The organism is Rhodanobacter thiooxydans LCS2, assembly GCF_000264375.1.
Taxonomy (GTDB): domain Bacteria; phylum Pseudomonadota; class Gammaproteobacteria; order Xanthomonadales; family Rhodanobacteraceae; genus Rhodanobacter; species Rhodanobacter thiooxydans.
This window is the reverse complement of record NZ_AJXW01000002.1, coordinates 1-57,671: the sequence shown is the minus strand read 5'-3', so window position 1 is coordinate 57,671 and position 57,671 is coordinate 1. Positions and strand designations below refer to the sequence as shown.

General features: G+C 63.8%; 50 protein-coding genes (1 of these 50 running past the window's edge). 21 read left to right on the top strand and 29 right to left on the bottom strand.

Annotated elements, in window-relative coordinates:
* The 8 genes from UUA_RS00255 to UUA_RS00220 all read right to left on the bottom strand — a co-directional run.
* Positions 1–612: the 5' end (the start) of a glycoside hydrolase family 127 protein gene (locus UUA_RS00255; RefSeq protein WP_081491480.1), read on the bottom strand. It extends 1,236 nt beyond the left edge of the window; 612 of the gene's 1,848 nt are visible here — the first part of the coding sequence; it begins with the start codon at positions 610–612; its stop codon lies off the left edge, out of view.
* Entirely contained in the window at positions 609–2,780 is a 2,172-nt protein-coding gene (locus UUA_RS00250; RefSeq protein ID WP_008433242.1) for a formylglycine-generating enzyme family protein, read from the bottom strand. The genes UUA_RS00255 and UUA_RS00250 overlap by 4 nt, the downstream gene beginning before the upstream one ends.
* Positions 2,781–2,811: 31 nt before the next feature.
* A complete protein-coding gene (locus UUA_RS00245) occupies positions 2,812–4,128 on the bottom strand; it encodes a serine hydrolase domain-containing protein (protein WP_008433241.1) in 1,317 nt (438 codons plus the stop codon).
* A gap of 72 nt (positions 4,129–4,200) precedes the next feature.
* Entirely contained in the window at positions 4,201–6,459 is a 2,259-nt protein-coding gene (locus UUA_RS00240; RefSeq protein ID WP_008433240.1) for a TonB-dependent receptor, read from the bottom strand.
* A gap of 277 nt (positions 6,460–6,736) precedes the next feature.
* A complete protein-coding gene (locus tag UUA_RS00235) occupies positions 6,737–7,618 on the bottom strand; it encodes a LysR family transcriptional regulator (RefSeq protein ID WP_008433238.1) in 882 nt (293 codons plus the stop codon).
* Positions 7,619–7,712: 94 nt separating this feature from the next.
* Positions 7,713–10,070 carry a sodium:solute symporter family protein gene (locus UUA_RS00230; protein ID WP_235605921.1) on the bottom strand — a complete coding sequence of 786 codons (2,358 nt, stop codon included), beginning with the start codon at positions 10,068–10,070 and terminating at the stop codon, positions 7,713–7,715.
* An 83-nt stretch (positions 10,071–10,153) separates the two neighbouring features.
* Positions 10,154–11,011, bottom strand: coding sequence for an HpcH/HpaI aldolase/citrate lyase family protein (locus UUA_RS00225; protein ID WP_008433235.1), 858 nt, complete (start codon positions 11,009–11,011; stop codon positions 10,154–10,156).
* Between the two features lie 201 nt (positions 11,012–11,212).
* On the bottom strand, positions 11,213–11,431 hold the full coding sequence (locus UUA_RS00220; RefSeq protein WP_008433234.1) for a hypothetical protein: 219 nt from the start codon (positions 11,429–11,431) through the stop codon (positions 11,213–11,215).
* 478 nt (positions 11,432–11,909) lie between these two features.
* On the opposite strand from UUA_RS00220, the gene UUA_RS00215 reads away from it, so the two are divergent.
* From UUA_RS00215 to UUA_RS00195, 5 genes are all read left to right on the top strand, one after another.
* On the top strand, positions 11,910–12,827 hold the full coding sequence (locus UUA_RS00215; protein WP_008433233.1) for a hypothetical protein: 918 nt from the start codon (positions 11,910–11,912) through the stop codon (positions 12,825–12,827).
* Between the two features lie 217 nt (positions 12,828–13,044).
* A complete protein-coding gene (locus UUA_RS00210) occupies positions 13,045–13,308 on the top strand; it encodes a helix-turn-helix transcriptional regulator (RefSeq protein WP_155943228.1) in 264 nt (87 codons plus the stop codon).
* A gap of 14 nt (positions 13,309–13,322) precedes the next feature.
* Positions 13,323–13,640, top strand: a complete 318-nt coding sequence (locus UUA_RS00205) for a hypothetical protein (protein ID WP_008433231.1) — start codon at positions 13,323–13,325, stop codon at positions 13,638–13,640.
* The gene (locus tag UUA_RS00200) at positions 13,637–15,082 is read left to right on the top strand and encodes a YfjI family protein (protein WP_008433229.1); all 1,446 of its coding nucleotides are present in this window, start codon (positions 13,637–13,639) and stop codon (positions 15,080–15,082) included. The genes UUA_RS00205 and UUA_RS00200 overlap by 4 nt, the downstream gene beginning before the upstream one ends.
* 770 nt (positions 15,083–15,852) lie before the next feature.
* Positions 15,853–16,575: a MobA/MobL family protein gene (locus UUA_RS00195; protein ID WP_008433227.1), complete on the top strand. Its 723-nt coding sequence runs from the start codon at positions 15,853–15,855 to the stop codon at positions 16,573–16,575.
* Positions 16,576–16,979: 404 nt separating this feature from the next.
* Here UUA_RS00195 and UUA_RS00190 read toward each other — a convergent pair whose 3' ends face one another.
* The 4 genes from UUA_RS00190 to UUA_RS00175 all read right to left on the bottom strand — a co-directional run bounded on the left by UUA_RS00190 (position 16,980) and on the right by UUA_RS00175 (position 21,288).
* Entirely contained in the window at positions 16,980–18,182 is a 1,203-nt protein-coding gene (locus UUA_RS00190) for a hypothetical protein (RefSeq protein ID WP_008433225.1), read from the bottom strand.
* Positions 18,163–19,212, bottom strand: coding sequence for a nucleoid-associated protein (locus UUA_RS00185; RefSeq protein ID WP_008433223.1), 1,050 nt, complete (start codon positions 19,210–19,212; stop codon positions 18,163–18,165). The genes UUA_RS00190 and UUA_RS00185 overlap by 20 nt, the downstream gene beginning before the upstream one ends.
* Positions 19,213–19,396: 184 nt before the next feature.
* Entirely contained in the window at positions 19,397–20,299 is a 903-nt protein-coding gene (locus UUA_RS00180) for a recombination directionality factor (protein WP_008433222.1), read from the bottom strand.
* 14 nt (positions 20,300–20,313) lie between these two features.
* A complete protein-coding gene (locus UUA_RS00175; protein WP_039953285.1) occupies positions 20,314–21,288 on the bottom strand; it encodes a YqaJ viral recombinase family nuclease in 975 nt (324 codons plus the stop codon).
* A 338-nt stretch (positions 21,289–21,626) separates the two neighbouring features.
* On the opposite strand from UUA_RS00175, the gene UUA_RS00170 reads away from it, so the two are divergent.
* On the top strand, positions 21,627–21,878 hold the full coding sequence (locus UUA_RS00170; RefSeq protein ID WP_008433219.1) for an ISL3 family transposase: 252 nt from the start codon (positions 21,627–21,629) through the stop codon (positions 21,876–21,878).
* On the opposite strand, the gene UUA_RS00165 is transcribed toward UUA_RS00170, so the two are convergent.
* The 4 genes from UUA_RS00165 to UUA_RS00150 all read right to left on the bottom strand — a co-directional run bounded on the left by UUA_RS00165 (position 21,872) and on the right by UUA_RS00150 (position 23,878).
* Positions 21,872–22,492, bottom strand: a complete 621-nt coding sequence (locus tag UUA_RS00165) for a hypothetical protein (protein ID WP_008433218.1) — start codon at positions 22,490–22,492, stop codon at positions 21,872–21,874. The two genes, UUA_RS00170 and UUA_RS00165, sit on opposite strands and share 7 nt — an antisense overlap.
* A 137-nt stretch (positions 22,493–22,629) precedes the next feature.
* Entirely contained in the window at positions 22,630–22,986 is a 357-nt protein-coding gene (locus UUA_RS00160; protein WP_008433216.1) for a hypothetical protein, read from the bottom strand.
* Entirely contained in the window at positions 22,986–23,204 is a 219-nt protein-coding gene (locus tag UUA_RS00155) for a hypothetical protein (protein WP_008433214.1), read from the bottom strand. Before UUA_RS00155 ends, UUA_RS00160 begins: the two co-directional genes overlap by 1 nt.
* A gap of 23 nt (positions 23,205–23,227) precedes the next feature.
* Positions 23,228–23,878 carry a J domain-containing protein gene (locus UUA_RS00150; protein WP_238532984.1) on the bottom strand — a complete coding sequence of 217 codons (651 nt, stop codon included), beginning with the start codon at positions 23,876–23,878 and terminating at the stop codon, positions 23,228–23,230.
* A 190-nt stretch (positions 23,879–24,068) separates the two neighbouring features.
* Here UUA_RS00150 and UUA_RS00145 point away from each other — a divergent pair, with 190 nt between their 5' ends.
* Positions 24,069–24,455 carry a helix-turn-helix domain-containing protein gene (locus UUA_RS00145; RefSeq protein WP_167316973.1) on the top strand — a complete coding sequence of 129 codons (387 nt, stop codon included), beginning with the start codon at positions 24,069–24,071 and terminating at the stop codon, positions 24,453–24,455.
* Between the two features lie 221 nt (positions 24,456–24,676).
* Here the strand turns inward: UUA_RS00145 and UUA_RS00140 are convergent, their stop codons facing one another.
* From UUA_RS00140 to UUA_RS20170, 4 genes are all read right to left on the bottom strand, one after another.
* Positions 24,677–25,633: a DUF932 domain-containing protein gene (locus tag UUA_RS00140; protein WP_008433209.1), complete on the bottom strand. Its 957-nt coding sequence runs from the start codon at positions 25,631–25,633 to the stop codon at positions 24,677–24,679.
* An 84-nt stretch (positions 25,634–25,717) separates the two neighbouring features.
* Positions 25,718–25,885, bottom strand: coding sequence for a hypothetical protein (locus UUA_RS19180; RefSeq protein WP_155943226.1), 168 nt, complete (start codon positions 25,883–25,885; stop codon positions 25,718–25,720).
* A 127-nt stretch (positions 25,886–26,012) separates the two neighbouring features.
* A complete protein-coding gene (locus tag UUA_RS00135; protein ID WP_008433208.1) occupies positions 26,013–26,498 on the bottom strand; it encodes a JAB domain-containing protein in 486 nt (161 codons plus the stop codon).
* Between the two features lie 244 nt (positions 26,499–26,742).
* On the bottom strand, positions 26,743–26,871 hold the full coding sequence (locus UUA_RS20170; protein WP_274378154.1) for a hypothetical protein: 129 nt from the start codon (positions 26,869–26,871) through the stop codon (positions 26,743–26,745).
* 583 nt (positions 26,872–27,454) lie between these two features.
* Between UUA_RS20170 and UUA_RS00130 the strand changes: the two genes are divergently transcribed.
* The 6 genes from UUA_RS00130 to UUA_RS00110 are packed head-to-tail and all read left to right on the top strand — an operon-like array spanning position 27,455 to position 36,486.
* Positions 27,455–28,924 carry a DNA cytosine methyltransferase gene (locus UUA_RS00130; RefSeq protein ID WP_238532982.1) on the top strand — a complete coding sequence of 490 codons (1,470 nt, stop codon included), beginning with the start codon at positions 27,455–27,457 and terminating at the stop codon, positions 28,922–28,924.
* 2 nt (positions 28,925–28,926) lie between these two features.
* Positions 28,927–29,346: a very short patch repair endonuclease gene (locus tag UUA_RS18675; RefSeq protein ID WP_155943225.1), complete on the top strand. Its 420-nt coding sequence runs from the start codon at positions 28,927–28,929 to the stop codon at positions 29,344–29,346.
* The gene (locus tag UUA_RS00125; protein ID WP_008433202.1) at positions 29,346–30,824 is read left to right on the top strand and encodes an ATP-binding protein; all 1,479 of its coding nucleotides are present in this window, start codon (positions 29,346–29,348) and stop codon (positions 30,822–30,824) included. The genes UUA_RS18675 and UUA_RS00125 overlap by 1 nt, the downstream gene beginning before the upstream one ends.
* Complete coding sequence (locus UUA_RS00120; RefSeq protein WP_008433200.1) at positions 30,821–33,472, top strand: Z1 domain-containing protein; 2,652 nt, start codon at positions 30,821–30,823, stop codon at positions 33,470–33,472. The genes UUA_RS00125 and UUA_RS00120 overlap by 4 nt, the downstream gene beginning before the upstream one ends.
* Complete coding sequence (locus UUA_RS00115; protein ID WP_238532981.1) at positions 33,456–34,448, top strand: PD-(D/E)XK motif protein; 993 nt, start codon at positions 33,456–33,458, stop codon at positions 34,446–34,448. Before UUA_RS00120 ends, UUA_RS00115 begins: the two co-directional genes overlap by 17 nt.
* Positions 34,432–36,486: an AIPR family protein gene (locus tag UUA_RS00110; RefSeq protein WP_008433197.1), complete on the top strand. Its 2,055-nt coding sequence runs from the start codon at positions 34,432–34,434 to the stop codon at positions 36,484–36,486. Before UUA_RS00115 ends, UUA_RS00110 begins: the two co-directional genes overlap by 17 nt.
* Before the next feature lie 158 nt (positions 36,487–36,644).
* On the opposite strand, the gene UUA_RS00105 is transcribed toward UUA_RS00110, so the two are convergent.
* On the bottom strand, positions 36,645–37,859 hold the full coding sequence (locus UUA_RS00105; RefSeq protein ID WP_039953294.1) for a tyrosine-type recombinase/integrase: 1,215 nt from the start codon (positions 37,857–37,859) through the stop codon (positions 36,645–36,647).
* A 619-nt stretch (positions 37,860–38,478) separates the two neighbouring features.
* Here UUA_RS00105 and UUA_RS00100 point away from each other — a divergent pair.
* Positions 38,479–38,850: a SnoaL-like domain-containing protein gene (locus UUA_RS00100; RefSeq protein ID WP_008433194.1), complete on the top strand. Its 372-nt coding sequence runs from the start codon at positions 38,479–38,481 to the stop codon at positions 38,848–38,850.
* A gap of 66 nt (positions 38,851–38,916) precedes the next feature.
* Here UUA_RS00100 and rpoD read toward each other — a convergent pair whose 3' ends face one another.
* Positions 38,917–40,791, bottom strand: coding sequence for an RNA polymerase sigma factor RpoD (gene rpoD / locus UUA_RS00095; protein WP_008433193.1), 1,875 nt, complete (start codon positions 40,789–40,791; stop codon positions 38,917–38,919).
* Positions 40,792–40,960: 169 nt separating this feature from the next.
* The gene (gene dtd, locus UUA_RS00090) at positions 40,961–41,401 is read right to left on the bottom strand and encodes a D-aminoacyl-tRNA deacylase (RefSeq protein ID WP_008433192.1); all 441 of its coding nucleotides are present in this window, start codon (positions 41,399–41,401) and stop codon (positions 40,961–40,963) included.
* 114 nt (positions 41,402–41,515) lie between these two features.
* Here dtd and UUA_RS00085 point away from each other — a divergent pair, with 114 nt between their 5' ends.
* The gene (locus tag UUA_RS00085) at positions 41,516–42,409 is read left to right on the top strand and encodes an LpxL/LpxP family acyltransferase (RefSeq protein ID WP_039953282.1); all 894 of its coding nucleotides are present in this window, start codon (positions 41,516–41,518) and stop codon (positions 42,407–42,409) included.
* Positions 42,410–42,459: 50 nt separating this feature from the next.
* Here the strand turns inward: UUA_RS00085 and UUA_RS00080 are convergent, their stop codons facing one another.
* Both UUA_RS00080 and UUA_RS00075 read right to left on the bottom strand, forming a co-directional pair.
* Positions 42,460–43,206, bottom strand: a complete 747-nt coding sequence (locus UUA_RS00080) for a pteridine reductase (RefSeq protein ID WP_008433190.1) — start codon at positions 43,204–43,206, stop codon at positions 42,460–42,462.
* A 73-nt stretch (positions 43,207–43,279) separates the two neighbouring features.
* Positions 43,280–44,050, bottom strand: coding sequence for a hypothetical protein (locus tag UUA_RS00075; RefSeq protein ID WP_008433189.1), 771 nt, complete (start codon positions 44,048–44,050; stop codon positions 43,280–43,282).
* A 184-nt stretch (positions 44,051–44,234) separates the two neighbouring features.
* Between UUA_RS00075 and UUA_RS00070 the strand changes: the two genes are divergently transcribed.
* The 3 genes from UUA_RS00070 (at position 44,235) to UUA_RS00060 (ending at position 48,250) form a co-directional block, all read left to right on the top strand.
* Positions 44,235–46,415, top strand: coding sequence for a TonB-dependent receptor (locus UUA_RS00070; RefSeq protein ID WP_008433188.1), 2,181 nt, complete (start codon positions 44,235–44,237; stop codon positions 46,413–46,415).
* 222 nt (positions 46,416–46,637) lie between these two features.
* Complete coding sequence (locus UUA_RS00065) at positions 46,638–47,831, top strand: class I SAM-dependent methyltransferase (protein WP_008433187.1); 1,194 nt, start codon at positions 46,638–46,640, stop codon at positions 47,829–47,831.
* 8 nt (positions 47,832–47,839) lie between these two features.
* A complete protein-coding gene (locus UUA_RS00060; RefSeq protein ID WP_008433186.1) occupies positions 47,840–48,250 on the top strand; it encodes a VanZ family protein in 411 nt (136 codons plus the stop codon).
* On the opposite strand, the gene UUA_RS00055 is transcribed toward UUA_RS00060, so the two are convergent.
* The gene (locus tag UUA_RS00055; RefSeq protein WP_008433185.1) at positions 48,227–50,473 is read right to left on the bottom strand and encodes an LTA synthase family protein; all 2,247 of its coding nucleotides are present in this window, start codon (positions 50,471–50,473) and stop codon (positions 48,227–48,229) included. The genes UUA_RS00060 and UUA_RS00055 overlap by 24 nt on opposite strands.
* 43 nt (positions 50,474–50,516) lie before the next feature.
* On the bottom strand, positions 50,517–51,764 hold the full coding sequence (locus tag UUA_RS00050) for a multifunctional CCA addition/repair protein (protein ID WP_008433184.1): 1,248 nt from the start codon (positions 51,762–51,764) through the stop codon (positions 50,517–50,519).
* A 154-nt stretch (positions 51,765–51,918) separates the two neighbouring features.
* Between UUA_RS00050 and UUA_RS00045 the strand changes: the two genes are divergently transcribed.
* The gene (locus tag UUA_RS00045) at positions 51,919–53,016 is read left to right on the top strand and encodes a tetratricopeptide repeat protein (protein WP_238532980.1); all 1,098 of its coding nucleotides are present in this window, start codon (positions 51,919–51,921) and stop codon (positions 53,014–53,016) included.
* Positions 53,013–53,456 carry a sulfotransferase family protein gene (locus UUA_RS19915; protein ID WP_238532979.1) on the top strand — a complete coding sequence of 148 codons (444 nt, stop codon included), beginning with the start codon at positions 53,013–53,015 and terminating at the stop codon, positions 53,454–53,456. The genes UUA_RS00045 and UUA_RS19915 overlap by 4 nt, the downstream gene beginning before the upstream one ends.
* 16 nt (positions 53,457–53,472) lie before the next feature.
* On the opposite strand, the gene UUA_RS00040 is transcribed toward UUA_RS19915, so the two are convergent.
* On the bottom strand, positions 53,473–54,411 hold the full coding sequence (locus UUA_RS00040) for a complex I NDUFA9 subunit family protein (RefSeq protein WP_008433181.1): 939 nt from the start codon (positions 54,409–54,411) through the stop codon (positions 53,473–53,475).
* A gap of 22 nt (positions 54,412–54,433) precedes the next feature.
* Positions 54,434–56,467 carry a transglycosylase SLT domain-containing protein gene (locus tag UUA_RS00035; protein ID WP_008433179.1) on the bottom strand — a complete coding sequence of 678 codons (2,034 nt, stop codon included), beginning with the start codon at positions 56,465–56,467 and terminating at the stop codon, positions 54,434–54,436.
* A gap of 124 nt (positions 56,468–56,591) precedes the next feature.
* On the opposite strand from UUA_RS00035, the gene UUA_RS00030 reads away from it, so the two are divergent.
* The coding region (locus tag UUA_RS00030; RefSeq protein WP_008433177.1) for a glycoside hydrolase family 17 protein at positions 56,592–57,671 on the top strand (1,080 nt) is incomplete at its 3' end.

Genomic DNA, 57,671 nt, shown 5'->3' with positions numbered 1-57,671 from the left:
ACGCGGCTCGGCGGTGGCGAAGTACAGCTCGACGGCCGGGTCCATCAGCACTGTCGCCGACAGCCCGTGGTGGTTGCCCAGCTCGGTGATGTCGATGCCGCCGTCGGTCAGCGTGTGCCAGCACAGGTCGCCGATCCGGCGCGCTGCCTCCAGATAGCGTGGCGCAGGGAAGTGGCGATGCACTTCCAGCAGGCCGAGGATCAGGTAGGCGTGGGTCCAGATGTCCCAGGTGCGCACGCTGGGTGCGCCGTCCCAGCTGGCCGGCTTCGGCGGCTGCGGGCGCATGAAGCGGTGGTCCGGCGCGTAGGTGCCGAGATAGCCGTCGGGTTCCTGCACCGATACCAGATAGTCGGCGACGCGCAGCACCTGTGCGCGCAACGCCGCGTCGCCGCTGCGCGCTGCCGCCTTCGCGGCGGCGACCAGCCACTTGCCGGCGTGCTCGCCGTACCAGTCGCCCTCGCGGTTTTCGTTGCGTCGTTCGGGCGCGAACAGCGCGATCGCAGGACTGTGCTCATCGACGATGAAGTGCGAGAGCCGGCCGCGCAGGTTGGCGGCAAGCGCCTCGCCGAGCAGGCCACCCAGTTGCACGCGACCCGCCGCTGGCCCGCTCATGCCGCGTCGACCACGCAACGGAAGCCGACGCTGCCGGAGCGGTCCTTGCACGGCGCCATCAGCAGGTACTTGCCGTGCTGGTCGAGCCGGTGCGCTTGCGGGAAATACCAGTGCGAGGTCTGCGGCTGATAGCTGCTGCCACCGCGCAGGATCGCGGCGCGGGTGTGTTCGTCGGCGTACTCGTCGGTCCACTGCCAGACGTTGCCGACCAGGTCGAGCACGCCGAACGGACTGGCCGCGGCCGCGTGCGCATCTACATCGTCCGGCGCACGCAGCGTGCGGCCGCGGTTCGTTGCGGGCACCATCGTTTCGTCCCAGTCGTTGCCCCACGGGTAGCGCCGGCCGTCGTCGCCCTGCGCGGCGTACTGCCATTCCCATTCGTGCGGCAGGCGCTTGCCCGCCCACGCGGCGTAGGCGCGCGCGTCCTCGATCGCGACCCAGGTCACCGGCTTGTGTTCCCAGCCCTGCGGTGGCGCGTCGTCGCGCCAGTGGTGCAGGAAGTTGTGCGGATCGCGCGGGCGCCAGCCGCTGGCGTCGAGGAAGTCGCGGAACTGCGCGTTGGTCACCGGCGTGCGGTCGATGAAGAACGCGCTCATCTCCATCCGGTGGCGATGGCCGCGCCGCGCGCTGTCCTCCCACGGGTATTGCACGTCGTTGCCTTCCCAGGTCTGGCCCTCGATCTCAACACCGCCGACCATGAAGTCGAAGCTGCCTGCAGGAATCGCCAGCATGCCGGGTGGTGCTTCGATAGCAGGCCGCGTGGGTGCGATCGGCACCAGTTGCTGCGGCAGCGAACGCCACTGGTTCGACAGCGACTGCAGCGGCACGGACGAGCGTTCGCGCATGCGCGCCAGGAACGCGTCGAGGCCGTCGAGCGAGGCGCCGGGCGCCAGCGCCAGCAGTGCGCCGAAGCCGCGGCCTTCCAGCGCGAAGTCGAACACCGCGCGGTCGCCGTCCAGCCGCGGCTGCAGCGGCACGCCGTGCCAGGCGTCGTACCAGCGTGTGCCGTCGCGGTGCGGCAGCGCGATCTGCTCGCCGGCCACCGCGTACTCGTTACGGTTGACCAGGGTCCACAGCGTGAAGGCGTCGGTGAGGAAGCGACTGGCGAACACGCCGGCCTGCAAGGTGCGCTCGTACGGCCGCCAGTCGCGGCTGACCAGCGCGGGCGCGAACTGACGCTCGATTGCGGCGATGCGGCGCAGCGTCTCGGCATCGCGCGGGGTGAACTGGTTCCAGATGCCCCAGACGTTCTCCCACGCGTTGTAGCCGATACCGTTGAAGAAGATGTACTGCAGGTCGTGGTTGCGGTCGCGGCCCCAGCGGTTCTCGTAGTTGATCATGTGGCGCGGCTCCAGCCACTTCCACTTGGCAACCGGCGGGATCACCTCGTTCGGCGCCTTCTTGCCCCAGCTCTGCACGTTCCAGATCAGCTGCTCCTCGGAGCTGATGGTGGACTCCGGCTGCAGCACCACCGGGCAGCCGAGCGCGTCGCAGGCGTCGAAGAACGCACGCGGCACGCCGTTGTAGGTGTCGCCGTTGATGCCGTCGGCGCCGACTGCCCTGACCAGCTCGGCGATCGCCTGCCAGTCGTTTTGTTCCGGCTCGCGCGTGCCGTGGTCCCACGGCATGGTGGGCAGGAACACGCGCACGCCGCGGCGGTGGAAATCGTCCACCGCGCCCTTCAGGCCGGCGAGGCCGCCGGGCAGGTCGTGCGCCAGGTCGGTCTTGTTGCGGTCGTCGAGGCCGATGTTGGGATAGACGAACCAGATCAGCACGCTGTCGATGCCGCCGTAGCGCGCCTCCAGGTCGTCCAGGTAGCGGTCGACGGTGTAGCGGCCGGCCACCGGATCGTAGAAGTAGCGGTCCTCCACCATCATCTGCGCGTGCACGAAGTTGCGCTGCGCCCACTGCAGCTCGGGGCGGCGGTAGTTGGCGTCGTCGTAGCCGATGCGCACGAGGTGCTCGCGGCGCCAGTCGGTCAGCTCGCGAACCCAGTCGTCGGCGCTGCCGTCCACGTCCATCTTCCAGTGGCCGATCTCGGCGAACGGCCAGCCCGGCGCCTTGCCGGGCGTGGGCAGGTAGCGGCCGGTGGTGACGTGCGAGAACTTGAACTCGTGGCGCACGCACGACGCGGCTGGCGTATCGGGGGAATCGGGGTCGGTGCTCATCGGGTACTCGGTAACGCCGTGCGTGGCGAAGTCATTGCAGCGTCTGGTAGACGAGATCGTGGAAGTTGCGGCTGATCCGCGGCAGGTCCTTGCTGCCATCCTCGCGCGGCAGGTGCTGCAGCATGAGGATCATCAGCAGATGTTCGTGCGGGTCGATGCTGTAGCTGGTCGAGGCGGCGCCGCTCCAGCCGAACTGGCCCGCCGAACCGAGCTGGCCGCGCCGCGCCGGATCGAGCACCACGTAGCCGCCGAGGCCGAAACCCTCGGCGTCGCTGAACTGGGTCACCGGCGGATCGAGCATGGTGAGGTGGTTGCGCAGCATCAGCTCCACCGTCTTGCGGCCCAGCACGACGTGGCCGTCCAGCGTACCGCCGTCGAGCAGCATCTGCGCAAAGCGCGCGTAGTCGCCGGCGGTGGAGTACAGGCCGCCGGCGCCGCTGGCGTAGGCATTCAGCGGCTCACCCGGGTGCCGGGCGCTGGCGGTGTCGGCGAGGCGCAGTCGGCCGTCCTTGCCCATGGTGGCGAGGTCGACCACGCGCGAACGCTGCGCTTCCGGCACACGGAAGCCGGTGTCGCGCATCTGCAGCGGGTTGAAGATGCGTTGCTGCAGGAAACTCTCGAACGGCTGCCCCGAGACCACCTCGACCACCCGCGCCAGCAGTTCCAGCGAGGCACCGTCGTAGCCGAAGCGCGTGCCGGGGTCGGCGGCCAGCGGCACGCGGCGCATGCGTTCGGCGAAGCCGCGCAGGTCGCGTGCACCGTGTGGGTCGGCGCGCTCCATCAGCCGCACCGCCAGCTCGTCGCCCTTGCGGCCGGCCGGGTAACCGGCGGTGTGGGTGAGCAGCGCATGCAGGGTGACCGGCTTGTCGGCCGGCCGCAGCTTCGGTGCGTCGACGCTGCCGCCGATGAGCACCTGCGGTGCGTCGAAGCCGGGCAGGTAGCGCGACAGCGGGTCGTCCAGGCCGAGCTTGCCTTCCTCCACCAGCAGCATCACCGCGACCGAGGTCACCGTCTTGCTCATCGAGTAGATGCGGAAGATCGCGTCCTTGCGCATCGGCTCGCGCCGCGCGAGGTCGCGATGGCCGTAAGCCTGCCAGTCCACGAGGCGGCCGTTGCGCGCGAGCAGGGTGACGCCGCCGAGGTAGCCGTCGTCGCCGGTGGCCTTGTCCATGAAGTCGTGCAGCCGCTGCAGACGCACGGAGGAAACGCCCTGCGCTTCGGGTTGCACCTGCGGCAGTGGCGTGGCCGCGGCGGCCAGCGACGGCAGCGCCATGCACAGCAACACCGCCGCCAGCAGCCTGGACCGGGCGGTGTTCCTGCGGGCAGGGTTGCTGCGTACGTCGATCATCGGAAGCCCTCGCCGCGGTCGCGACGCCACGGGGAGGCGAAGCGTCGCGACCCGCATAGCGTCACGCCGGGGTCAGAACGTGATCGTATACGTCAGCGAGGTCATGCGGCCACGGCCGGCCCAGTAGTTCTGGTAGCCGGCGAGCTGCGACCAGCTGAGGATGTATTGCTTGTCGAACAGGTTCTCGACGCCGAGCGACAGCTTGCCGTAGCGCGCCATGTCGTAGTTCACGCCGAGGTCGAACAGGGTGTAGCCGTGGGTCTGTTCGTCGTAGCTGTACGTCCTGCCGTCGTAGGCACGCGTGTCGCTGCCGCGGAGGTGACGGCCGAACAGCGAGGTGAAGCCGAGCGTGGCGTCCGCGTTGGGCAGGAACTTCCAGGTCACTGCGGCGGCGAACTTGTCCGGGTTGATGTCGAGCACGCCCATCGGCTTGTTGAGCCCGCCCGCGCCGTAGCGGCCAGCCGGGTCGGCCGACCAGAACGCCGTCTTGCCGCGGATGTGCGAGTACAGGCCGGTCACCTTCCACTGCTCGTCGAAGCGCCATTCGCCGGTGACCTCGGTGCCCTCGATGCGCACCGGGGCGCGGGTCAGGATGAAGTCGCTGGTGTTCGGGTCGATCGTCAGCGAGGCGCCGAACGGCGACTTGGAAATGTAGTGGGTGGCGCCGAACGCGCCGTGGTCGCCGCGCCAGTTGAAACCGGCCTCGGTGTTCTTGAAGACGATCGCGTCGAGGTCGCGGATGCGGCTGACGGACTGTCCGGGCACGTTGATGTTGCGCAGCGGGATGCCGATGTTGGGCAGGGTGAAGCCTTCGCTGTACGAACCGAACAGCGACCACTCGCTGTCGATGCGCCAGATTGCGCCGAAGTTTTTCAGGTTCTTGGTGTACTTCACGCCGCCACCTTCGACGAACACGCGGTTGCGGTACCAGGTGGTGGTGTAGCTGTTGACGGTGAGCTTGTCGTCCTCGCGGCGGATGCCGCCGCTCAGGGTCAGCGGGCCGACATCCCACGACAGCTGGGCATACGGCGCCGTGCTCTTGTAGTTCATCGGCGGCACCCACAAGCGCTTGGTCAGCGCCAGCTGCTGCTGCGCCTTGTCGCGGCCGAAGTCGATGCCGGTGTGCAGCTCCAGCCCGCTCACGTTGAACAGCTCGGAGCGGGTCCAGGAAGTGCGGATGCCTTTCTTGTGCGAGTCGATCTCCGACTGGTCGAACAGCGTGCCCATCGGCGCGATCAGCGGGTCCTGCTTGTCCGAGCTGTTCTCGGGTAGGTAGCGCATCGCCTGGTCGGCCTTGTAGACGTTGATCTCCAGCGCGCCGCCGAAGAAATCGGCGTTGCTGTAGGCCAGGCTGTACTGCTTGAAGTCGTTGAACGCGCCCCTCGAGCCGAAGATGTGGCCCTTCTCCGAGGTGTTGGTGCGCGGCACGGCGCACGGCGGATCGTCGGTCGGGCCGCGGCAGCCCAGCACCTGGACGTAGTTGCCCTTGCCCTCGATCTTGAAGTGGCTGTAGGTCGCCTGCAGGCGCTGCTCGTTGGACGCGCCGAAGTTGAAGCCGCCCTTGAGGAACAGGTTCTTCGAGGTGGAGTCGGCCAGCGAGCCGCTGGTGTTCATGCCGATGCGGCGGCCGTCGCCGTCGTAGGAGATGCCGCGGTCGATGTACGACGCCGAGAGCAGCACGTCGTAGGCGTCCTGTTTGGCGGCGAAGGTGAGGCCGGTCTTCCAGCCTTCGCTGCCGCCGTGGCCCTGGGTCTGATAGCGCGTGGTAAAGGTGGTCTCGGTGCCCTGCTTGGTCGGCACCTTGGAGATGTAGTTGATGATGCCGCCGGCGGCGCCGATGCCCTCGGAAGCGGACGGGCCGTTGATCACTTCGACGCGGCCGATGATGCCCATGTCGGTGAAGGTGCCGTTGCGGGTGCCCTCGCGCAGCGGGGAGCCCTGCGGGATGCCGTCGAACAGGCGTAGCGGGATGCGCCCGCGCAGGGTCTCGCCGGTGTTGCTCATCGCCTGCGAGGATTCGGCGTAGCCCGGTACCGAGCGCGCCAGCACCGCGGTGGCGTCCTCGGTCACCAGCAGGGTGTGCTGGATCTCTTCCTTCGAGATCACGGTGATCGCGCCGGGGATCTCGTCGACCGCCTTCGGCGTGCGCGTGCCGGTGACGATGATGCGGTTCAGGTCGACGACCTTGTCGTCCTTCTTCTTCGCGTCCGGTGTGCCGGCAGTCTGCGTGGCGGTGCTGCCGGCAGGTGTGGCGTCCTGCGCGTGCGCGCCGGCCGGGATCGCGGAGAACAACAGGATGCTGCTGATCGCGGCGGAGAGTGGCTTGATCATGGTGTGTCTCATCATGGTGTTGGGTGGCCGCGGCCCGAGCGGAACGGTGGCCGCGATGCAGCGCAATGCGTCAGGAACGATCTGGGGTGTGTTTCATTCGCGGCGCCCTCCCCGGCGTCCGGCAGCCCTGTGCGTGATTCTGGGCGAGCCTATGCGCTTCGCCGTTCGCAATGAACCAGCGCGGACTATGTTCAGAGGCTAGTTTTTGTTGCTTACGAACGAAGCAAATGTTTGCCGCGATGCAACATCAGCGTCATTGGCCTCGTGCAGGCATGGCTCAGGGCGAGCGCGCCTGCACCGCCTTGCGGCTTTCCTGCAGGAACACGGTGACCAGCCGCACGCGCACGCTGGAACGCGACCACACGATGCCGATGCGCCGCGGCACCGTCGGCGCGGGCAGCGGGATGCGCGCCAGTTGCACGCCTTCGGGCCACGGATGCGCCCAGTCCGGCACCAGCGACACGCCGAGGCCGCGGTCGACCATCACGGCGATCGCGTTGAGCGCGTTCAGTTCGAAGCGCTCGCGCGGCACGATGCCGTGGGCGCGCAGGTACTCGTCGGCTTGGCGGCCGCCCCACTGGTTGCGGTCGTAGCGGATCAGCGGCTGGGTCGCCAGCAGCTCGTGCGGGTCGCACCCGGCCATGCTCTTCGGCGCCAGCACGATCAGCGGCTCCTCGCGCAGCAGCAGCCATTCGCAGGTCTTGGGCAGCGCGAACGGCGCCTGCAGCACCACCGCCGCGTCGAGGTCGCCAGCTTCCACCGCGCGGTAGAGCTCGGCCGAATAGCCCGGCTTGATGAACACGTTGATCTGCGGGAACGCATCGACCATGCGCGCCAGCACGTCGGGCAGGATGCCGGCCAGCGCGGTGGGGCAGGCGCCCAGGCGCAGCTCGCCGGAGACCGCGTTCTCGTTCGCCACGCTGCGCAGGTCGGCCACGTTGCGCAACAGGTCGCGCGAGCGCTGCAGGATGCGCGAGCCCTCCTCGGTGACGCTCACCGTGCGGCCGACGCGGGCGATCAGGGTGGCGCCGATCTCGCGCTCCAGCGTGCGGATCTGCTGCGCCACCGCCGCTGGCGTGATGTTCAGCACGCGCGCCGCGGCCGCCATCGAGCCCTGGTCGACGATGGTGATGAAGGTATGCAGGAACTGGGTTTCCACGGCGCCTCGCTGGATGCTTGCGACAGGCTGTGCGGCCTGCCGATCCCTTCCATCATGCCGCCTCGGGCGGTGCCCGGCGAGTGCCGGCGCGAGTTCAGTCGTTGCGGTCGGCGTAGATGGTCAGTCCCTTCAACGAACGCGTGGGCGCCGGGAAGCACAGGCTGGCGAGGTAGCCGATCACGATGCACAGCAGGATCGAGATCGCCAGGTAGAAGTACGGATGCACCAGGCGGAACAGCCAGGCCACCAGGGTGAGGCCGATGCTCGCGGCAATGCCGATGGCCACGCCCGGCGAGTTGGCGCGGCGGGTGAACATGCCCAGCGTGTAGGCACCGGCGAAGCCGCCGCCGAGCAGGCCGGCCAGCTCGATCGAGACGTCGAACAGCGAATGCACGTCGAAGCGCGACAGCAGCAGCGCTGCGCCGATGCCGATCAGGCCCACCGCGATGGTCATCAGTTCGGCGAAGAACACACTCTTCTTCTGCGTGGTGTTCTTCGCCAGCTTGTCGTAGAAATCCACCGAGACCAGCGTGGCGACGCTGTTCATGATGCCGGACAGGGTGGCCATCGCCGCGGCGAAGATGCCGGCGACGATCAGCCCGGTCACGCCCATCGGCAGTTCGGCGGCGATGAACAGCGGGAAGGTGGCGTCGATCGGCAGCAGCGGATTCATCCGCTCCGGGTTCGCCTTGTAGTACACGAACAGTGCGGTGCCGATGAGGTAGAACACGAAGCCGCCGGGGACCATGATCGCGGCGAAGGCCCAGATCGAGCGGCCCGCCTCCTTGTCGGACTTGGTCGACAGCGTGCGCTGCATCAGCACCTGGTCCTTGGGGAAGGTCAGCACCACGTCGAACAGCACCAGGAAAATGAAGCCCCACACGGTGGCCTTGGTGAGGTCGAAGCTGAAGTCGAACAGGTGCATCTTGTTCTCGGCCATGGCCGTCGAGACAAACTCGCCGATGCCGCCGTGCAGACTCCAGATGATGAAGCCGATCGCGAAGATCGCGCCGCCCATCTTCACGATCACCTGCACGAAGTCGGTCCAGATCACCGCCTTCATGCCGCCCATTGCGGTGTAGATGATGGTGAAGCCGCCCATCAGCACCACGCTCAGGGTGACGCTGATGCCGGTGATGGTGGCGATCGCCAGCGCCGGCAGGAACAGGATCACGCTCATCCGGCTGCCGATCTGGGTGAGGATGCACAGCGCACTGGCCAGCATGCGGATGCTGGGGTGGAAGCGCGTCTCCAGGTAGGAGAACACACTCATCAGGTCGAGCCGGCGCAGCAGCGGCACGATCCACACCGCCACGAACATCAGGCCGAACACCGCGATCAGGTTGTTGGTCAGGTACTGCCAGTTGGTTTCGAACGCCTTGGCCGGGATCGCGATGAAACTGATCGAGCTGGTATTGGCGGCGTACAGGCTCACGCCTGCGGCCCAGAACGGGATGCTGCGCCCGCCGACGAAGAAGTTGGAGGTGGAGTTGCGTTTCTCGCGCAGGTAGAAATACAGGCCGATGCCGATCATGCTCGCGAGATAGACCACGATCACGATCCAGTCCAGCCAGCGCAGCAGCAGCTTGTTGGACTGCACGCTGGCGTAGCCGAAGTCGACGCGCGTGCCGTCGGCGCTGCGTTGCGCCCAGAACATGCCGTCGGTCCAGGCGCCGGCGGCGATCACGCCGGAAGGCGCGGCACCGGGCAGGGTGGCCCAGGCGCCGGTGATGGTCTGGAAGGTCATCAGCCGGGCTGGTGCATCCGCGTGTGCGCCGTCGCGCACCATATAGAGCGCGTTCGCCTGGCCCAGCGCATGGCCGGAACCGGGCAGCAGCCGGCCCGGCACCTGGCCGCGTTCGCTCCAGCCGTCGGCGGCGCTCCAGCGCCACAGCTTCTCGGTGGCGCCGGAAGGGTCGGGCACGCTGACCAGCACCGCTGCGGCGCGGGCGACCGCCGAACTGGGCGCGCCGCCGCCGGGCCACCCGGCCAGCACGTTCCAGCGCGGCTGTTCCGCGTTCGTCTGCAGCTGCAGCAACTGCGCCCTGCCATCCGCGCCGATGCCGGCGATCCACAAGATGTCGTTGGCCCATGCGCCGCGCACCGCGTGGAGCGGAGCGGGCAAGGGCGGCAGCGGTTGCAGCTGGAGTTGATCCTCGCTGGCGTGCAGGCGGGCCACGCCGGTCACGGCGCCGGAATCCGCCGCGGTGGTCAGCAGCCACGCCCGCGTGCCGTCGTCGATGATGCCCGCGGCCGATGAAACGCCGGTCGGCCAGGGCAGCCGGGCCCAGGTCTTGCCGGCGTGGTCGAGACGCCACACTTCGGCGTCGGAAATCGCCAGCGGCCGGCCGTCAACCACGGCGATGTCGCGCAGCGGCACGCTCGTCTCCAGCGCCGGCAGTTGCCCCGCGCGCAGCGGCGCCAGGCTTTGCGCGTGCGCAGGCGCAAGCACGGCGAGCAGCAGCAGGCCCAGCCAGACTCGCAGTGCGCGCGGCCCTCGGCGAGAAGAAAGCGCAACCCCCTCGCGCCTGCGCATCAGCCCGGTCGCCGTGCGGCGGCAAGCAGGGCCTGCGCGCGCTTCAGGAAGGGCGGGTCGATCATCCGGCCGTCGACCACGAAGGCGCCGCGCGATTGCGCGCCGGCCGCCTGCGCGGCCTCGACGATCCGGCGCGCCGTCTCCAGCTCCGCCTCCGACGGCGCGAACGCTGCATTCGCCAGCGCCACTTGGCGCGGATGCACGCAGCTCTTGCCGATGAAGCCGAGCCGCCGCGCCATGCGTGCCTCCTCGCGGTAGCCTGCGTCGTCATCCAGCGCGGCATAGGCGCCGTCCACCGCGAACACGCCGGCCTGAGCCGCGGCCATGCGCAGGGCGAACATCGCCGCGTGCACGTTGCGCGGGTCGGCGCGGTCGATGCCGTGTGGCTCGAACAGGTCGCCCAGGCCCAGCTGCAGTCCCGCCACGCGCGGGTGCGCCGCGGCGATGCGCGCGGCGTCGGCCAGTGCGCGCGGCGTCTCGATGTTCAGCAGCAGGCCGATCGGGTGCGCCACGGCGTTCGCGCGCTCCGCCGCCTCGAGCGCGGCCACTGCGTCGAGCACGGCCTGCGGCGACTCGATCTTGGGCAGGTTGAGCAGGGTGACGCCGGGGCGGGCGACCGCGGCAAGGTCCGCCGCGAAGTGCGGCGAATCCGGCGCGTTGGTGCGCACGATGATCAGCTTGGCCGCCTGCGCCACCGCCGTGCCGGCGACGAAATCCGCCACCATCGCGCGCGCTTCGGCCTTGCGCGCTTCGGCGACCGCATCCTCCAGGTCGAACGACAGCGCATCGGCATCGCCGGTCAGCGCCTTGGCGAACAGCTCCGGCCGTGAGCCGGGCACGAACAGCTTGCTACGCATCGGGTCGCCTACCGGTTGCCATCCTCGTCATGCCGGCGAGTGTGCGGCAAGCCACCTCCTGAATCGAGCCGGCACGGCATGTTCAAAAGATAGTTTTTCTATCGAGGCTGCCAGCTGGCTGCGGATTCGCCGGCGTCGCCGGTCGCCTGTGCCGTGAAGTGCAAGCGGCGCCTTGCCGGCACGACCGGCATGCGGCGGAGGTTAGTCGCCGGCTTCCGTCTCCGGCCTTTTTGCGGCGTCCAACTGCTCGCGATTGCACCATCCCTTGTGCCAGGCAAGCGCCATCGCGGAGCCATGCGCGTAATGGCACTTTTCCCGCGGTTCGCCGCAGTCGCGTGCGTAATAGCCTTCGATCCACGCTTGCAGCGGATACTGCATTCCGCGCTCCTTGACCATGCTGGCGTCCTCGGTGGGCGTCATGGAAGCCTGGGTGAGGTCGGCAGACCTGGGGTTCAAGTATGGAAAAGCCCGCCAAAGCGGGCTTGGATCCATCTATGCCGGGGGATGGCCGGGATGATCGCCTCACGGCGGCAGATTAGCTACACAGGGTGAAGCCGTTCACATTTTTTCATTTCACGATCTGGCAGATCGTGATATTCGTCACGCTTTGCAAAATGCTGGTGCCCCACCAGGACTCGAACATCGCATCCAAGCTATTGTTGTATAGAGAATACTATAGTAGGCCGTGCAAATAGGACTCACTTTGTGACTCACTTTCCGATCAGTGCACACTGGACGCATGGGGACTACCTCGGACGTGGGCTAGTGATTAGGTCTGGTGCGGTTTTCAAAGCCAAGTGTAAAAATGGACTTTGCATGCCCTTGGAGCCTTGATTTGAAGTACCGCACCGGTCAGCTGACAACCGATCAGCCAATACACTCAGCATCACGGAAGCTCGTGGCCACCCGACACGCACCCGGCCGGGGTCCTAAGCGCAGCGAGTACGACAGCAGCGATCGTCTTCCCGACATCGAGATGCTCCTCGATCGCACTGTCCAAGAGATCCAGCACATTCATCTCGTCCGAAAGCGCAGTAAGAAGACGTTCGACAGACTGTGGGAACGGGTGTGCGGAAAGTTGGCCGAGCTTGGAAATGCTTCCGCCTACGCGCGCTGGAGACGGGATGACACCCTCCGGAACCTCGACCAGTTCCAGAAGCTGGATGCTGCGGTGGCAGAAGCTTGGGCTGCAAGTGTGACGCCAATCAGCTCTAAAGACGTCGTTTTTGACGGCAGGCAGTTCCAGCGATTGCGGGAAGAACGCTCCGCGCTAAAACTGGAAATCGAGATCTCGATCGATCATGTTCTAGAAGTGGCGGTTGCGTACTGGATCGAAGCGATGAACGCCTACAGGGATGGCGATGAACTGCGTGCCATGCATGCACTCATTCGATGTCACTTCAACCTAGGGATTGCTCACGCTCTCAGGATGACGCATGACACCAAGGAGGATGATGGGCGGCAGTCCGGTCAGAGAGAAAGGGACGCGTTGGCCGGGGCCGTCCTGAATGTCATGCAGAACTTCACCGTCACCAAGTCGATCTATAACGAAAACCTCCTGCTCGAAGGCATCACCCATGCCATGGAAGCTGACCCTGCCTACGCAGAGGTGTTGCACTCCTATGACGCCCTGGTAAGCAATGGCAAGGTCACGAATGATCCGATCAGCACTCGGTTCCCGAGCAGATTGAAAACGTGGGTTACTGGCAAGAAGCCGCTCTATCCGCACCTTGCACTCCAGTTCAAGAACTTGGCCCAGCAGATCGAGAAGAAGCCGGCTACCAGAAATATCGTTCGCCGTAAAGCCAACGGCTAGCTGACCCATTTTTTCGTGGGCTGGTCTTTTTGACACTTCTTCGGTCAGCGGCGCACGGTGCGCCGCGACAAAACGGAGAAGTCCTATGTCTTGTCATACCGCAGTCCGCAGCGCGCCCACTGCCCATCCCACCCCGGCACCCCGCCGGCTTTCGCAGGCCCTGTCCGCCTCGATGCACGGTTTCGAGTCGTCGGAGCCAGTCTTCGACCAGGCCCTGATGGACCGTCTGGGCGCCATTATTCAGTCCATCCAGTTCGCCCCTGACTTCGACCAGGCCATGCGTCTCCCTGCCGTACTGGACTTTGTCGGGGTCTCCAAAAGTACCTGGTACGCACGCCTGAATCCGCGCTCCAAGACTTTTGACTCGCGTGCGCCGCAGCCGTTCAAGCTCGGCCCCTCCCCGAACTCGCCCTCCGTCTGGTGGCGTTCGGCCGTGATGGCCTATCTCAAGGTCTGCGCCAGCCCGCAGGCTTGGGTCTAAGGGGAGGCACGTCCATGAAAGTCGACAACCTCCTCCCGCCGCCGAAAGCCGAAAACCTGCAGACTCAAGCCCAGCGCTGCAAGGACGCTCTGCTTGGCCTGCAGCCCAAAATCCAGCATCAGAAGAACCAGCTCTTCACCATGTTGTATCCGGTGATCGTGGAGCTCCTGGAAAAGCGCGTCAGCCAGAAAGACATCCTTGCCGTCCTCCAAGCTCAGGGTTTGAAGTTGCACCCCAGCCGCTTCAAAGCTCTGATGACCGCGCATGCGGCATGTGCCGACCATTCGCTCACGTCGGCCACAGGCACGGATACCGATGAGGTGCAGGCATGAGCATGATGCCCCCACCCGCAAGCTACCCCATCGAAGCCTTCCATGCCGCTGTTCGTGATGCGATCTGGGAGGTGCTGGACCAGGTCCAGGCGCCGGACGCCCTGGTAGCAGGCGCCGCCCTGACGGCGATGGCCATCGCCTGCCAGGCGAATGTGGACGTGATGCTGCCTTCCGGTCTGCGTCGCCCATCCAGCCTGTACACGGCGCTGATCGGTCAGTCCGGTGAACGCAAGACTACCGTGGATGATTTGATCAGTGCACCGATCTATGCATACGACCAGAAGCACGCAGCCTCGGATGCTGACATGCAGGCGCATTACAGAGCGAACCTGCGCCTGTGGCAAGCAACCAACAACGCGCTGCAGCGCAAGATCGACAAGTCGGCGCAGGGTACCGCCGACGTGAAGCAGCACCATGACGAGGTGGTGGAGCAGGAGCGCCAGGAGCCAGATAAACCGGTGCTCAAGCAGATCATCTATCAGAGCATCACTGAGCGCCCTTTGCTTGAAGCGTTGCATGGCCGTGGCAAGTCCATCGCCATCCTGAGCGATGAAGGCGAGATCGTGCTCAAGAGCGGTGCCATGAAGAAGATGGGCAACCTAAACAGAGCGTGGGATGGCAAGCCCCTGAGCCTGGATCTCGTCGACGTGCGTGTCCGGGTCGTCGATCCGCGCATCACCATCAGCTTCATGGTTCAGGAAGAAGTGATCGAGGAATTTCTGGGTAGGCGTGGTCGCATTGCCCGCGGCTCTGGTCACCTGGCGCGTTATCTGATCGCTTGGCCTGCTTCCACCGTGGGGTTTCGCAAGATGACGCTTGGCGATCATGCCTGGACCCATCTGTCCGCGTTCCACCAGCGGATTACCGAGCTGCTGGATGAAGCCGACCTCAGGCAGACCAACAACGAGCCACGCACGCTGCTGAAGTTCTGCACCGAGGCCAAGGAGCTGTGGGCTGAGTCCTACGACTGGATCGAGAAGGGTCAGCGACCCGGCGAACGCTTCTACAGCATCAAGGATTTCGCATGCAAGATGTTGGAGCTCGCTGGTCGCGTAGCCGCCATCCTCCACTACTTCAACCGCCTGAAAGGCGAAATCAGCCGGGAGACGCTGCAGCGCGCCCTTACGATCGTGGGCTGGCATCTGGATGAGTTCAATCGCCTGTTCGGGGATACGAACTGCACCCCCCAGATTGAGCAGGACGTCCTGTATCTGGGCGACTACCTTCTCAACCGGCACTGGCTGCGTGGAGAAGGCCAAGCCTATTGGAACGAGGTCCGCACCCACTGCAAGCTTCGTGACCAAATGCGCTTTGAAGCGGCCCTTCGCAGGCTCGAAATTCAAGGTGCGGTAGAGGTTGGGATGGATTACACGGGCAGCGGCAAGGGCAAGCGCGTCATCATCCTCAATCCCTTCCGCTTCCAGCAAGCTGCAATGGCCTGACCCTCTTCCAAGGGCCGTCACCAGACGGCCCTTGTTCTATGCATGCATTGCACGATGCACAAGTGTTGAGAATGCAGATCATGCAACCTCCTCTCGCCCTCCCGGCGGCAAGGGTCGGTTCCTGTAATCAGCGACTGTACGGGCAGGGTGGCTCCTCGAACTTTGCCGTGACTTGCATATCGGGAATGCCGATCCTGCAATGCATACGGTGGCACACAGGCATTGGGAGAAAGCAACTCGATGCTGACACCTACCATTCCCGCTGCGGGACACGCATACCTGCGATGTCTGCTGACGCGGGCCAATCTGCGTACGGCCTTGCCGATTTTTGATCTGCATGCACGCGCTCGATCCTGCAGCGCCCGGCATGGCGTTGATACACACCGCTCAGCTACTTGGCTTGATAGTGCTGTTACTTGCAGTGACCTGTTTCTCACTCTTCCAGGCTGATCCTGTAGACAGGGCCACAGAATAGAGTTGGCGTGTTTCTTTACGCATTAAAGGTTAACCATATGTGGAGGTTGTACAGGTCATCGATACAAGCCTCTACCGAGTCGAACAGTCGATGACAGACGCTGTCCCACTTCTCTGGAGGGGAATGAGCTGGCTACAACAGCAATTTCATGCCTCTTCTTTACTTCTTTTATCAGGGGACATGAGGCAGCGCAGTTAACGTTTCTCTCTCTACAACCACAAATCATCCGGCAGCACGTCAACCGGTAGGGGTTTCCCCCGCCGGTTTTTTGTTGTCAAAACATAGGAAAATGAGCATGGCAAGTTATCGCGCCGAACTGAAGAGCGGTAAAAAGGGCTCGGCAGCCCACCACAGTCGTTATGACACCCGGACAGGCACGAAGTACGAAGACAAAGAGGATCTGCTCGCATTCGAGTACGGAAACTTTCCCGAATGGAGCCCTGATCACCTGACCTTCTGGAAGAACGCTGACAAGTACGAGCGCAGTAACGCGGCGGTCTATCGGGAGTGGATCATCTCCCTTCCGAACGAATTCGATGTCGATGCGAACATTCAACTGGGCAGGAGGATCGTCGCAGCCATCGTAGGCGCACGCCCTTGGCAGATGGCCCTACATGGCCCGGAAGGTGAGCTCACCGGTATTCCGAACCCGCATATCCACGTCATGTTCTCGGATCGCGCACCGGACGGTATCGCGCGAACGCCGCAGCAGTATTTCTCACGCTACAACAGCAAACACCCGGAACGAGGTGGTTGCAGGAAGCTCAGTGGCGGTCAGCCTCCTCAGCAGATGCGAGAAGATCTGATCGCTGACCGGAAGGCGATCGCCGATATCCAGAACGAGGCGCTCGCGCACGCCGGCCTAGATGTCCGTGTCGACCACCGCAGCCTGCATGACCAAGGCATCGAGCGGAAACCTGGACTCCACCTCGGGCCAGCCAAAGTAAAGCGGATGACGCGCGAAGAACGGGAGGCCTACGTGGCCGGTAGTGAAATACACAGCCGCACGAAGCTGTAACGCTATTTGGGAATTTAGCGCCATTCATTTTCCAGTTAGCTCACGCCATCCGAATTCAAGGTGAGCGGCGTTCCCAGATTGGTTGGTTACTGCTATCACGCCCCGCTGGAGCGTGTCTTTTCATTCAACTCCGTGCGTCTGGTGGGCGAGCTTTTGAAGCGGGATTCCTCTGTGGTAGTGAGCCAGAAACAAAAAAAGCTATACCCGCCAGCCCGCGCGATGGCAGATCAGTAGATTCGCCTAATACGGTCGTTTCTGAGCACGAACGGCATGCACGCCGGAAATATACGCGCATGAATCATATTGATCGCGGACGAGTACAAGGATCGCCCCCGCCGACCGCCGTGTGGCGACAGGCATGCAGGGCCGTAGGGGGTGATTTTCTGCGGTCGAGCGCTATACGACTACGGGATAGCAGGGACTTCTGGGCCAGTCAGCAGGCTCTGGGTCAGTGCGATTCCCTTAAGGAACTCCAGATGCCCGTTGATATCGAGCACTGCTAACACAGTCAGCACGGCGACGAGCCAAACTACCCCAGAGATAAAGGTCAGCGTGAGTCGCTGCTTCTTGACCCGTTGCTCAATGGCAGTGAAAAGTGGCAAGACGTTTGTTCCACTATCGCCCGGCATGCTTGCGACCTTTGCCTTTCTGCGAACGATCTGCGAAGCGATAGCATCAACCGAATGGCGCTGGTTCGATACCATCGTTAGGATGAAAATACTGAAAATCGCCACGCCGACCATTACTGCATAGTTGCGAAGAATTTGGCCGCCGACGATCGTCGCTCCGGCCAACAGGATGGCAGCTGGAAGCGCAAGCAGCTGGTTCTGAATGTCAGCGAGGGTCTTGTTAAGACTGAGCGTGTCTTCCAAGTTCAAGCGTTCGACTTCGCTCTTGACCTTGGCGACGGAGAACTCAGCCATGTACATCGCCAGTGATTGGCGGGCGTTCGTCGCGATGTCGTGGAACGCGGCCAGAACTTCAGACATGGTCACGCCGCGCCGCGGCTTGAATTGCTCAATCAGGCTGGAACGGACGATCGAATGCTTCTGATCGACATGCGACTCGCGATTGCCAAACTCAGCCGTGAAGCGAGAAAAGTCAGGCAGGTCGCGAAGGTCAGAGGCGCCAAAGTCCGCGCGGATCTCGAGCTGGGCATCATGGCTTGCAACAAATAACAGACCGCCATTACGCACATCTGCCAAGTCGTGGAGGACCGTCCATAGGCGGACAGTGGTCAAGTATTTGTCCACGGCAGTCGGATGCACCGAAGTGCCTTCAATTGGAGGGTACGAATAGCGTTGATCCCGCAGGGTGAATCGCTCGGGAATCCGGCGGCGGTTTTCCGCTGTCTGGAGCATGTGCTCCATGTCTTCGTAGACATGTGCGCTACCAGGGTAGAAGCCTATGATGCGGAGGTCAGCGCGGCAGGTGCCCGCCAGAGCTCCGGACAGACCTGCCAAGTGGGATTCAACGTCATCAAAATCGAACCCCGACGGTAGCTTTCCCTCCCAGAGTGCGCCACCGGCCACGCGAGTGAGTTCGCTTAGGTTATCGAACAACCAGAGCGCCATGTCGTGTGGATTGTCAGGTAGTGCCGTCGACATGTTCCTGGATTTCCCGCCTCAGCTGCTGGTTCGGCTGCCTGATGATGATCGAATCGGTCCGGGGGTCATATACGACCTTTCCAGTCCGAACGTCTTCGACGTCGAAGGCTACGCTGACGGTACCCATCGTGCCGCGGATGCGTCTCAAGGCCTGCGTCACTTTCCGATCCGGTTTAAAGCGTCCATTGAACCGGTAGGCGCGCTCACCGTCAGTCTGACTCTGGCTGTGCGTGATGAACTCCTCTGGCGCAGCAGGGTATATGGCCGCGGCAGCCGTTGCCAATGTGACTTCCGACTTGTTCTCGTTGAGGCACTGAAACAGTCGTCGGCGAGTCTCCAGACGCTCGTGCTGCCGGTCTTCCTCCGTCGTCAGATCCTGGCGTTGGGCGACGAAGTCGTCCGCCGCCCTGATCAGCTCCTTCGTTTGTTCTGCTGAGTTGGTGTAGTTGAGGCACGCCAAGGCATCGCGGAAGTACTCAGTTACCTGAGCGGACTTGCGGGCTCCCTTGATGAAGGTGAGATACGGCTGCTCACCGGCTTCAAGTCGAGTGATATTGATCCTCGCAGCTTCATTGAGCAGGTCGAGGTCAATATTCAAGGTTGGCAGAAGGCCGAGACTGTCTTCATCGATGCCGGCGCCAGGCTTTAACTTGAGCATGGCAATCAGCATGAAGTCGTTGGGCGGCTCTTCGTAGCGGAGGAACAGGACGTAACCGCCGTTAGAAAATGGCGCGTCCTCCATCTGGGCCGCGATCAGATCTACGGTCGCTTCGCTAAACTCCGCTAGGGGGATGGACTGCTGCCGGTACTCCCCGAAGCGAACCGGAAATACGTGCACGTTGGCATTGTCACCGAACATGCCGGAACTATCAGTGGTTCGGTTATAAAGTGCCAAAAGGTCCGTGCACACCGCAATCAACGTTGCATCGATGGGCAACTCAGATGCACGCAACTGTTTGGTCACGGAGCCTTGACCGCTGGTATGCGCCGCCTTCTTCAGACGATGAATGGTAGCCTCAAGTATCTGCATGCAGAATTTCCCCTTTTGCGCATCCGTGGCTGGTGCAACGCCTCTTTCCGGGTCCGTCTGGCCCAGCTGACGAGCTGGGCCATCTACCTCGTTATACCGGCGAGGTTCGGTCCGCAGGATAAAATCAATGAACCCCTCGCCGAGGGGTGCACTTCCATCCTACGGCAAACTGACCCCAGGTGGCCTACCTGTTTGTCACCCGCTTAACCTTGCTCTCTAGCTTTTCCCGCAGATTCTTCGCCGGAAGAACCTGAGGGACGTCGGTCTCCACCGGTGCCCCAGTCCCCGGATAAAATTCCTCGACCACCGCAGAAACGTCCTCTTCCAGCTCCTCGAACGCCCCGTTGGCGAAGCCCTTGCGCGCAGACTCGTCAAGTGCTCCCTGGTCAAAGCCGCAGACTCGCCGCTGCGCGTCCTGCCCCCGTGCCTTGGCGATGGCCTGCTCCAGAGTCAGCCCACTCCGCACTACCAAATCCACATAGTAGATCGGTGTGCCATAGCTCATCGTGGTGGACTTGCCGCGCAGCTTCAGTTCCAACGGCAGGCAGGCCAGCAGCCCACCCGACACGGCGCTGAAATACTCCAGCCGTGCCGCCAGCGTTCGGATGGTGTTGAACGAAGTAGTGCGCAGCACGAAGCTGCCCAGCGCATCATTCTCACCATCCCCTACCACCACGTTGAGCCGGGCGTAGGCCTTGCACGCTCCTTGCGAGAACGCGCAGGCATCCAGCCCGGGACAGGGCAATGAGGCCACGCCCTCCTTGCCCGTGCGGCGGCAGGTCTCGCCGTTGCCCACGCATACCGGCCGCCCCGTGGCACGGTCGAACAGCGAGTAGTCGGCTCGCAGGTTGAGGCTCGGGTCGTTGAACAGTAGCCGCACCGGGATCGCACGCAACTTCTGGCCATCCGCCTCCTTGCGGAGCTTCTCGTCCAACGGATGTAACAACCAGCCATCGCGCCCCTGCACCTGGCTGGTCAGGGTGAACTGATCGTCCTTCTCCGGCAGGCGCTTGCCATTGCGCTCCACCACCCTGCCGATGGAAATCCGCCCGATCACAGGCGGCGTGATCGCCAGACCTTTCAACATGTCGTTGCCCTCTGTCAGTTGTCGGAAGACCGTGACAAGACGAACCGGCGGGAACCGGGGCGCGTCACGGTGTATTGCGCGGCGATAGCAGGCTGCTCGGCGGCGAGCCGCTTGGTATCGAGCGTGGTGCCATCCTTGGAGCGCTTGAACGTCACGACCCCATGGGCAAAGTGCGCCGTGCTGGCGTCCCCCATAGCCTGCTGGATCGCCTGCTTGAGCTGCTCGGTCTCATGCTCCTTGGCCTCCAGTTCAGCCTTGGCCGCAATCAATGCGTCGAAGGCCTGACCGAGACGCTCGTCGCCCGTGAAGTCCAGGCTGGTGTCGTTGCCTTGATAGAGCTCACGCAGTGCCCGCGCGGACGATTCACTGCCATCAGCAGCCGGCGGGGTGTCGTTCTCCACGCATTCCCAGAACCGGGTCTCCAGCACGATCAGGCGAGCGATGACGTCTTCATCGCGTGCGATGCGGTGGATTTCCAGTTGCTGACCACACAGCAGCACGGCCACATCCGCCGCATCCTTACCGGTCACGGCCAGCTGGTGCTGGACCTGGAGCTGGACGTACTCGGGCACTCCGTCCTTCCACAGCCGTGAGCCGAACTCGCCTGCCGTCTTGCACTCCAGTACCTGCACACCGGGCACGCCAACGATTTCGCGGTCGATGTTGGCCAACATAAAAGGAAAGGTTGGGTGTTGCAGAACCGCGTTGACCTTGCGCACCCGGCGATTCGTCTTTTGCTGGTAAGCCTGTGCCACGTAGGGTTCCAACAACGTACCCCAGTACATTGGCGAATCCATGCCGGGACTGTCCTCGCTTCCTGCCGCCCGCCCGGTCTTTTCTAGCCACAACTCCAACTGGCTCTTGTACGGGTTCAAGCCCACTGCCGCGGCGGCATCCGAGCTACCGATGCCACCCTTGCGTACTTCCAGCCACTGCCCGCGACTGAGTGTGCGAGTCTCTACCAGGCGCAAGGCCGTTTTTCTTCCCATCGTGGTTCTCCCAAATGAAAAAGGCCGCCCCTTCGAGGGCGGCCTTTTGTGATTACAGTTTTTCAAGCCGGATGCCCGGCGTATGGGATTCAACGTGTTTCAGTCGCTCCAGAACACACGGATGCAGCCTTCTATGGCGTCGATCCGTCAGGCCTGACCCACAGTCATGAAAACGGTAGCGAGAGACGGCCTCGACAGCATGCAGGCGAGCCGGTCAGGGCGCCATCTTGCTTGGCTCGCTCGGCTATGGCGACCTCAAATGAGGCTCTCTCGCGTTTGGTGTGGTTGATGTTGCGTCGAACTTGCGGCAGGCAGGGTGTTGAAGGCAGGCTATTGCGATGGAAACCCTCTTCACTCAAGCACTCGGTCTCACCGCGCCATGGCGCGTGGTCAACGTGGACTTCCAGCAGGCGGAAGGTCGGATCATATTCAAGGTCGAGAACACGACCAGCCGGCTGGCCTGCCCGGCCTGCGGGGCGGCAGATCAACCCGTCCACGACCGCCTGTCGCGCACGTGGCAGCATCTGAATTTCTTCCAGTACAAAGCCGTCATTGAAGCGACGGTGCCGCGGGTGTTGTGGTGTTACTGACCCTGGAAGGGCTTGATCGACGGACACTGGTACGGAGCATTGGGGACGGACCGACAATGTTCCGCACGCCACGCCAGGATCTCGAATGAAGCGTGGCCCACGACCTGGCGCGAAGCGACGTCGACGCAGACAATGTCACTACATTCGATGTTCGGGTTGGCGATGGCGTCCCGGTTCTTGATCAGTACCGTACTGGTCACGAGGTCCGCTTGTGGGACGGTGTTGTCGTCACTGTCGACACAGGCTGTTTCCTTGTTGTAGGTCTCGCAGCGCACCGGGTAAAGCGGATAACCAGTAGACTGCGACAGGCTCGCTGCCTGAGATTGCCCCAGCGCTTCTTGTTTCAGAAAGTCATTGTAGCTCTTGACGTAGTTGGGACCATCTGCCGGTATGAGCGTGGAAACGCCGACCAAGTACTGTTCCAGTGCCACGTCCGCGAACGGTGGGGTGAACGGATCGGCGGTCACGAGCGGAGCGTTTTCCACGTCTGCTTGGTGGACCATTTCCACCAAGGCTTTGTTTGACGTATCCACGTCCGCCTGATATTGGGTTTTGCTACAAGCCACCAACGACAACGCGACGGTAATCCAGAACAACAGGTTACGCATTTTCATGACGGTTTACTCCTTTGTGGGTGGCTTGAGATTCGGACTTGGAATTGCCCTGAGGCCACCACAACACACCATGCTTTAGCTTCTTTTTCCATCAGTCCTACTAGCACGCCATGTCTGGACGTGTTTATCTAGTTGGCCTAGGGCAAACCGCCTGCAGGCTTGTAGAGCGCTTGACATTGACTCGATTGGTAAATCTTGGAAAGCATTGCCATCTGCCCACTCACTGTCAGTCGGTATAGCGGAACATCGTCCTGGAACCGTTGATTCATCTCCATCGCAACCCGGGACGGATTGCCGCCGTCAGCCTCCATCTGTTGCATATAGGGGGTGGCATTTTTCAGGGCCATGGCCCCGTCCTTTTCCTGCTCAAGCAGCGTTGCTGCCTTGCCGCATTTGAAAGCTTCGTACAGTTTATCCTCTGGGGTGCTCCCGCATCCTGCAAGCACGAGCAAGCACGTTGCCATGACGATCCATTTCGTACTACTTCCGTTCATTAATTGTCTCTCCTCACAAATACTAGAACTGCGCCGATCACCAGCAGCCAGATGAGCCCACTCAATATTGTCCCAACGGTCGGGAACGCAATGGCTGGCCATACCAGCGCACGCCCTAGATTGAAGAAGAAACTTCTGTACGCATACTGCCCCCAGATATCGAAGTAGATCGCCGCGAGCAACACCGTGACCCCATAGAGCCCTGCCAGATACTTCATTCGCTTTCCCCTTGTTTTTATGATCAACTTCTGACCTGCAGATACCGAGCCACTGCTTCGAACAACAGCTTCAAATCACGTTGATCTGGCATGTTCAGTACGGCGTAGCGTTCGTCTTGGATATAGACGTACTTCCCCTTTGCAGTGATGGCGGACAAACAGCCGAGCAGGCGTGTGTCCGTGGAGTCGAAGGGCGTCGCCTTGTAGCGAATCTGCGCTTCGGTGATCAACACGCCTTCGCGTGCGCCACCAAAGAACGTGTCGTCGATTAACGCCACCACGTCCTGCGGGCGTAAGTCATGGCCATAGCTGCCCAGTGCACCACGGAGCTTTTTCAATGGAATGTGAGGGGCCACGAATACCCGCTCGAACGGGGAGGCGGCATTGAACGCCAATCCCTGCAAGGCATCTTTGAGCGTCGCCCGAGGCGTTGGCGCGGCCTGCGGCGGTGGCTCGGGCCGGACAGGCTCATGCGCCTGCGCGCGGTCGAACCGGAATCGAGCTTCGGGGTCGCTCACGACCGCGTAGGCCTGATTGATTTCTTGCATCTTGCCGGTGGCCCATGCCTGCGTTTCCGCATCGGATTGGGCGTATCGGTCCGGGTGGTACTGACTGCGTCGGCCCTTGTAGGCCAGTTCGATCTCGTCGCGTCCGGCGCTCGGACGGATGCCCAAGACTCCGTATGGGTCCATGTCTGTCTGCCGCCCCTGTTGCGCATTGCTTGCCGCACCATGCGGCCGTTGTTGGTTTGATACTTACGCCTCTATCTTATAGATAGAGTCTGCCACACCAATAGAGGTTTCGTCATGATTCTGGTCACGTCCGCATTTCCATCGCCCCGTGCCCGACTCCTCATCCCGCGCCTTGTTTGCCGCCCGCCTGATTCAGGCGCGGCAGCTGCGTGGCCTGAGCCAACGCGCTTTGGGGGATCGCATGGGACTCGGTAAGGACAAAGGTTCCTCACGGATCAACCGATACGAACATCAGGTCACCGCGATCGGCTTCGACAATCTGGACACGCTGGCGAAGGTGCTGGATGTACCTGTCTCCTACCTTCTAGCCGACGATGCGGCCATGGCGGATGCCATCTTGGCCCTGTCCCAAGCGGACGAAGCCCAACGGAATGGACTGGCCATGCTGATTCCGGCGCTGGTCCAGGACCCGACCTTGTTGTCCAAACTGGTAAAGCTGCTGCAGTTGCCAAAGCGGGAGCAGCCCAAGGCATTGAAGGCACTGGTCGAGAAGAATTGACACCGTACGTGCGGACGATGGATGCACACGCCCAACGTCTGGCCGCGTGGGCCGGGCGTTATGCCATCACTCATCGAACACACACTGTGTTAGGCCCATCCCCAAGCGGCCATCGAAACCGCCTCGCTTGCCGTGACCACGCTCCGATCGCTGCCCGGCAGCCACTTTCAGTGGAGCTACCGGGGCAGCGATCGGTACACGCGTACGTGACTGGTCCCGTATCACGCCACCAGCTTCATCACTTCGTCCCACGCCCGCTGTTTGATCTGCGCGCCTTGCCCAAACCAAGCCGCATCCCGGCGATGATCCTCGCTGCGCGCCCGACGGTGGTGATCGACGAATTCGGTCACGCTGTTGACCACGCCCCACGCCGTACCCCGGCTGGACGCCATCAACGCACCGCGACCGCCGCCCTCGTATAGTGAGCGGACGGTGGCAAGAGCCTGCTCGTTGACCACCACCGCCTTGCCGTCCGGCGCGGCGTAGGTGAGTACCCGACGCAACAGCCCTTCGACCGTATCGGGGTCGACCGGCCGTTCCACCAACGCCTTCATGCGCGCGACGAAGCCATCCCACGACGACACGGTGATGCCCAGCTGGCGCTTCACCGCCTCGGGATCGAACTGGCTGCGATGCGGCACCTTGATGGCACCGTTGGCGTTCCCCAGCGCAATCGACAAGGTGTTGTTGCAGACCACTCGTACCGACGTGAACTGTGCCGTGGTCGCCAGCGTTCCGTCGCAGGCCGTGGCCAGCAGCAGGTAGCCATCGACACGGTCACGCCCCTTGAGCGTGGTGCTCTGGCCGGTCTTCGCCAGCGCCCAGAACTTGCGACCTTCGCGCAAGACGCCGGCCGTCTCCAACTCGAAGCCGTTGCAGGCCGTCAGGTCGCGATAGAACTCCAGAATCTCACCCGGCTGTACCACGTGAAAGCGCTTGGACACCACGGCCAGCGGTGCCTTGGTATCCGAGCGGTACAGCACTTTCTGCTCCGGGAAGGTGTTGATAACGCCCATGTGGTTGTTGCCGGAGATATAGCGGACTTCGGATGCTTCGATCTGCCAGTCCATGCCCGCCTGCTGCTTCCATGTGTCGATGGATTGCTGCGGGGCCAATCTGTTGCCAAGACCGTGCCACGGCTTCTCGCCGGCGTAGGCCATCGTTTCAACCAGATGCATTGTCGTTTCCTCGTAAGTTGGCGGCATAAACGCACAAGGCCCGGACATGCCGGGCCTTGTGCGCTGTGCGTGTGTTGGATCGGATCAGGGAGCTTTGAAGCCACCGCAGTGGGTGCATTTGACGATGCCCACCAGAACTGCGGTAGCAACGACCAGGATGCAGTAGACCGTGTCGAGTTTGCCGCTCATGTCGTCGAGTACCCTTTGCGAACGCTGCGGTGCGGAGCGTCCAGACGCGAAGCCGATGACCATGGACTTCACATGGGTGATATGGATCTGAGACTTCGTTCAATCGAGGTCGCTCAGGCGAGAGTCTTCCATGCTCGTGGATAGCTATCTGGGGAACCCCACGAAAGGGCGCTGCTCGTGAGAATCCGCGTCACATCAGTCCCCGGCAAGCCATGCTGACGCACTCGTCACCCACGACGATGTGGTCTAGAACTCTCACGCCAATCAGCCGCAATGCATCGCGAAGCTCATTGGTGATGGCCCGGTCGGCGGCACTGGGCTCGGCGACTCCGCTGGGGTGGTTGTGCGCCAGAATGGCCGCGCAGGCATTGACGTTCAGCGCGGCCCGCACGACTTCCCGTGGATAGATGCTGGCGCCATCGACGGTGCCGGAAAATAGTTTCTGGCAGTCGATGATGCGATGCCGGTTGTCCAGCCAGAGAATGTGGAATTCTTCGTGCAACAGGGTGCCAAGGCGCATGCGCAGAAAGGCGTTGGCGTCGGTCGGGTCGCCGATGCTTCCCTGACGTTTGAGCCTTTCCCCGAGAATACCTTCGGCCGCGTTAAGCACGTCTTGCTCGGTCGTCTCACTGTCGAGCTTGTAACGGGTGTAAGCCATGGATCGAACAACTTTCATGGGTGACTCCTTGTTGGCGCCACAAACGCAAAGAGCCCGGCCATGAGGCCGGGCTCTTTGCGCAGTAGCGAGGTAGAGATGAGGGGAGCGAAGAAATCTGCGCCGAGCGGATCGCTGTAGCGAATGCAGGTGGTGCTAGGTCAACGCCAGATCTGTGCAATTGCCATCAAAGGCATAGCCGCAGGCCTGGCACAAAAGTTATTGGGTAAAGTGTGATCAATCGGTACGCCGATCGCAGCCCCGGCTACACAGCCCGCTGCTCGCCAAGCAATCCGTTGAGGATCGCGCCGGCGATGATGCCCGTCAGGTAGCCGATCGAAAAGACGATGGCAAACGGAACTGGATATTCAAGTACTAGATAGTTGTGCGCCACGATTGCTCCCGTGGGCTTGAACGTAGGGCTGACGAAATCAGCTCTTTGAAAGACCTGTCGATGGTGATACAGGCCTCAAATTTCGTTCGATAGGTTGGTCACCGTCGTCGAGGCGCAATGCACGACAGCGAACGTTCCCCGAGCGGAAGTTGAGTGGAATTCTGGACAAGGATGGTCTCACTTGCGCGCCTCGTACGATGCCGCAGTCAGCAGCACACTGGCGCGCCGCGAAGTCGGCAAACCTGGTCGCGCATCAGGATGCATCCGCTCCCGAAAGTCACCATCGGAGCCAATCTCACAGCCTGCGACAGGCAGGGCCTAGAAAGGGTCCCAAGCCGCTACTGTGTGGCTAGAATGGGACCTTACGTCGGATAGGGGGCGCAATGAAAGTCATGCTTGACAGGGGCACCAATATGGGCCCCGCATTATCTAATCGCTAGCAATGTTTCAGAACACAGAAATTCACACAGTGGCAGGATTGTGCGCAAGCGGCAAAGGTAAGAGCTGCTCTCTCGACAGGTCATATCCTGTCGTCGACCTGTTCGCTGGCCCGGGCGGCCTCGGTGAAGGATTCGCCTCAATCGTGGATGAGAAGAATCGATATCGGTTCCGCAGCGTGGTCTCCATCGAGCGCGAGGAGTTCTCCCATAAGACACTTCTGCTTCGCCACTTTTTCCGACACTTCCCGAGCGGTGAGGCACCAGAAGACTACTATCGCTTTCTTGCTGGCAAGATCACGGAATACGAGCTGTTCGAGCGCCATCCAACAGCACATCGGGAGGCCGCGCAGAGTGCATTGAGAATTTCCCTTGGACCGGAATCTCGCACGCAGGTGCGAAGCATCATCCACGAGCGAGTCGCGGAAGGCGATCGTTGGGCACTTATCGGCGGACCACCTTGCCAAGCCTATTCACTTGTCGGACGCTCACGGATGAGGGGGCGGCCCAATTTCGAGCGGGACGAACGCCACACTCTCTACCTCGAATACCTGCGCACCATCATTGATCACCGCCCGCCCATCTTTGTCATGGAGAATGTGAAGGGTCTGCTTTCAGCAACCATCGAAGGTAAATCCGCAATCTCGCGAATAGTCCGCGACCTGGCAAAACCTGGCAGTGCTATCGGCGGCGCGTCGAGCGGCCTTGCCTACAAACTATATTCGCTTTCAGACGATGGATCTGTGGATAGTGAAGTCGATCCACGCCTCTTCGTGGTGCGAGCTGAGGAATACGGTATACCGCAGGCTCGACATCGCATGTTCATTGTTGGCATACGGGGCGACCTCAAAGTCCGTCCGGGTACCCTCCGCAAACTAAAAGCTCCGAGCGTCCGTGACACGATCGGATCATTGCCAGCAATACGAAGCAGCCTTTCCAGAAGGCCTGACAGCGTGGACACCTGGCTCAGCGAGATCCGCCACATCTCCGAAATGGATATTCGTAGGCAGCTCAATGGCGCGGTTTACGCACGTAACATTGCCCAACGCCTCAATCGCCAGGGTGTGATTAGCCTCCCGACTCCGCAGGTAACTTCATCCACACACTACGCTTCACGTCGCCCCCGGCATGAGGTTCTTCGTGGCCTCTACGACGAAAGACTGACCAAGCTGACAGGGCATGAGGCGCGTGGTCACATGGCAACGGACCTGCGGCGCTACTTCTATGCCGCCGTCTTTGCCGAAGAGGTGGGTCGCAGCCCGAAACTTTCTGATTTCCCCGCCACGCTGCTCCCTGACCACGAGAATGTAGCGTTGGGTTGTGAGGGCAAGATGTTCTCCGACCGTTTCCGCGTGCAGATCGCAGACCAGTTCTCGACAACAATCACATCGCATATATCGAAAGACGGTCACTACTTCATTCACTACGACCCCGCGCAGTGTCGCAGTCTGACGGTGCGTGAGGCCGCGCGCTTGCAGACTTTTCCGGACAATTACTTTTTTTCAGGACCACGGACGGCCCAGTACCACCAGGTCGGCAACGCTGTTCCTGCTCAGCTCGCACGACAGATTGCGGAGATCGTTGCTGAGGTTCTCGACTCCATCCCGGGAGTGTGATGATGGCTGACACACTCTCCAGCGAGCGCCGAAGCTGGAACATGTCGCGCATCAGGGGGCAGAACACCGGCCCCGAAGTGCGACTGCGCTCGTTGTTGCATCGCGCTGGTTTCAGGTTCCGTCTGCATGCGAAGGAACTGCCCGGCCGGCCTGATATCGTCCTGCCACGCTATCGCACGGCGATCTTCGTTCACGGCTGCTTCTGGCATCGCCATGCGGGGTGTCGAAATGCATCCACGCCGTCCACTCGAAAGGCGTTTTGGCAAGAAAAGTTCGATGGAAATGTTAGGCGCGACGAGCGGAACCGCTCTGAGCTCGTGGCTGCAGGCTGGACGGTAGTCGTGGTCTGGGAGTGCGAGCTTGCAGCGGATCCTGACTTGGTTGTCAGTCGCTTAGCGGCTGACTTGCGGAGAAACGACTGATGGCAACCCTGCATCACCTGCCGCCCAGCGCGGCAAGTCTGACGGCGTCGCTCCGCGACCTCGGTTATTCACTGGAAACGGCGATCGCCGACCTGATCGACAACAGTATCTCCGCCGATGCGACCGAGATACAGATCTTTTGCGACATGACTCGCAGCTCGCCCGTACTCGTAGTCGCTGACAACGGGTGCGGTATGACAGAAGCGGAAGCAATCGCTGCAATGCGACATGGCGCTACGGATCCCCGTCAGAAACGAGGACCGAAGGACCTCGGTCGCTTCGGCCTCGGTTTAAAGACGGCTTCCTTCTCGCAATGCCGCCGACTGACGATGCTCAGCGCGAAAGCCGGCGTGCGCGTCGGGGTGGAATGGAATCTCACGCAAGTCGAAGATGACGACGACTGGTTCATCTCCGTGCTTGAAACGGACGAGATTGGAGAACAACCTCTCGTAGAGTTGGTTGGGGTACACGGCACACTGATCATCTGGCGTGACCTCGACCGGCTCTTTGAGGATGAGGCCGGCAGCAAGCGCGATGAAATCGTCAATGACAAGCTTGCCGTCGTAGAACGGCACTTATCGTTGGTGTTCCACCGCTTTCTCGCCGGCGAAGTGAAAGGACGGAAGAAGCTCGCCATCAAGATAAACGGTCATGCCATCACGCCGTTCGACCCCTTCTGTCGCAAGAACCCGGCAACGCAGATTCTCCCCGAGGAGACTGTTTGGATTGGTGATGTAGCGGTATCTATGCAGCCGTACATCCTGCCGCACCACAGCCGACTTTCCGCATCCGAGTACGACTACTACCAGGATCGCAGCGACTTCATTTCAAACCAAGGGGTTTACGTCTATCGAAACGGCCGTCTCATGGCTTGGGGCGATTGGTTTCGGCTGGTGCCGAAAGGCGAAGCTACCAAGCTGGCGCGCGTCCAGATCGATTTTACGAACGATCTGGATGAGGCTTGGACCATCGATATCAAGAAGTCACGGGCGCGTCCGCCCCATGCGGTACGTGAGCGGTTGCGCCAGATCATCAGCAAGATCACCGCACGTAGCGTAATTGTGCATCGTGGCCGTGGTCAGAAGCTCTTTCAAGAAAGCGAAGCCCCGTTCTGGGAGCGTTACGCTGATCACAGCGGCATACGCTTCGAAATCAATGCGCAACATCCGCTCATCACGGCATTGGTTGCGAAGCTGTTGCCTGACGACGAAAAATCAGTGCGCACGCTGCTCGACTCGATTGCCGCATCGCTGCCGGTCGAGATGATCTATTCCGACTATTCCACTCAACCCCGTCAAGTGGACCAAACGTCGTCGGATGGTGCCCAGACGTTAGAACGCCTGAAAAGCCTGAAGCACGCCCTCTATGGCGAGGAACCGGGTGATCCGAAATCGTTTTTTCAGGTCGCCCGTTCGACGCATCTGTTCGACAAAGAGTTCGAAACTGTCGAGGACTTCATCAAAAGGGAATTCCCGTGAGCACGACTGCCATTACGGAAGAAAGGAATATCGCGAACTCGCTTATTGCGGGCCTCGCCAACATGGCTGAAACGCCAACACGCGACCAGGTCGAAGAGAAAGCGAAGCAGATCGCAGGCATCTTCAGTTACACCGGTGATCTCCGGAACATCATCACCGAGGCGATGATTTCGGTCGACACGCGCATGGGAGCGGGTGTGTCGCTGGTCGATGTTACGGCGAAGCATGATGACCAGTGGGTCCATCGTCGTGGGGACATCACCTGGACCTATGCGACCGCATACGAAAACTTCCTGCTCAAGGAAGGGTGGCCACCTCGTATGGTGCAGTCGCTCAGCGATGTAACAACCCGGATTCTGGGCCATCTCCAAGACCCGTGCAGCGAAGGTACGGCTTGGAGCCGACGCGGTCTCGTAATAGGTCATGTGCAGTCAGGGAAGACGGCCAACTATACCGGGCTGATCGCCAAGGCTGCTGATGCCGGCTACAAGTTCATCATCGTCATCGCTGGAATACACAACAATCTCCGCAAACAGACGCAGGAACGCATTGACGAAGCTTTTATAGGCCGTTCCAGCGACCCGGAAGACCGCAAGACAATCGGTGTCGGACTGGAGCGTGGTTATCCGCACCCGGCAACACTCACTAACATCAATGATGACTTCAACAAAAACACCGCTGGGAAAAGCGGCTGGAAGATCAACGATTTCAGTAAGCCGATCATCCTCATCATCAAAAAACGGGTGACGACGCTAACTTCTCTCCATAAATGGCTCAAAGAGTTAAATGCAGAAGGCAAAGAGCGCATTTCTGATGTGCCCATGCTTCTGATAGACGACGAGGCCGATAACGCTTCGATTAATACTAATAAGGAAGATTTGGATCCCACCCGGACGAATGCCATGATCCGACGCATTCTCGGGCTGTTTGACAAGTCCTGCTATGTCGGATACACGGCCACTCCCTTCGCAAACATCTTCATCAATCCTGATGCCTATGATAAAGATGTGCGCGAGGAGCTGTTTCCCCGCGACTTCATCTATTGCCTTGACGCGCCAACCACATATTTCGGCGCGGAAAAAGTGTTTCTTAACGAAGAGACCAGCCAGTCAATCGTACGGCCGATAGATGACTGCGAAGACCTCATTCCCTACGTGCACAAGCGAGACGATACGGTCAAGGAGCTACCTCCCAGCCTTTATCGAGCCCTGGATGAGTTCATTGTCGCCCGCGCCATCCGCAATCTACGCGGGCAGGTGAATAAGCACTGCTCCATGATGATCAACGTCTCGCGCTTCGTGCCGGTGCAGAAGGCAGTGCGGGACTTCATCAGCCTGCGGGAGAAAAGGATGAGGGAGGCAGTTCGCACCAACTACATGATGCCGGAACCCATTTCATCGGCGAATAGCTACATGGAAGGACTGAGACAAGCATTCGAAGCCGAATACGCTAATGCCGGCTTTACTTGGCTACAGGTCAAGTCGGCGCTGAACGGGGTGTTTGACCACTTGCACCTCTTTGTCATCAACAGCAAGAGCGACGAGGTACTCGACTACGCAAAGTACGAAAAGGAGGGGGTTGGACTCACCGCTATCGCGGTCGGCGGCTTAAGTCTTTCTCGGGGCCTGACCATCGAGGGTCTGACCGTCAGCTACATGTACCGCAATACAAAGATGTACGACACGCTCATGCAGATGGGCCGATGGTTCGGTTATAGGCCAGGCTTCGAGGACCTTTGTCGAATCCACCTTTCACGCGACTCGATCAGTTGGTATTCGCATATTGCGCAGGCAGCGGAGGAGCTGGTCCAGCAGGTGAAGCGCATGCGCCGTGATGGACTCAGTCCACGCCAGTTCGGGCTTTACGTCATGGCTCACCCGGACAGTTTGCTGATAACTGCTGCGAACAAGATGCGCGCCGGAGAGAAGGTGAAGTTCCGTCAGAACTTCAGCGGTCGGATGTTGGAAAGCTATATTGTCTCCACGGATCAGGATGTAAATACCGGTAACTTTGCTCTGATCGAGAAGGCATGGCGCGATGGCTTTGGTGGTCACACACCCGAAGACACCGGTAAGGGCTACATCTTCTACGATGTGGCCGTGGACCTGATTGAGGATTTCCTGATCGCCTTCCAGGCTCATAGTCAATTCGCCGATCGCAAAGCGGATATCGTCGCTTATCTTCGGACGCTCGCAGACGACCATTCAGTAGGTGATGTGTTACTGATCTCGCCCCGCGGCGACAGCGCTCACCCGTATAAACTGAACGTGCAGTTGCGAGCCGTCACCGACCTGCAGGGCACGGCATGGCGGCTAGCCAAGGACCGTGTCGCGTCGCGTGGCGATGAGAAACTTGGTCTGACGAAGGAGCAGCACGAATCCGCTGAAAGGCTGGCAGCATCCGAGGAAAGGCCAGTTGCTCCATCGGATACCCACTATCGCGAAGTTCGAAACAAGCCGTTGCTCATGATCCATTCGTTAGGCCCGAAGGATGGTAGCCGTGCAAAGGGACCGATTGCCGCGTTCGGCGTCAGCTTCCCGCCTGGTCACTATGAGACTGAGATAGAGGTGGTCGCGAACCGCGTCTGGCTGGAGCGGATGCAGGGTGCCCCGGATGATCCGGATGATGAGGATGACTACGATGCCTGACGCTTCACCTTGGGACGACATTGCGGTACCGGACATCGACCTCAATGTCCGTCAAGCTGCAGGCAAGATGGCTGTCGCCTGCTTCTGGGGGCGGGACGCGAACGGTGCCTGCCTCTTCATTGTGGAGCTCGACGGCGACCACACAATGCAGTACCGAAAGCATGTCGTAACGGTACATGGGATCGATGTTGACCTCCGCGCCGGCCGACCGGGTCAGCAACGACTTATCCTCACGCTCGAGAAGCAGGTGGATCGTGACCTTTTCGAAAGTCTCTGCCGGACGCTTACGTCGGCGCTGCAATATGCGAATGACTCTTCGAGCTCACTGGCCGTGGCACTCGCTCATATACGCCGCTGGAAAACTTTCCTGTCCGGTCGTAGCGGGCAGCGTTTGTCTATCGAGGAAGTATGGGGACTCTTCGCGGAACTTACGTTCCTTTTGGAGCTGATGGATCGCCTGCAATCAACCGGCGCGGCAGTCGAAGCCTGGCTTGGGCCGGAAAAGTCCCATCAGGACTTCATTTTCGGCAATACGGCTATTGAGATCAAATCGCTGTCCGGCGCAGAGCGAAGTACTGTCCGAATTTCCTCGGAAGACCAACTGGAATCTCTAAACGATGATTTATTTCTGCGCATCTATCGCTTGAGCAACCTGCGGGAAGCATCCGCGGCACAATCGCTCAATGATCTCGTGGCTGCTGTACAGGCGCGACTTGGAGACGCGAAAGCCGTCGAGGCCTTTGACCGCAAGCTTGTAGCGAACGGGTACGCACCGCTCCCAGACTATGACGAGCCGCGGTTCGTCGTCAGTGAGGTATGGAGTTTCCGCGTTGAGGAAAGCTTCCCGTGTTTGATCCGGTCACGTCTTCCGACCGGAGTTACCAAGGTCGCTTACGATATCAAGCTGGAGGCGATCGCTTCATTCACTTGCGACAACGGAGCCATCTACGGGGGCACTGATGGAACAGACGCTTGAGGTTTTTTTTCACGACTTTCGGCAGGAGATGCTTGCTGGAGCAGAGGCGAGCAGCACGTTTCAGTTGGAAGCCTTTATGGAGGCCGTCACCAGTGAACTGATCGAAACCGGATTCGTTGAAGGCTTCGAGCATTGTCCTTTCCGCACTTCGCGTGGAATGAGGGTTGACGGGTTCTGGTTCAATGACGAAGATGCGCTCGATCTCTTCGTGGCGGATTTTGATTGCCGCCGTGAGCTGGAAACTCTGACCCGCACTGAGGTGGACGCCACCTTCAAGCGAGTAGCCAACTTCTTCGATGCGAGCCTCCAAGGCACGCTGAATCCTGATGTCACGACGCCGGAATATGGTCTTGTGCAGCAGATCGCCGACCGCAGCGAGAGACTACGCCAAGTCAATTTTTATCTGGTTTCAGACCGAGCACTCAGCGATCGTTTCGAGTCGTACCCGGATAACCAAATCGGCGGGATCTCCGCGACTTATCACATCTGGGATATAGCGCGCTTCCAGCGTCAGCGCAGCTCACGTGGACACAAGGAGCCGCTCAACATCGATTTCGTTCAAATGTTCGGATGTGGCATCAACTGCCTGTCGGCTGACCTCGGGATGGATTCCTGTCAGTCTTACCTTATTGTCATGCCCGCGACCATTCTTGCGACGCTTTACGGTCATTACAGCGCGAGGCTGCTCGAACAGAACGTGCGGACTTTCTTACAGGCCCGGGCTCAGGTGAACAAGGGCATCAGGGCGACGATCCTCAACGAGCCTCAGATGTTCTTTGCCTACAACAACGGCATTACCGCAACTGCCGGCCTGATTGAAACGCGAATGACGGATAGTGGTCTCCAGATCAGTCGCATAACGGATCTCCAGATCGTGAACGGTGGACAGACTACGGCCTCGCTCTTTCATACCCAGCGACGAGACAAGGCGGATCTGTCGAGAATTTTCGTTCAGATGAAGCTGTCGGTAATCGATAGCGACGAGAGTGAGAAGATCGTGCCCCGAATTTCGGAATATGCCAACACGCAGAATCGGGTGAATGCAGCTGACTTCTTCTCCAATCATCCCTTTCATGTGCGCATGGCGGACTTCTCGCGGCGCATGTGGGCACCAGCCCAGCAGGGCGCACAGCGTGAAACCAAGTGGTTCTATGAACGTGCGCGCGGTCAATACCTAGACGCACAATCAAAGCTCACGCCCCGTGAGCAAAAGCGCTTCAAGGCTGAATACCCCAAAACGCAGATGTTCACCAAGACTGACCTCGCCAAGTTCGAAAATGTGTTCGATGACCACCCGAGGTGGGTGAATTTAGGTGGTCAGAAGAACTTCGCTCAATATGCGCGGAGGATAGGTAAAGAGTGGGAAAAATCGTCTGACAGCTTCAACGAACTGTATTTCCACCGAGCCATCGCGAGAGGCATTCTGTTCCACGCGACGGAAAAGTTGGTGTCCGCTCAGCCATGGTACAACGGTGGCTATCGCGCCAACATCGTCGCATACACGCTTGCGTTGCTTGGTGAAATTACTAGGCGTCGAGAATTTACGGTGGACTATCAGCGTATCTGGGTCGTGCAAGGAATTGATGAGGCCTTATTGCAGACGCTTGCCATCATCGCTCACGCCGTGAGCCTTGATATCGCCAGTCCCCCGCAGGGAATTTCGAATGTCACCGAATGGTGCAAAAAAGAGGCTTGTTGGGACCGCCTATTAAAGCGGGCAGACCAGATCGCAGATCTTGTCCCTAGGGAATTTTGGCACAATCTTTCATCCGCTGAAAAAAATCGACATGTGGCTAGGTCAGCTCGTCAGGTTCAGAAGATCGACGATGGAATCGAGGCGCAGAAACGGGTGTTCGAAGTGCCGGCGGCGCGCTGGTCTTTGATATTGCAAGAGGGAGCGGCGCGCGGATTCCTGACTCAGAAGGAGGTGGACATACTGAAAATCGCCAAGCAGATTCCCGCGAAGATCCCCACCGAAAGGCAGAGCGGGGTGCTTATTGAAATTCTAGAGAAGGCCAGGCAGGAAGGCATCACCTAGTCCTCCGGCCCCATGAAGCAGGGGACGGAACGACTGTGCAGCAGAACTGCAAAAAGCGATCCCAGTTATTCATCAGCCTTACGCGGCGAGTCCGCAGGCCGCAACGTTGATATGCAGGGTCTTGCCTTGGCTGTTCGGGTCGGAAGTTGCTCACCGCACTAACCAGCCTTTCGCCTGATCGAAACGACCTTTTCCGTACTTTCTCGAAGCTGATCAAGATAGTCGGCCCAGGCCTGCATCATCTTCTTTCGCTCGGGCAAGTGTGCGGTGCGGTTGTAGGCACGCCCAAGCGGATCCCGGACTGCATGCGCCAGTTGATGCTCGATGTGGTCAGGTCGGAAACCCAAAACCTCATCCAAGACTGTTCTCGCCATGGCCCTGAAGCCGTGGCCAGTTATGGTGTCGCCATCGAAGCCAAGGTTCCGAAGCGCCGCGTTGATTGTGTTCTCACTCATCGGACGCTTTGAACTTCTGACTCCCGGAAAGACAAACTCGCTCCGGCGGGTAAGATGCCTCAGATCTTCGAAAACCTCTTTCGCCTGCGACGACAGAGGCACGATGTGTGGCGTTCCTGTCTTACTGGCGACAAAACGCCACTCGGCCTTTTCAAGATCGACATCCTCCCATCGAGCTTTTCGCAACTCCCCGGGTCGTACGAAGAGCATCGGTCCCAACCGCAACGCCGCCAAGGTAACCGGCGACCCTTGATAGGAATACATTGCCCGCAATAGGTCGCTGATCTGGGCAGGATCGGTGATGCTCGCGAAGTGCCTGGTCCGTGGTTGCTCCAGCGCTCCGACCAAGCTATCGGCTGGGTTAGATGTCGCCCGCCCAGTGGCAATCGCGTAGCGGAACACACGGCTAGCAAGTGAGCGTGTCCGGTGCGCCGTCTCGGCAACGCCACGCTTCTCCAACTTGCGCAACGCTACCAGCAACACCGGGGCCGTCACGTCCGTGATTGGGATATCGCTGATGCTCGCCAGGTCCTTCTCGATCAGACGACGCTCGCGCTTCACAGATCCGGGAGTCAGTCCCTCCTTGGTTCGCTTCTCCAGTAGTTCAATGGCGATCGCGCTGAAGGTGGATCTGGCTCGCTCGGTCTGTGCGGCCCGCTCGATGCGAGCCACCTGGGTAGGATTGGCGCCGCCCTTAACCAATGCCCGCAGCCGATCCCGCTCGGCTCGCGCCTCGCCGAGCGACATAATCGGATACTCGGCAAGCGTGATCATGCTTGCCTTGCCCGAGTGGCGATAGCGATAACGCCACACCTTCGCTCCTGATGGTCGCACTTCGATGCACAGGCCATTCGTGTCGGCGACACGGTATGCATCTTCGCGAAGTTTCAGGGAGCGCAGCTTGGTATCTGTCAGCATGTGAGTCATGTAATTGTGAGTTATCGAGCATCACCGATACCCGCTGACTCACAGCCTGACTCACTTCTCTCTCGGATTCAAGTGGGCCAACTCGGACTATGGCGTACCGGAACCTAGGCATCCTGCGGTGTTTCGCAGGAGTCGTGGGACTAATGTGGACAACCTTGGACTGTTAGATGGTGGGCCCACCAGGACTCGAACCTGGAACCAAGGGATTCGCGTATTCCGGAGGTTTCCCTTCGGCGCGGACTATCTCTTCACCCGCCGCAAGCTGCATCGTCTTCTGCGGCTGGGGTGCGGGACGCTCTAGCCTGTGATCAAGGGCGCTGAAGCCCCCAGGTAGTCTCTGCACCTTCCGCCGGTGTACCGGCGGCTTGGCTCAGGGTTGCCACCGGCCGCATGCGCGCCGCTGAGGTTTCCCTGAATTCATCCCGTTCCCGTCCACGCATTACTGCATGGCGGCACCTTTCGATGAGTCCCCTGCTCTAACCATTGAGCTATAGGCCCGTGGGTCCATGGTAGCGGCGGGAGATTCGGGCGTCGAGCGATCGAGGCTGCTGACAGCACGCTGTCAGCGGGGCGGCATAGTCTGGCGGTTCCATCCCCGAGGAGGTCGAGCATGAATACCGAGGCCGTGGCGAAACGACTGGTCGAACTATGCCGCAAGGGCGAACACGAGCAGGCGCAGCGGGAGCTGTATGCGCAGGATGCGGTGAGCATCGAGATGCCGGGCGCACCGGCGGGTGCGCTGGGCGACGCGCAGGGATTGGAGGCGATCTACGAGAAGGGCCGCCAGTTCAGCGCCATGGTGGAGGCGGTGCACGCGAGCAGCGTGAGCGAACCGGTGATGGCGGGCAACTGGTTCAGCGTGTCGATGACGATGGACGTGACCTTCAGGGGCCGCGGTCGCGTGCAGATGGCGGAGATCTGCGTGTACCAGGTGCGCGACGGCGAGGTCGTGCGCGAGCAGTTCTTCTACGACATAGGCTGAGCAGGCGCCGGATGCGACGACGGCCGCTTGCGCGGCCGTCGTCGCTTGCCCATGGATCGGCCGGGTTCACTCCACGTCGAGGAATGAGCGCAGCTGTTCGGAACGGCTGGGATGACGCAGCTTGCGCAGCGCCTTGGCTTCGATCTGGCGGATGCGCTCGCGGGTGACGTCGAACTGCTTGCCGACTTCCTCGAGGGTGTGGTCGGTGTTCATGTCGATGCCGAAGCGCATGCGCAGCACCTTCGCTTCCCGCGGGGTGAGCCCGGCCAGCACGTCGCGCACGGTTTCCATCAGGCCGGTCTCGGTCGCCGAGTCGATCGGCGAGCTGGCGTTGCCGTCCTCGATGAAGTCGCCCAGGTGGGAATCCTCGTCGTCGCCGATCGGGGTTTCCATCGAGATCGGTTCCTTGGCGATCTTCAGCACCTTGCGGATCTTGTCCTCGGGCATCTCCATTTCCTTGGCCAGCTCTTCCGGCGTCGCCTCGCGGCCGAACTGCTGCAGCATCTGGCGGGAAATGCGGTTCAACTTGTTGATCGTCTCGATCATGTGCACCGGGATGCGGATGGTGCGCGCCTGGTCGGCGATCGAACGGGTGATCGCCTGGCGGATCCACCAGGTGGCGTAGGTCGAGAACTTGTAGCCGCGGCGGTACTCGAACTTGTCCACCGCCTTCATCAGGCCGATGTTGCCCTCCTGGATCAGATCGAGGAACTGCAGGCCGCGGTTGGTGTACTTCTTGGCGATCGAGATCACCAGGCGCAGGTTCGCCTCCACCATCTCCTTCTTGGCGCGGCGGGCCTTGGCTTCGCCGCTGGCCATGGCGCGGTTGATGTCCTTGATGTCGATCAGCGGCAGGAACAGCTTGCGCTCGATCGCGGCCAGCTTCTCCTGCTCGGCGTCGATCGCCTCGCGATGGGTCTTGATGTTCGGCGACCACTTCTGGCGCTTGCGGCTCAGCTCGGCCACCCACTCGGGGTTGCCCTCGTTGCTCGGGAACGCCTTGATGAACTCGGCCTTGGGCATCTTCACCTGCTTGACGAAGATGTCCATCAGCACGCGCTCGTGGTGACGGATGTCGTTGACCACCTCGCGCAGCTTGCGCACGAAGCCGTCGATCAGCGCGCTGGGCAGCTTGAGCTTGAGGAATTCCTCGGCCATCTGGTCGCGCAGCTTGACGATTTTCTTGTCGGTGATGCTGGCGGCTTTCGGCGCGGCCTTCTGGAACTTGGCGTAGTACTCGCGCAGCAACTCCATGCGGCGCTTGACCTCTTCCGGGTCGGGGCCGCTGGGGCCGGCTTCTTCCTCGTCCTCGGTGGCAGTTTCGTCCTCGTCCTCGTCACCTTCCTCGCTGTCCTCGACTTCCGGGGCCAGCAGCGCGGCGGCTTCCTTCTCCTTGCGGGCGAGGTCGGCGGCTTCCTCCAGGTCGAGGAAGCCGGCCAGGATCTCGCTGAGGCGGCGCTTGCCGTCCAGGTGCTGGTCGTATTCCTCCAGCAGCAGCTCGATGGTCAGCGGGAAGCTGGCCAGCGCCGTCTGCACCTGGCCCAGGCCTTCCTCGATGCGCTTGGCGATGGCGATCTCGCCCTCGCGGGTAAGCAGCTCGACCGTGCCCATCTCGCGCATGTACATGCGCACCGGGTCGGTGGTGCGGCCCACCTCGGAATCCACCGCGGAGAGCAGCGCCACGGCTTCCTCGGCGGCGGCCTCGTCGTCGGTGCTGCTGCCGGCTTTGTCGGCCAGCGGGTCGGTATCCGGCGCGGCGTCGTGCACTTCGATGCCGACGCCCTTGAGCACCGCCATGATGTCTTCGATCTGCTCGGGGTCGACGATGTCGTCGGGCAGGTGGTCGTTGATCTCGGCGTAGGTCAGGTAGCCCTGCTCCAGGCCTTTGGAGATGAGCGCCTTGATTTCAGACTGTTGCTCGTGGGGAGCTTTGCTATTCATTCACCGACCGCCGCAAGGTTCAAGAACCGGACATTATAGCGATATGCTGCTTTTTTGACCAGTTTTCAAGTGAAAAAAGGCTGCGATCGGGTACGCAAAAATCGCGCCAAATCGCGGTGTTGCCGTGGCTTTGCCCGCACCGGGCCGGACATCGCGCGCCGGCGTCCGTTCAGCCGGTGTCGAGCCAGAAAGTCACCGGGCCATCGTTCACCAGCCGGATCACCATATGGGCGCCGAAGCGCCCGGTTTCCACCCCCGGATGCGCGGCGCGGGCCAGCTCCAACAGTCGCTCGAACCAGCGCCGGCCATGCTCGGGCGGCGCCGCGCTGGTGAAGCTGGGGCGCATGCCGGAACGGGTGTCGGCGGCCAGGGTGAACTGGCTGACCAGCAGCAGGGCGCCGCCGGTGTCGGCGAGCGAGCGATTCATCTTGCCGCTGGCATCGGCGAACACGCGGTAGCCGAGCAGGCGCTCCAGCATGCGCTTCGCCTGCGCCTCGCCGTCGTCGGGCTGCACCGCCACCAGCGCGAGCAGGCCGGGGCCGATCGCGCCGACCATTTCATCGCCGACACTGACACTGGCGGACAGTACGCGCTGGATCAGGGCAATCATGGACGCATGGCGGTAGTGGGGCGCCCAGCTTACGGTGCCGCCCCGGCCGGTGAAAGATGGCCGGTCGCCGGCATGGGTGCGATTGCCACAAGCCGCCTCCCGTAAACTGCACGGATGCGTATCGACATGTACTTCATCTACCTGCTGCTGCGACTGCTGGCGCTGCTGCCGCTGCGCACGCTGCATGGCCTGGGTGCCGCCCTGGGTTGGCTGCTGCTGTGGCGCGGCGGCCGCACGGTGCACAACACCGCAGCGAACCTGGCGATCGCGCGCCCGCAGCTGGATGACAGGGCGCAGGCCGCGCTGCTGCGCGAGGTGATGGCCGAGAGCGGCAAGTCGGCCAGCGAGATCGTCAAGGTCTGGGGCGCCGGCGCCGGGCGCGCGCTGGCGCTGGTGCGCGAGGTACGTGGCGAGGCGCTGCTGGATGCCGCGCTGGCTGCCGGCAAGGGGGTGATCATCGCCGCGCCGCACCTGGGCTGCTGGGAGCTGCTCAACTACTGGCTGTGCCGCAAGACGCCGATGGCGATCCTGTACCGGCCGCCGCGGATTGCCGCGGTCGAGGGCCTGCTGCGCAAGGTGCGCGGCGCGCTGGCGCCGGAGCAGGTGCGTGCCGACGGTGCCGGCGTGCGCACGCTGTACAAGCGGCTGGCCGCCGGCGGCACGGTGGGCATCCTGCCGGACCAGAAGCCACGCGCGGGCGAGGGCCAGGTCGCGCCGTTCTTCGGCCGCGAGGCGCTGACCATGGTGCTGCTGCCGCGGCTGGCCGCGCGCACCGGCGCGGCCGTGCTGTACGCATTCGCCGAGCGGCTGCCGCGTGGCGCCGGCTACCGCATCCATCTGCTGCCGGCGCCGCCGGAGCTGACCGACCCCGCGCTGGAGGTAGCCTGCGCGGCACTCAACCGTGGAGTGCAGGCATGCGTGGAACTGGCTTTCACGCAATACCAGTGGCAATACAAGCGCTTTTCTGCCGACGGCCTGGTCAGCCCGTACGACCGCCAGCACGGTTAGCCGTGCATCGGCCTGGCGCTCCGGCGCCGCGCCGGGCTGCGCGGCGCCGTTCATACCGACAACGTGCGACCGCCGTCCACGCGGATGATCTGCCCGGTGACGTACCGCGCATCGCGCAGCAGCCACAGCACGGCGCCGGCGACGTCGTCCGGCGTGCCGGCGTGCTGCAACGGCGTGCGTGCCAGCATCGCCTGCTGGTCCGCGTAGGGCTTGCTGTCGCTGGGCCACAGCACCGCACCGGGCGCCACGCCGTTGACGCGTATCTCCGGGCCGAGTTCCAGCGCCAGCGAGCGGGTCATCGCGGCCAGTGCGGCTTTCGCCATGCAGTACACGGCATGTTCCGCCAGCGGCCGCTCGGCGTAGATGTCGATCATGTTGACGATGCCGCCGCGCGCTTCGCGCAGCGCCGGGATCGCCGCCTGGCTGAGGAAGAACGGCGCCTGCGCGTTGGAGGCAAACAGCGCGTTCCATTGTTGCGGCGTCGCCGTGCCGAGCGGAGTGGGGAAGAACGCCGAGGCGTTGTTGACCAACGCGTCCAGCCGGCCGTAGTACGCCAGCAATTGTTCGATCAGCGCCGGCAGGGCCGGCAGCTCGGCCAGTTCGGCCTGCAGCAGCAGGGTGCTGCCGCCGCGTTGCCGCTCCAGTTCGTCGGCCAGCGCGCGGGCGTCGTCGGCGGAATGGCGGTAGTGCAGCGCCAGGTCGTAGCCGGCCGCGTGCAGCGTGCGTGCGGTCACCGCGCCGACACGGCGGCCGGCGCCGGTGATCAGCGCAACGGGACGATCGCGGCGTGGCGACATGTGCTGGCTCCGGCAGGGATGCAGCGCACAGCTTGCCGCAAAGCGACGATGACGTCATGAGGCGTCGCCGCCGTCATGGTGCTTTCGGCTTGCGCGGCCGGCGGGTTGCCCTGCGCGCGGCAGCGGCCAGCGTGTGTGCGGCGCCAGTCACGGCGTTGCCGGCCAGCCGGTCCGTCGCGCGGCGCGTGGGCATTGCCGTTGCCGTTGCCGTGGGTTGCGGGCCGCTGCTGTCGGCGGCGTCTTCCACCGCGATCTCCCCTTCGAACAGCTCGATTGCGGTGCCGGCGACTTGCCCGGTGTCGTAATAGGCATACGCGCCGACGCCCAGCGCGCCGATCACCGGCAGCCAGCGCGAGACGCCCTTGCCGAGCGTGCGCCCGGTCAGCTTGATGCCGACCTGTTTCGCTACGCGTTCGAGCACGGTGTAGGACACGCGCCGGAACAGCAGCCGGTCGCCCATGCGCACCACCAGGTCGCGGAATGCCTGCGCCGCGGTGTGGCGGAACAGGCACCACATCATCTGCTCGCGCCCGAGACTGGTGTGGCGGCCGTAGGCGGCGGCGATGTCGCTTACCATCTGTGCCTGGATCTTCCAGATCGCGATCATTTCCGGCAGCAAGGTCAGCCAGCCCAGCGGCCCCGGCGGCAGCGCCAGCGAGCCAGCGGCGAGCGCGGCGCGCTGGGCCGCGCGGTTGGCCAGCCGGCGGGCCTCGCTGGCGGGGTCCGGGGTGTTGCCGATCCTGCTGTCGGGCACCTCGCTGACGAAATCCAGGATCGCCTCGGCGATCCGGCCGTGGTCGACCGGCGCGATGACGGCGGGTACCTGCTGGCTGCGCTGGGTCATGCGTGGCTCCGTGGGAGGTCGCCGGTCGCGACATGCGTCCTTGCAGTCTAGAGGCGTTGCATGAAGCGGGGATCAATAATTTCGCCGGCGACATGACTTCTGGCGCAGGCAGCACGGAAAATTTATCAGTAATGTTATAACGTTACAGAACAAGCATCCTCATCTACCTCTGCCGGAATTGCCGATGAACCCGCCCCTGCTCGCCGTGAGTCTTGCCGTTGCCCTGGGTACGAGCATCGCGCATGCCGCCGACACGACGCCGGCAATGGCTGCCCCCGCAGTCACCGCGATCGGGGACGATCCAATCGACGACGGCAGCCGCAACAAGCAGCCGGTCAAGGTGCAGAATCTGGGCGAGATCTCGGTCTCCGGCGCGCTCGACCAGGCACGCAACGCGCTGTCGCCGGATACCGGCAGCAGCCAGTACGTGATCGACCACAAGGCGATCGCACGGCTGCCGCTCGGCGCGTCCACGCCGCTGAACCAGGTGCTGCTGCAGGCGCCGGGCGTAGTGCAGGACTCCTACGGTAGCGTGCACGTGCGCGGCGACCACGCGAACCTGCAGTACCGCATCAACGGCGTGATCATTCCCGAGTCGATCGGCGGCTTCGGCCAGAGTCTGGACGCGCGCACCATCCACACCGTGAAACTGCTCGATGGCGCGCTGCCGGCGCAGTACGGCCTGCGCACGGCGGCGGTGGTCGACATCACCACGAAGAGCGGCCACGACCTCGGCAACGGTGGCAGCGTCGGCATCACCGGCGGCAGCAACGGCACGCTCAACCCGAACGCCTCGGCGTGGGGCAGCAACGATCGCTGGAGCTGGTTCTTCACCGGCAACTACATGAAGAACGATGCCGGCATCGAGAATCCCACGCCGAGCAAAAAGCCGATCCACGACCACACCAATCAGGTGAAGGGTTTTGGCGACATCAGCTATCTGATCGACAACGACACCCGCCTGAGCTTCCTGTTCGGCGTCGCCAACAACCGCTTCCAGATCCCCAACAATCCAGGGCAGGTACCGGCCTTTGGTTATCTCGACACGGTCGATTTCAACTCCGCCGACCTCGACGGACGCCAGCGCGAGAACACCCGTTTCGGCGTGCTGGCCCTGCAGGGCCAGCTGGGCGCGACCGACTACCAGGTGTCGGTGGGCCAGCGCTACAGCAGCCTTGCCTATGCACCGGACCGGATCGGCGAGCTGATGTTCAACGGGGTCGCCTCCGCCGTCAGCCGCAGCAACCGCGCCAGTACCCTGCAGGCCGACCTCGCCACTCCGCTGGGCGACCGCCACACGTTGCGCTACGGCGTCTACGGCAGCTTCGAGCGCGCGGTCAGCGGCAACGACGCATGGGTGTTCCCGGCCGACGCCGACGGCAACCAGCTCAGCACCACGCCGATCAACATCCTCGACGGCAGCCGCCTCATCGCGAAGACCTGGTCGGCCTACGTGCAGGACGAGTGGAGCATCGGCGAGAACTGGACGCTGAACTACGGCCTGCGCGGCGACCGCTACCAGCTGGCGCGCACGGAGAGCCAGCTGAGCCCGCGCCTGGGCCTGGTCTGGCAGGCCACCGGCAGCACCACCGTGCACGCCGGCTATTCGCGCTACTTCACTCCGCCGGCGACCGAGATGATCGCGAGCAGCAACATCGCGAAGTTCGAAGGCACCACCAACGCGGTGGCGGACGACGGCAACAACATGCCGCTGGCGGAGCGCTCGGACTACTTCGACGTCGGTGTCTCGCAGAACATCGGTTCGGCCTGGACCGTCGGCGTGGACGCCTACTACCGCAAGGTGCAGCGCCTGCAGGACGAGGGCCAGTTCGGCTCCGCGCTGGTCTACTCCACCTTCAACTACGCCGCGGGCCGGGTGAAGGGCCTGGAATTCACCGTCAACTACGATCAGGGGCCGCTGTCGGCATACTTCAATGCGTCGCTGGGCAAGGCGATCGGCAAGCGCATCATCACCAGCCAGTACAACTTCGCGCCGGACGACCTGGCCTGGGTCAACAGCCACTGGATCTTCCTCGACCACGACCAGAAGCTCACCTCATCCGGCGGCATCAGCTACGCGCTGGACGACGCCACCCAGGTCGGCGCCGACTACCTGTTCGGCAGCGGCCTGCGCAAGGACGGCGCGGTGCCGAACGGTGCGTCGCTGCCGGCGTATTTCCAGCTCAACCTCAACGTCGCGCACGACTTCGCCTTCGATCGCTTCGGCAAGCTGCACGCGCAACTGGCCCTGATCAACGCGCTGGACCGCACCTATGAACTGCGCGACGGCAGCGGCATCGGCGTCGGCGCACCGCAGTTCGGCCCGCGCCGCGGCGTATACCTGAGCCTGCAGAAGGATTTCTGAGGGACGGGAATAGGGAATGGGGAATAGGAACGGCAAGAGCGGCGAGTGGCGTCCCCAGCCTTTGAGTCGCAACCCTGAACTTGCAACGGCGTAAGGCGGGCACTGCCCGCCAGCTTCTGATCTTGCAACGCACAGCGGCGGGCAGTGCCCGCCCTACAATTGCAAGCTGTGAGCTGCGGCCCATCCGCTATGCTTGCCGCGTTTTCATGACCGGCAACCGCCATGCCCTCCCGCCTCCCCGAACCCAGCGCCGACGAGCGTGCCCATTCCGACCGCCTGCTGCAGCTGCTGCGCGAGCAGATCGCCTCACACGGGCCGATGCCGTTCTCGCAATACATGGAGCGCTGCCTGTACGCACCGGGACTGGGCTACTACAGCGCCGGGCGCACCAAGTTCGGCGCGGCCGGCGACTTCGTCACCGCACCGGAACTGGGTGGGCTGTTCGCCGGCTGCGTGGTCAACGCGGTGCAGCCGGTGCTGGCGATGCTGGGCGAGCAGGCGGATTTTCTCGAACTGGGCGGCGGCAGCGGCGCGTTCGCCGAGGCGGCGCTGAAGGCGCTGGCGGCTGGCGGCACGCTGCCGCGGCAGTATCTGATCCTGGAGCCCAGCGCCGACCTGCGCGAGCGCCAGCGCAAGCGCCTCGCGGCGAACCTGCCGGGTGAGCTGCATGCCCGCGTGCAGTGGCTGGACCGTCCGCCCGAACAGGACTGGCACGGGGTGCTGTTCGCCAACGAGGTGGTCGACGCACTGCCGGCCACCCGCTTTGCCATGCGCCAGGGCGAGGTATACGAGGAGTACGTGGCGCTGGATGGCGAGGGTCGCCTGATCCGCGTCGACCGCCCCGCCGACGCGCTGGTGGCCGGTGCGGTGCGTCATGTCGAGCGCGACCTCGGCGTCGAGTTCGTCGATGGTTACCGCTCGGAGATCCTGCCGCAGTTGCCGTACTGGATCAAGGCGGTGGCCAGCGCGCTCACCGCCGGGCTGATGCTGTTCGTCGACTACGGCTACGTGCGCCGCGAGTACTACCTGCCCGAGCGCGACGACGGCACCTTGATGGCGCACTACCGCCACCACGCGCACGGCGACCCGCTATACCTGCCGGGGCTGAACGACCTCACCGCCTCGGTCGATTTCACCGCGCTGGCCGAGGCCGGCAACAGCGCCGGCTTCGGCGTGGCCGGCTACCTGCCGCAGGCGCAGTTCCTGATCGGCGCCGGCTTGCAGCAGGTGTTCGAGCGCGAGCACGCGGCGACTGCCGACGAGCACGGCCGCTACCGGCTGGCGCAGCAGGCCAAGCGATTGATGCTGCCCGAGCAGATGGGCGAGCGCTTCCAGGCCATGCTGCTGGCGCGCAGCCTCGACGCGCTGCCGCTGCCGGCCGAACTGCTCGCCGCCGACCAGGGCGGGCGGCTCTGACCGGCACGATGGACGTCCAGACGTCCGTACGACTGCGTTGGCATCGCGCCTGGGTCGCGCTGGGCGGGGCGATCATGCTGTGGGTGCTGTGGATGGCGCTGACGCCGGACCCGGGCATCACGCTGGCGTTTCCGTACGGCGACAAGCTGCTGCACGCCACTACCTTCACCTGCCTGATGGGCTGGTGGGGCAACGTCTACCGCGCGCGCCGCTCGCGTGGCTGGGCTGCGCTGGGTTGCCTCGCCTTCGGTGTGTTCATCGAGTTCGCGCAGTGGCTGGACCCGCCGCGCGACGCCGATGCGCTGGACGTGTTGGCCGATGGCATCGGCATCGCCGTCGCGCTGCTGCTGTTGCGCACGCCGCTCGCCAGCGTACTGGCGAGCGTGGAAGCGTGGTCAGTGCGCCGGCGCGGCAGCTGAACCGGCTGCTGCCGGCGCCGCGGTCGAGCCGGCCGGCGTGGGCGCCGAGCTGGCTGCGGCAGGCACCGGGGACGCTGCTGCCGGCAGCGGCTCCACTGCTGTCGCGTCGGTCGGTCGGCGCACCAGCTGGCCGCGCTTGAACAGCTCGCTGGCCACCTGGTAGTAGGCCACCGTCTGCGCAATCTCCTCCTCGTCCTGCGGCTGCAGCGGCACGGCGTCGCCGGTGGCGTAGTCCGGCTTCATCTGCTCCAGCTTGCGGCCGGGTTCCAGCACGGTGAGCACATCGCGGTGCAGGTAGCCGAGTTTCTCGTAGGTGGCCGGGAACGCGCGTTCGCGGCCTGGTTCGAGCTGGAACAGGTCGTAGCCGAAGAAGCGCGAGCGGTAGCTGAAGTTGAGCAGGCCGAGCAGGGTCGGCGCGATGTCGACCTGGCCCATCAGGCGGTCCACCCGCTGCGGCGCGATGTGCTTCGGCGCGTAGATCCACAGCGGCACGTGGTAGCGGTTCACCGGCACACTGGTCTTGCCCGCGCTGGAGGCGCAGTGGTCGGCGGTGATCACGAACACGGTGTCGTCGAAATACGACTTTTCACGCGCGCGCCGGATGAAGTCGCCGATCGCCCAGTCGGTGTACGCCACCGCGCCCTGGCGGGTGCCGTTGGGCTGCTTCACGCGGCCTTCCGGGAAGGTGTACGGGCGGTGGTTGGAGGTGGTCATGAGGTGCAGGAAGAACGGTTTTCCTTCCGCATGGATCTGGTCCATCCGGCCCATCGCCAGCGTGTACAGGTCCTCGTCGGACACGCCCCACACGTTCTCGCTGTGGATGGTGGCGCTCTTGGGAATGTCGCGCCGGTCGACCGCGCGGTAGCCGTTGTGGCCGAAGAAGTAGTTCATGTTGTCGAACTCGCCGTAGCCGCCGTAGACGAAGTCGGACTGATAGCCGCGGTCGTTGAACACGCTGGCCAGCGAGAACAGGTTCTCGTTGTTGCGCTCCTTCAGCAGCGAATCGCCGGGCGTGGGCGGCACCGACAGCGCCAGCGCCTCCAGCCCGCGCACGGTGCGCGTGCCGTTGGCGTACAACTGGTCGAAGAACAGGCTCTGGCCGACCAGCGAGTCGAGGTACGGCGTGATGTGGTCCGGGTTGCCGAAGGTGCCCAGGTAGTCACCGGACAGGCTCTCCACGCTGATCAGCACCACGTTGAGGCGCTGCTCCGGGCCGACCCGGCGGATCGCGCGGGTGAGGTCACGCGGGTCGTCGCTGACGTAGGTGGCCTCGGGCGTCTTCAGCATCTCGCGCACGCGGCGGAATGCCTCGTCGTCCGGCAGCGTGCGGTAGAACTTCGCGTAGTCGAGGTGGTTGCTGCGGAACGCGTTGAAGAACTGGTAGATGCCGTTGCCGGCCAGCTCGTTGACGTAGTTGTTGCCGGTGTGGTCCTTCATGCCGCCGTTCACCGCGGCAACCGAGATCACCGTCAGCACCAGCCAGAGCAGCGCCACCTTGCCACGCTGCCAGAAGCGGCTGCCGTCGTCGCATACGCGCAGCGCACGCCGGCCGAGCGCGAACAACACCAGCGTAATCGCCGCCAGCAGCGCCAGCCACAGGCCGATCGGGTAGGACTCGCGGATGTTGCCGATCACCTCGGTGGTGTAGACGAGGTAGTCCACCGCGATGAAGTTGAAGCGCACGCTGAACTCGTTCCAGAACACCAGCTCGGACGCCGCCACGAACAGCAGCCCGTACAGCAGCAGCAGGGCGAAGCCGTACAGTACCCACTGGCCGGTACGCGAGGTGTAGGTGAACGCGGTCAGCGGCAGCATGAACAGGAACGGCAGCAACACCGGCCAGGTGGTCTTGAGCGTGGCGTGGTACATCAGGTGCAGCGCGATCAGGAAGAGCGCACAGGTCAGCAGCAGCGCGACGGCGGACAACTGCCAGCGCCACAGTCCGGACATGCGCCCGGCTCGCGTCGGCACGATCCACAGCAACAGCACCAGCGGCCATGCCACATAGACGCAGGTGACCAGGTCGTAGCCCAACCCCACGCCGAACGCGTACAGCAGGTTCAGCGGCGTGTGCGGCACCTCGCCGCCGGACATCACCAGCAGCACCACGCGGGTGGCAAGCGAGATGAGCAAAAAGGTGATCACCAGCCACCACAACGGGCGGAAACGCTGACGCAAGGGAGAGGTCGGGGTGAACGCGCTCGGCACGGGCAACTCCAGCAAGAGGGGATCAATGGGTGCCCGGGCGGGCGTTGTCATCCGGGCTTTATACCGCGGATCCCCTTGGCGAAGGCTGAGTTCTCAGTGCGGCGATGGCGTGGATCCGCGCCGCCTCCATCGCTTTGCCGATCGCCGGGCCGGCCAGGCCGCGGGCGACGAAGTCGGCGGATTCGACCGCGGCGGCGGCGGTGCGTGCCGCGCGCAGGTAATCCGCCTGGGGGTAAGCGTCGTGCTCGTGGCCGCGCCGGCCGCGCTTGTCCGCTTCGCAGGCGGCGAGGAAAAGCTCCAGCCGCGCCGGCCGGCGCAGGGCATCCAGCGCGCCCAGCAGCTTCAGCACGGTGGCGGGTTTCAGCTCGAGTGCGCGATGCACGTTCAAGTGCTCCCGGCAGACCAGCTCGGCCAGCGTTGCATGCTCGGTGGGGACCTTCAGTCGTGCCGCCAGCGCGCGCAGCGGTGCCACGCCGCGATGCTCGTGGCCGATGTGGCGCGGCAGCTCGGCGGCCGGGGTCAGCGCCTTGCCGAGATCGTGGGTCAACGCGCAGAAGCCCACCACGTCGTTGCCCGGCGCCAGCCGCGCCGCCGCGTCCAGCACCAGCTCCATGTGCACGCCGGTGTCGATCTCCGGATGGAACTCGGTGCGCTGCGGCACGCCGTACAGCGCATCGACCTCGGGAAACAGCACGGCCAGCGCGCCGCACTCGCGCAGCACGCGCAGGAACATCGACGGCTGCGGCTCGCCCAGCGCCTTGCGTGTTTCCGCCCACACCCGTTCCGGCACCAGGTAGTCGACCTCGCCGTCGGCCACCATCTGCCGCATCAGCGCCATGGTTTCCGCGGCCACCGTGAAACCGAGCGGTGCAAATCGCGCGGCGAAACGCGCCACCCGCAGCACCCGCACCGGATCCTCGACGAACGCTGGCGACGCGTGGCGCAGCAGGCGCGCCTCGATGTCGCGTACGCCACCGAACGGGTCGGTCAGCGCGCCGTGCTCGTCCTCGGCGATCGCGTTGATGGTGAGGTCGCGGCGGGCCAGATCCTGTTCCAGCGTGATCGTCGGGTCGGCCTGGAACACGAAGCCGTGGTAACCGCGCCCGCTCTTGCGCTCGGTGCGCGCCAGCGCGTATTCCTCACCGGTCGCGGGATGCAGGAACACCGGGAAATCCTTGCCCACCGGCTTGTAGCCCAGCGCCAGCAGCTGCTCCGGTGTCGCGCCGACCACCACGTGATCGCGGTCGACCACCGGGCGGTTCAACAGTTTGTCGCGGACCGCGCCGCCGACCAGGAAGATGTGCATGCGGGGATTCTGCCATGCGTGGCCGGATCGGGAGCGAGGTCGCTTTATGCCGCCGCAGCGCTCACGTAAGCTGGCGAACCGGAATCCACGGGCAGGCAGGGGGCCTTCGACGATGGTGGCAAGGCAGGCGCATCCGCTGCTGCGGAACCGTGCCGTGGGTCTGTCGGCGCAGGCGGTGCGGCGGCTCGACGAAGCCAGCAGCGCGATGGCCGGCGGCGACCTGGTGCGTGCCGAAGCGGCCCTGGCCGCGGCGCTGGCGTTGGCGCCCGACAGCACGGAGGCATTGCGCCTGTCGGCCCAGCTGCAGCAGCTGCGCGGCGAGCACGCGCGGGCGGTGGCGATCCTGCGCCAGGCGCTGGCGAAGGATCCGCGCGACGCCCTGCTGCACATCGGCCTGGGCGTTTCGCTGCAGTCCCGGGGCGAGAACGAGGCGGCGTTGTCGGCGCTGCGGCGGGCCTGCGAGCTGGCGCCGGACTTCGCCCCGGCATGGTTCAACCTGGGCCGGATGTTCCAGCTGCTGGGCCGTCCGGCGGGGGCGATCACCGCACTGCACCGCGCGCTGGATCTCGACCCAGAGCACCTGGCGGCGCGCCTGCTGCTGGCCGCGGCGCAGGCCAGCCTCGGCGCCGGGGCCCAGGCGGCAGCGAACTATCGCGAGGTGCTGCGGCGTGAGCCCGGCCATCCGGAAGCCTGGGGCGGGTTGTCCGCGCTGGACGCCGAACGCTTCGGCGCGGACGACGTGGCTCGGCTGCAGCAGGTGCTGCAGATGCCGCAGCCGACACCGCATGCGCGCATCCAGCTCGGCTTCGCGCTGGCCCGCGCGCTGGAGGACCAGGCCGATTACCGTGCCGCCTTCCGCGCCTTGCGCAAGGCCAATGCATGGCGGCACCGGCAGCTGGACTGGAACGCGGCACGCATGCGGGTGCATGTCGACGCCGTGCTCGCGGCGTTCGCCGAACCGCTGGCCGGGGCCGCAGACGCCACGCTGGGCGGGCAGGTGGTCTTCCTGATGGCGCTGCCGCATGCCGGCGCCAGGCTCACCGGGCAGGTCCTGGCCGCGCATCCGTACGTGGGCGGCGTCGATGAGTCGGCCCACCTGCAACGGGTGGTCAGCGAGGAGTCGGCCCGGCGCGGGAAGCCGCTGCTGCAGTGGCTGGGCTTGGCTACGTCGGCGGACTGGGCGCCGACTACCTGGCGCGCATCGGGCCGGTGGCCCGCGGCCGGCCGCGTGTCGTCGATGCGCACCGGTTGAACTGGCGCCTGGTCGGCGTGGCGATGGCGATGCTGCCCGGCGCGCGGGTGGTGCACTGCCGGCGCGACGCGCTGGAAACCTGCTTCGCCTGCTATCGCGAGCTGTTCGCCAGCGGCCACGACTTCAGCTACGACCTGGACGACCTCGCCAGCTACTGGCGCGACCACGAGCGGCTCGGCCGGCATTGGCAGCGGCTGTTCCCGCAACGCTTGCTGGTGCACGACCACGAGGCGCTGCTGGCCGAGCCCGACGCCATGGTGCGCCGCCTGCTGGCGTTCTGCGGGCTCGACTACGACGAGGCTTGCGTCGGCTTCCAGCACGAGCCGGCGGATACGCACACGGCGCTGCGCACGCGCCAGCCCTGGTCGCGCGAGCCGGCCGTGGCCGCGCGCTACGGCGCCGAGCTGGATCGCCTGCGCCTGCTGCTGGGCGCGCGCTGATCCGCGGGCCTCTCCTTCAGCGCCGCAGCGAACGCGCCGCGGCCAGCCGGCGGTGCCGCGGCGGTCCCCCCAGCAAGCTCGGCAGCCAGCGCGTGAGCGCCTGCGGCACGATGCCCAGCGCGGCGTAGCCGTCCACCGTGCCGACCGAGTCGGTCAGCAGCGAGCGGAAGTTGTCCAGCGAAAAAGGCTTGCCGGGCAGCAGCCCCGCAAACTGCGCCTGCAGCCGGCCGAGGCTGTCGGGCAGCGCGATGATCGGCGTGCGCAGGCCGGCGGCGGCGCGGATCGCGCGCACGATCTCGCCCAGCGTGAGCACCTCGGGGCCGTACAGCTCGAAGCTGCGCCGCACGCCGAGCTTCGCGTCGCCGACACAGCGGGCGATCGCCTCGGCCACGTCGTCGACGAAGGTGGGCGCCATCCGCGACGGCGCGCGCGCCAGCGGCAGGGCCGGCAGCTGCCGCAGCAGCTTGGCGAAGCGGCTGACCAAACCGTCGCCGCGGCCGAAGATCACGCTGGGCTGGTAGATGGTCCAGTCCAGTGCGGAAGCCCTGACCAGCGCCTCGGCCTCGCCGCGGCTCTTCAGGTATTGCGACAGACCCTGGCCCGCCTTCAGCGAGCTCATCTGGTGCAGGCGACGCACGCCGCCGGCCTCGCACGCGGCGAGCAGGCGGCGGGTGAGTTCCACGTGCACGCGCTGGAAGCTGTCGCGGCCGCGCGGGTTGAGGATGCCGACCAGGTTGATCACCGCGTCGGCGCCGGCCAGCTGCCGCCGCAGCACGTCGTCGTCATAGATGTCGGCGCTGCGCACACTGACCGTGGGCAGCACGCCGAACTCGCGGTGCCGCTCGCGGTTGCGGCTGAGCAGCACGATGCGGTGGCCGTCGGCGACCAGCCGCGGCACCAGGTGGCTGCCGACGAAGCCGGTGCCGCCGAGGATGACGAGTTGCTGTGCGGCCATGGGAGCGATCCTCGATGGACCTTCAGGGCGAGACGCTGGCCGCACCGGCCGGGGTCGCCGCCGCTTCGGCCGGGCAGGCCACCGTCCGGTGCGCCGCGGCGGCGGTGGGCAGTGCGTACGGCTGGCCGATCGCGCCCAGGCGGCTGGCCATCGGCATCACCGTGTCGCCGCGCAGGCGCCAATCGTAGATCACGCTGAACGCCATCACCCGCGCCACGTACTCGCGGGTTTCCTTGTACGGGATGGTGGCGATGAACAGGTCTGGCGCCAGCATGCCGCGTGCGGCCAGCCATTGCTCGACCTTGTTCGGCCCGGCGTTGTAGGCGGCGCTGGCCAGCCAGGGCGAGCCGCCGAAGCGCGCCGCCATCTGCGCCAGGTAGCGCGTGCCCAGCGCGATGTTGGTGACCGGGTCGTACAGCGTGTCGCCACCGCCCCAGTCGAGGCCGTTGCGTTTCGCCACCAGCGCGGCGGTGGCCGGCAGCAGCTGCATCAGGCCGCGCGCATCGGCGCCAGACTGCGCGTCGCTCATCCAGGCACTTTCCGCGCGCAGCAGGCCGTAGGCCCAGGCGGGCTCGATCCCGGCCTGTTCGGCCTGCGGCACCAGACCGTCCTGGCTGGCCAGCGGGAAGCGCAGGTCGTACAGCCGCAGCGCATCGCCGCTGCTCATGGTGAACACGGCGCGGTCGTACCAGCCGCGGCGGTTGGCCATATCGGCGGCGACCCGCTGGGTTGCCGGGTCGGCATCCTGCAAGGCACGCGCCCATTCGCGCCGGGCCAGCTTCGGCAGGTTCACCGCGTAGAGCTCGAACGCACGCAGCAGGCCGGGGTTGGCCAGCAGGGCCTGTTCGCGTTGCGGGTCGTCGGCCAGGGTCAGCGGGCAGATCGCGTACGGCTGGTCGAGCCGGTCGGCGGACAGGAAGCCGAAGAAGGTGGGCTTGTCGGCCTGGGCGTCGAACAGCCGGCGCGCCTCGTCGTCACGGCCCAGGGCGGCCAGCGCGCGGCCGCGGAAATACTGCCATTCACCGTCCTGCTGCTGGCTGGCCGGCATCGCGTCGAGGCCGGCCAGCACCGCGTTCCAGTCCTGCTGCGCCAGCGCCACGCGTACCCGCCACTCGCGTGTGCCGTCGGTCTGTGCGGCGGGCGGCAGCGCGATCAGCGCGGCCAGCGCGCCGTTGTCGAAATCGGTGGCGTGGTACAGCGCCAGGGTCTGCAGGATCTGGTTGCGCTGTGCTTCGCTGAAGCTGAAGCGGGACCGCAGTTGCTGCCATGCGGTGTCGGCGGCGTCGGTGTCGCGCCGGGCCTGGCGAGTCAGCGCCAGCGTGGCCGCCTGGCGCTGGCGCGGCTGGTCGGGCCAGCCGCGCGCGGCGTTCAGCGCGGCGGCCGGATCGCGCAGCGCCTGCGCGAGTTGCAACGCACTGGCGCGGCCGGGTTCGGCGAGCCAGCTGGCCAGGTTGGCGATGGTGCCGGCCTGGCCGGCGTCGGCGGCGCGGTCGATCCGCGTCCACAAGCGCGCGTCGGTCAGCAGACCCTGGTCGTGCGCGGCAGCGAGCACCGGGTCGCAGGCGTCGGGCAGGTTCGGCTTGGCCCACAAGCCAGCCAGGTCCTGCTCGAACTCCAGCGTGCCGCCGCCGGCCAGCCGCGCCTGCAGGGCGTCGCAGGCCAGCGTGTCGCCGAGGCCGGGCTGGTACAGCGCAAGGAACGTGGCCCAGTCCTGCCGGCGCGCCAGTTCCAGCAGGAACGCGCGGCGCAGGTCGGCGGCGGGGATCCAGTCCGGGTACTGCGCTAGGTACGACTCCACGCTGGCCCGGTCGAGCTGCTGGATGTCGTGCTGCAGCGCCGCCGCCTGCAGGTACGGATACAGCGGGTAGTCGCGCAGGCCGCCAGCCAGGTTGCGCCAGCCATCGCCACCTTGCTGGGCGGCGGCATAGGCCTGCCTGAAGGCGGCACGCTGGGCGGCGTCGGGTTCGGCGGCGTGCGCCGGCACACCCGCCACCAGCCAGCCGGCGAGCAGCAGCCCGGCGAGCAGGATGCGCCGCGGCGAGGGGAAGACGGACATGCAGACTCCTGCGCTGGATCGCGGGCAGTGTAGTCGATGCGGCTGAACCGCTTGTCGCGATTCGGTGAGCGTTGGCCCCCTGCTAAGCTGGCACGCTTCGTCTCCATGCATCCACGGAACCGGCATGTCGCCAGCAGCTTCGCCCGTCTTTCGTCGCGCCTGGCCGGCGTGGCTGGTACTGGTGCTGGCCACGCTGGCCGGGGCGAGCTGGTGGTGGTCGGTCGGCCGGCCGGTGGCGCTGCCGGACGCGCCGTCGACGCGGATCGCCTGCGTCTCGTACGCGCCGTTCCGCCAGGCCGGCGAGACGCCGCTGGACGCGAGCGCCTTCATCAGTCCCGAACGCATCGACGCCGGCCTGCGCGCGCTGTCGCAGCGCTTCGACTGCGTGCGCACCTACTCGCAGGGGCAGGGCCTGAGCGCGGTGCCGGCCATCGCCGAACGCTACGGCATGAAGGTGCTGCTGGGCATCTGGTTGAGCGGCGACGCCAGGGCGAACGCGCAGCAGGTCGCCTTGGGCATCGCCACCGCGAACAAGTACCCGCAGGTGCTGCGCGGGGTGATCGTGGGCAACGAGGTGCTGCTGCGCGGCGAGCTGACCTCGGCGCAACTGGCCGGCTACCTGCACCAGGTACGCACGGCGGTCAGCGTGCCGGTGACCTATGCCGACGTGTGGGAATTCTGGCTGCGCCATCCCGAGCTGGCCGGCTCGGTGGATTACCTGACCATCCACATCCTGCCGTACTGGGAAGACCAGCCGGTGCCCCCCGAGCGCGCGGTGCAGCACGTGGCGACGGTGTACGCGAAGGTGCAGCAGGCATTTCCCGGCCGCCGCGTGATGATCGGCGAGACCGGCTGGCCGAGCGCGGGACGGCCACGGCAGGCGGCCAGCGCCAGCGTGGTCAACGAGGCGCGCTACCTGCGCGAGTTCCTGCGCTACGCCGCCACCGTGCACATGCCGTACAACGTGATCGAGGCGTTCGACCAGCCATGGAAGCGCGCGCAGGAAGGCACCGCCGGCGGCTACTGGGGCATTTTCGACGCACAGGCGCGGCCGAAGTTCGCCATGCAGGGACCGGTGACCGAGGAGCCGCGCTGGTGGGCCGGCTGGCTCGCCGGCGGCGCCGGTGCAGCGCTGTTCGCGCTGGCTGGCGGCTGGCGGCGACGCTGGCGCGGCGGACGCGGCTGGCTGGCGCTGGCACTGGCC

Coding starts and splice junctions, on each gene's coding strand:
- UUA_RS00200 (WP_008433229.1), top strand. CDS start 13,637: ATGAGCATGATGCCCCCACCCGCAAGCTACCCCATCGAAGCCTTCCAT.
- UUA_RS00135 (WP_008433208.1), bottom strand. CDS start 26,498: ATGAAAGTTGTTCGATCCATGGCTTACACCCGTTACAAGCTCGACAGT.
- UUA_RS00060 (WP_008433186.1), top strand. CDS start 47,840: ATGGACGTCCAGACGTCCGTACGACTGCGTTGGCATCGCGCCTGGGTC.
- UUA_RS00210 (WP_155943228.1), top strand. CDS start 13,045: ATGGACCGTCTGGGCGCCATTATTCAGTCCATCCAGTTCGCCCCTGAC.
- UUA_RS00115 (WP_238532981.1), top strand. CDS start 33,456: ATGACTACGATGCCTGACGCTTCACCTTGGGACGACATTGCGGTACCG.
- UUA_RS00250 (WP_008433242.1), bottom strand. CDS start 2,780: ATGAGCACCGACCCCGATTCCCCCGATACGCCAGCCGCGTCGTGCGTG.
- UUA_RS00165 (WP_008433218.1), bottom strand. CDS start 22,492: ATGAAAATGCGTAACCTGTTGTTCTGGATTACCGTCGCGTTGTCGTTG.
- UUA_RS00050 (WP_008433184.1), bottom strand. CDS start 51,764: ATGCACATCTTCCTGGTCGGCGGCGCGGTCCGCGACAAACTGTTGAAC.
- UUA_RS00240 (WP_008433240.1), bottom strand. CDS start 6,459: ATGATCAAGCCACTCTCCGCCGCGATCAGCAGCATCCTGTTGTTCTCC.
- UUA_RS00035 (WP_008433179.1), bottom strand. CDS start 56,467: ATGTCCGTCTTCCCCTCGCCGCGGCGCATCCTGCTCGCCGGGCTGCTG.
- UUA_RS00225 (WP_008433235.1), bottom strand. CDS start 11,011: ATGCGTAGCAAGCTGTTCGTGCCCGGCTCACGGCCGGAGCTGTTCGCC.
- UUA_RS00205 (WP_008433231.1), top strand. CDS start 13,323: ATGAAAGTCGACAACCTCCTCCCGCCGCCGAAAGCCGAAAACCTGCAG.
- UUA_RS00070 (WP_008433188.1), top strand. CDS start 44,235: ATGAACCCGCCCCTGCTCGCCGTGAGTCTTGCCGTTGCCCTGGGTACG.
- UUA_RS19180 (WP_155943226.1), bottom strand. CDS start 25,885: ATGGTCATCGGCTTCGCGTCTGGACGCTCCGCACCGCAGCGTTCGCAA.
- UUA_RS00185 (WP_008433223.1), bottom strand. CDS start 19,212: ATGCAGATACTTGAGGCTACCATTCATCGTCTGAAGAAGGCGGCGCAT.
- UUA_RS00105 (WP_039953294.1), bottom strand. CDS start 37,859: ATGCTGACAGATACCAAGCTGCGCTCCCTGAAACTTCGCGAAGATGCA.
- UUA_RS00110 (WP_008433197.1), top strand. CDS start 34,432: ATGGAACAGACGCTTGAGGTTTTTTTTCACGACTTTCGGCAGGAGATG.
- UUA_RS00175 (WP_039953285.1), bottom strand. CDS start 21,288: ATGGGAAGAAAAACGGCCTTGCGCCTGGTAGAGACTCGCACACTCAGT.
- UUA_RS18675 (WP_155943225.1), top strand. CDS start 28,927: ATGGCTGACACACTCTCCAGCGAGCGCCGAAGCTGGAACATGTCGCGC.
- UUA_RS00195 (WP_008433227.1), top strand. CDS start 15,853: ATGGCAAGTTATCGCGCCGAACTGAAGAGCGGTAAAAAGGGCTCGGCA.
- UUA_RS00190 (WP_008433225.1), bottom strand. CDS start 18,182: ATGTCGACGGCACTACCTGACAATCCACACGACATGGCGCTCTGGTTG.
- UUA_RS00065 (WP_008433187.1), top strand. CDS start 46,638: ATGCCCTCCCGCCTCCCCGAACCCAGCGCCGACGAGCGTGCCCATTCC.
- UUA_RS00155 (WP_008433214.1), bottom strand. CDS start 23,204: ATGAAGTATCTGGCAGGGCTCTATGGGGTCACGGTGTTGCTCGCGGCG.
- UUA_RS00220 (WP_008433234.1), bottom strand. CDS start 11,431: ATGACGCCCACCGAGGACGCCAGCATGGTCAAGGAGCGCGGAATGCAG.
- UUA_RS00170 (WP_008433219.1), top strand. CDS start 21,627: ATGGAAACCCTCTTCACTCAAGCACTCGGTCTCACCGCGCCATGGCGC.
- UUA_RS00040 (WP_008433181.1), bottom strand. CDS start 54,411: ATGGCCGCACAGCAACTCGTCATCCTCGGCGGCACCGGCTTCGTCGGC.
- UUA_RS00100 (WP_008433194.1), top strand. CDS start 38,479: ATGAATACCGAGGCCGTGGCGAAACGACTGGTCGAACTATGCCGCAAG.
- UUA_RS00085 (WP_039953282.1), top strand. CDS start 41,516: ATGCGTATCGACATGTACTTCATCTACCTGCTGCTGCGACTGCTGGCG.
- UUA_RS00125 (WP_008433202.1), top strand. CDS start 29,346: ATGGCAACCCTGCATCACCTGCCGCCCAGCGCGGCAAGTCTGACGGCG.
- dtd (WP_008433192.1), bottom strand. CDS start 41,401: ATGATTGCCCTGATCCAGCGCGTACTGTCCGCCAGTGTCAGTGTCGGC.
- UUA_RS00245 (WP_008433241.1), bottom strand. CDS start 4,128: ATGATCGACGTACGCAGCAACCCTGCCCGCAGGAACACCGCCCGGTCC.
- UUA_RS00075 (WP_008433189.1), bottom strand. CDS start 44,050: ATGACCCAGCGCAGCCAGCAGGTACCCGCCGTCATCGCGCCGGTCGAC.
- UUA_RS00140 (WP_008433209.1), bottom strand. CDS start 25,633: ATGCATCTGGTTGAAACGATGGCCTACGCCGGCGAGAAGCCGTGGCAC.
- rpoD (WP_008433193.1), bottom strand. CDS start 40,791: ATGAATAGCAAAGCTCCCCACGAGCAACAGTCTGAAATCAAGGCGCTC.
- UUA_RS00080 (WP_008433190.1), bottom strand. CDS start 43,206: ATGTCGCCACGCCGCGATCGTCCCGTTGCGCTGATCACCGGCGCCGGC.
- UUA_RS00160 (WP_008433216.1), bottom strand. CDS start 22,986: ATGAACGGAAGTAGTACGAAATGGATCGTCATGGCAACGTGCTTGCTC.
- UUA_RS00180 (WP_008433222.1), bottom strand. CDS start 20,299: ATGTTGAAAGGTCTGGCGATCACGCCGCCTGTGATCGGGCGGATTTCC.